At 71.5% G+C, this 56,591-nt stretch carries 54 protein-coding genes and 1 tRNA gene (2 of these 55 running past the window's edge); 28 read left to right on the top strand and 27 right to left on the bottom strand.

The features are described from left to right. Both gltB and ACH4VX_RS08345 read left to right on the top strand, forming a co-directional pair. Positions 1-634 carry the final stretch of a glutamate synthase large subunit gene (gene gltB, locus ACH4VX_RS08350; protein ID WP_398366666.1) on the top strand. Its footprint begins 3,992 nt before the window's first position, so the window shows 634 of its 4,626 coding nt (coding positions 3,993-4,626); its start codon lies off the left edge, out of view; it ends in the stop codon at positions 632-634. Further along, positions 627-2,090, top strand: a complete 1,464-nt coding sequence (locus tag ACH4VX_RS08345) for a glutamate synthase subunit beta (RefSeq protein ID WP_398366566.1) — start codon at positions 627-629, stop codon at positions 2,088-2,090. The genes gltB and ACH4VX_RS08345 overlap by 8 nt, the downstream gene beginning before the upstream one ends. Before the next feature lie 123 nt (positions 2,091-2,213). Here ACH4VX_RS08345 and ACH4VX_RS08340 read toward each other — a convergent pair whose 3' ends face one another. Both ACH4VX_RS08340 and ACH4VX_RS08335 read right to left on the bottom strand, forming a co-directional pair. Further along, positions 2,214-3,119, bottom strand: a complete 906-nt coding sequence (locus ACH4VX_RS08340; RefSeq protein WP_398366565.1) for a chitosanase — start codon at positions 3,117-3,119, stop codon at positions 2,214-2,216. Beyond that, positions 3,116-4,042 carry a rhomboid family intramembrane serine protease gene (locus ACH4VX_RS08335; protein WP_398366564.1) on the bottom strand — a complete coding sequence of 309 codons (927 nt, stop codon included), beginning with the start codon at positions 4,040-4,042 and terminating at the stop codon, positions 3,116-3,118. The genes ACH4VX_RS08340 and ACH4VX_RS08335 overlap by 4 nt, the downstream gene beginning before the upstream one ends. Positions 4,043-4,185: 143 nt before the next feature. Here ACH4VX_RS08335 and ACH4VX_RS08330 point away from each other — a divergent pair, with 143 nt between their 5' ends. Next, positions 4,186-5,001: a vWA domain-containing protein gene (locus ACH4VX_RS08330; protein ID WP_398366563.1), complete on the top strand. Its 816-nt coding sequence runs from the start codon at positions 4,186-4,188 to the stop codon at positions 4,999-5,001. On the opposite strand, the gene ACH4VX_RS08325 is transcribed toward ACH4VX_RS08330, so the two are convergent. Next, the gene (locus ACH4VX_RS08325; RefSeq protein WP_398366562.1) at positions 4,998-5,894 is read right to left on the bottom strand and encodes a hypothetical protein; all 897 of its coding nucleotides are present in this window, start codon (positions 5,892-5,894) and stop codon (positions 4,998-5,000) included. The two genes, ACH4VX_RS08330 and ACH4VX_RS08325, sit on opposite strands and share 4 nt — an antisense overlap. Positions 5,895-5,975: 81 nt before the next feature. Here ACH4VX_RS08325 and ACH4VX_RS08320 point away from each other — a divergent pair, with 81 nt between their 5' ends. The 4 genes from ACH4VX_RS08320 to ACH4VX_RS08305 all read left to right on the top strand — a co-directional run bounded on the left by ACH4VX_RS08320 (position 5,976) and on the right by ACH4VX_RS08305 (position 11,075). Further along, positions 5,976-6,353 carry a chorismate mutase gene (locus tag ACH4VX_RS08320; protein WP_398366561.1) on the top strand — a complete coding sequence of 126 codons (378 nt, stop codon included), beginning with the start codon at positions 5,976-5,978 and terminating at the stop codon, positions 6,351-6,353. 111 nt (positions 6,354-6,464) lie between these two features. Then, a complete protein-coding gene (locus ACH4VX_RS08315; protein WP_398366560.1) occupies positions 6,465-7,007 on the top strand; it encodes a two-component system response regulator in 543 nt (180 codons plus the stop codon). 48 nt (positions 7,008-7,055) lie between these two features. Further along, a complete protein-coding gene (gene pepN / locus ACH4VX_RS08310; protein WP_398366559.1) occupies positions 7,056-9,551 on the top strand; it encodes an aminopeptidase N in 2,496 nt (831 codons plus the stop codon). 132 nt (positions 9,552-9,683) lie between these two features. Then, on the top strand, positions 9,684-11,075 hold the full coding sequence (locus ACH4VX_RS08305; protein ID WP_398366558.1) for a lysine N(6)-hydroxylase/L-ornithine N(5)-oxygenase family protein: 1,392 nt from the start codon (positions 9,684-9,686) through the stop codon (positions 11,073-11,075). A 26-nt stretch (positions 11,076-11,101) separates the two neighbouring features. On the opposite strand, the gene ACH4VX_RS08300 is transcribed toward ACH4VX_RS08305, so the two are convergent. Further along, the gene (locus ACH4VX_RS08300; protein WP_398366557.1) at positions 11,102-12,916 is read right to left on the bottom strand and encodes a 5'-nucleotidase C-terminal domain-containing protein; all 1,815 of its coding nucleotides are present in this window, start codon (positions 12,914-12,916) and stop codon (positions 11,102-11,104) included. 152 nt (positions 12,917-13,068) lie between these two features. On the opposite strand from ACH4VX_RS08300, the gene ACH4VX_RS08295 reads away from it, so the two are divergent. After that, positions 13,069-13,749 (top strand): SIMPL domain-containing protein, encoded by a 681-nt coding sequence (locus tag ACH4VX_RS08295; protein ID WP_398366556.1) that lies wholly within the window; start codon positions 13,069-13,071, stop codon positions 13,747-13,749. 133 nt (positions 13,750-13,882) lie between these two features. Then, positions 13,883-15,319 carry a pyruvate kinase gene (gene pyk, locus ACH4VX_RS08290; protein ID WP_398366555.1) on the top strand — a complete coding sequence of 479 codons (1,437 nt, stop codon included), beginning with the start codon at positions 13,883-13,885 and terminating at the stop codon, positions 15,317-15,319. A gap of 102 nt (positions 15,320-15,421) precedes the next feature. On the opposite strand, the gene ACH4VX_RS08285 is transcribed toward pyk, so the two are convergent. Continuing rightward, positions 15,422-15,494: transfer RNA gene (locus ACH4VX_RS08285), tRNA-Leu, on the bottom strand. 105 nt (positions 15,495-15,599) lie between these two features. Here ACH4VX_RS08285 and ACH4VX_RS08280 point away from each other — a divergent pair. Then, complete coding sequence (locus ACH4VX_RS08280) at positions 15,600-16,256, top strand: ANTAR domain-containing response regulator (RefSeq protein WP_384715822.1); 657 nt, start codon at positions 15,600-15,602, stop codon at positions 16,254-16,256. Between the two features lie 70 nt (positions 16,257-16,326). Here ACH4VX_RS08280 and ACH4VX_RS08275 read toward each other — a convergent pair whose 3' ends face one another. The 9 genes from ACH4VX_RS08275 to ACH4VX_RS08235 form a co-directional block, all read right to left on the bottom strand. After that, positions 16,327-17,043 (bottom strand): ABC transporter ATP-binding protein, encoded by a 717-nt coding sequence (locus ACH4VX_RS08275; RefSeq protein WP_398366554.1) that lies wholly within the window; start codon positions 17,041-17,043, stop codon positions 16,327-16,329. Next, a complete protein-coding gene (locus ACH4VX_RS08270; RefSeq protein ID WP_398366553.1) occupies positions 17,040-17,981 on the bottom strand; it encodes an ABC transporter ATP-binding protein in 942 nt (313 codons plus the stop codon). Before ACH4VX_RS08270 ends, ACH4VX_RS08275 begins: the two co-directional genes overlap by 4 nt. Before the next feature lie 5 nt (positions 17,982-17,986). Next, entirely contained in the window at positions 17,987-19,813 is a 1,827-nt protein-coding gene (locus ACH4VX_RS08265) for a branched-chain amino acid ABC transporter permease (RefSeq protein WP_398366552.1), read from the bottom strand. Between the two features lie 5 nt (positions 19,814-19,818). Beyond that, positions 19,819-20,751, bottom strand: a complete 933-nt coding sequence (locus ACH4VX_RS08260) for a branched-chain amino acid ABC transporter permease (protein WP_398366551.1) — start codon at positions 20,749-20,751, stop codon at positions 19,819-19,821. 112 nt (positions 20,752-20,863) lie between these two features. After that, positions 20,864-22,099 (bottom strand): branched-chain amino acid ABC transporter substrate-binding protein, encoded by a 1,236-nt coding sequence (locus ACH4VX_RS08255; protein ID WP_398366550.1) that lies wholly within the window; start codon positions 22,097-22,099, stop codon positions 20,864-20,866. Positions 22,100-22,387: 288 nt separating this feature from the next. Beyond that, the gene (locus tag ACH4VX_RS08250; RefSeq protein WP_398366549.1) at positions 22,388-22,990 is read right to left on the bottom strand and encodes a Tat pathway signal sequence domain protein; all 603 of its coding nucleotides are present in this window, start codon (positions 22,988-22,990) and stop codon (positions 22,388-22,390) included. After that, positions 22,987-23,247, bottom strand: a complete 261-nt coding sequence (locus ACH4VX_RS08245; protein ID WP_398366548.1) for a hypothetical protein — start codon at positions 23,245-23,247, stop codon at positions 22,987-22,989. Before ACH4VX_RS08245 ends, ACH4VX_RS08250 begins: the two co-directional genes overlap by 4 nt. 270 nt (positions 23,248-23,517) lie before the next feature. After that, complete coding sequence (locus ACH4VX_RS08240; protein WP_398366547.1) at positions 23,518-24,000, bottom strand: PaaI family thioesterase; 483 nt, start codon at positions 23,998-24,000, stop codon at positions 23,518-23,520. Positions 24,001-24,051: 51 nt separating this feature from the next. Then, positions 24,052-26,331 carry an FdhF/YdeP family oxidoreductase gene (locus ACH4VX_RS08235; protein WP_398366546.1) on the bottom strand — a complete coding sequence of 760 codons (2,280 nt, stop codon included), beginning with the start codon at positions 26,329-26,331 and terminating at the stop codon, positions 24,052-24,054. Positions 26,332-26,573: 242 nt separating this feature from the next. Between ACH4VX_RS08235 and polA the strand changes: the two genes are divergently transcribed. Beyond that, positions 26,574-29,300 carry a DNA polymerase I gene (polA, locus tag ACH4VX_RS08230; RefSeq protein ID WP_398366545.1) on the top strand — a complete coding sequence of 909 codons (2,727 nt, stop codon included), beginning with the start codon at positions 26,574-26,576 and terminating at the stop codon, positions 29,298-29,300. Positions 29,301-29,460: 160 nt separating this feature from the next. Continuing rightward, the gene (locus ACH4VX_RS08225) at positions 29,461-29,889 is read left to right on the top strand and encodes a hypothetical protein (RefSeq protein WP_398366544.1); all 429 of its coding nucleotides are present in this window, start codon (positions 29,461-29,463) and stop codon (positions 29,887-29,889) included. Here the strand turns inward: ACH4VX_RS08225 and ACH4VX_RS08220 are convergent. After that, positions 29,813-30,667, bottom strand: coding sequence for a DUF4184 family protein (locus ACH4VX_RS08220; RefSeq protein WP_398366543.1), 855 nt, complete (start codon positions 30,665-30,667; stop codon positions 29,813-29,815). The genes ACH4VX_RS08225 and ACH4VX_RS08220 overlap by 77 nt on opposite strands. 285 nt (positions 30,668-30,952) lie before the next feature. Between ACH4VX_RS08220 and ACH4VX_RS08215 the strand changes: the two genes are divergently transcribed. After that, positions 30,953-32,698: a lytic transglycosylase domain-containing protein gene (locus ACH4VX_RS08215; RefSeq protein WP_398366542.1), complete on the top strand. Its 1,746-nt coding sequence runs from the start codon at positions 30,953-30,955 to the stop codon at positions 32,696-32,698. A 16-nt stretch (positions 32,699-32,714) separates the two neighbouring features. Here the strand turns inward: ACH4VX_RS08215 and ACH4VX_RS08210 are convergent, their stop codons facing one another. Both ACH4VX_RS08210 and ACH4VX_RS08205 read right to left on the bottom strand, forming a co-directional pair. Continuing rightward, complete coding sequence (locus ACH4VX_RS08210) at positions 32,715-35,366, bottom strand: ATP-dependent RNA helicase (protein ID WP_398366541.1); 2,652 nt, start codon at positions 35,364-35,366, stop codon at positions 32,715-32,717. Positions 35,367-35,370: 4 nt separating this feature from the next. Beyond that, positions 35,371-36,180 (bottom strand): class I SAM-dependent methyltransferase, encoded by an 810-nt coding sequence (locus ACH4VX_RS08205; RefSeq protein WP_398366665.1) that lies wholly within the window; start codon positions 36,178-36,180, stop codon positions 35,371-35,373. A 368-nt stretch (positions 36,181-36,548) separates the two neighbouring features. Here ACH4VX_RS08205 and rpsA point away from each other — a divergent pair, with 368 nt between their 5' ends. From rpsA to ACH4VX_RS08185, 4 genes are all read left to right on the top strand, one after another. After that, a complete protein-coding gene (rpsA, locus tag ACH4VX_RS08200) occupies positions 36,549-38,045 on the top strand; it encodes a 30S ribosomal protein S1 (RefSeq protein WP_398366540.1) in 1,497 nt (498 codons plus the stop codon). A gap of 223 nt (positions 38,046-38,268) precedes the next feature. After that, entirely contained in the window at positions 38,269-39,207 is a 939-nt protein-coding gene (locus ACH4VX_RS08195; protein WP_398366539.1) for a PAC2 family protein, read from the top strand. Between the two features lie 18 nt (positions 39,208-39,225). Continuing rightward, positions 39,226-39,837, top strand: coding sequence for a dephospho-CoA kinase (coaE, locus tag ACH4VX_RS08190; protein ID WP_398366538.1), 612 nt, complete (start codon positions 39,226-39,228; stop codon positions 39,835-39,837). Between the two features lie 50 nt (positions 39,838-39,887). Next, the gene (locus tag ACH4VX_RS08185) at positions 39,888-40,268 is read left to right on the top strand and encodes a M48 family metallopeptidase (protein ID WP_142196007.1); all 381 of its coding nucleotides are present in this window, start codon (positions 39,888-39,890) and stop codon (positions 40,266-40,268) included. 9 nt (positions 40,269-40,277) lie between these two features. Here ACH4VX_RS08185 and ACH4VX_RS08180 read toward each other — a convergent pair whose 3' ends face one another. Continuing rightward, positions 40,278-40,541: a DUF6343 family protein gene (locus tag ACH4VX_RS08180; protein WP_398366664.1), complete on the bottom strand. Its 264-nt coding sequence runs from the start codon at positions 40,539-40,541 to the stop codon at positions 40,278-40,280. A gap of 146 nt (positions 40,542-40,687) precedes the next feature. Between ACH4VX_RS08180 and ACH4VX_RS08175 the strand changes: the two genes are divergently transcribed. Further along, positions 40,688-41,374, top strand: a complete 687-nt coding sequence (locus tag ACH4VX_RS08175) for a class I SAM-dependent methyltransferase (RefSeq protein WP_398366537.1) — start codon at positions 40,688-40,690, stop codon at positions 41,372-41,374. 18 nt (positions 41,375-41,392) lie between these two features. Here ACH4VX_RS08175 and ACH4VX_RS08170 read toward each other — a convergent pair whose 3' ends face one another. Further along, a complete protein-coding gene (locus ACH4VX_RS08170) occupies positions 41,393-41,998 on the bottom strand; it encodes an RNA-binding S4 domain-containing protein (protein ID WP_398366536.1) in 606 nt (201 codons plus the stop codon). A gap of 74 nt (positions 41,999-42,072) precedes the next feature. On the opposite strand from ACH4VX_RS08170, the gene ACH4VX_RS08165 reads away from it, so the two are divergent. The 4 genes from ACH4VX_RS08165 to glpK all read left to right on the top strand — a co-directional run bounded on the left by ACH4VX_RS08165 (position 42,073) and on the right by glpK (position 46,344). Next, the gene (locus ACH4VX_RS08165; protein ID WP_398366535.1) at positions 42,073-42,789 is read left to right on the top strand and encodes a uracil-DNA glycosylase; all 717 of its coding nucleotides are present in this window, start codon (positions 42,073-42,075) and stop codon (positions 42,787-42,789) included. A gap of 36 nt (positions 42,790-42,825) precedes the next feature. Further along, the gene (gene pip / locus ACH4VX_RS08160) at positions 42,826-43,821 is read left to right on the top strand and encodes a prolyl aminopeptidase (protein WP_398366534.1); all 996 of its coding nucleotides are present in this window, start codon (positions 42,826-42,828) and stop codon (positions 43,819-43,821) included. Between the two features lie 150 nt (positions 43,822-43,971). Then, a complete protein-coding gene (locus ACH4VX_RS08155; protein WP_398366533.1) occupies positions 43,972-44,805 on the top strand; it encodes an MIP/aquaporin family protein in 834 nt (277 codons plus the stop codon). Positions 44,806-44,826: 21 nt separating this feature from the next. Continuing rightward, positions 44,827-46,344, top strand: a complete 1,518-nt coding sequence (gene glpK, locus ACH4VX_RS08150; RefSeq protein WP_398366532.1) for a glycerol kinase GlpK — start codon at positions 44,827-44,829, stop codon at positions 46,342-46,344. A 21-nt stretch (positions 46,345-46,365) separates the two neighbouring features. On the opposite strand, the gene ACH4VX_RS08145 is transcribed toward glpK, so the two are convergent. After that, the gene (locus tag ACH4VX_RS08145; RefSeq protein WP_351994952.1) at positions 46,366-46,557 is read right to left on the bottom strand and encodes a hypothetical protein; all 192 of its coding nucleotides are present in this window, start codon (positions 46,555-46,557) and stop codon (positions 46,366-46,368) included. 133 nt (positions 46,558-46,690) lie between these two features. Here ACH4VX_RS08145 and ACH4VX_RS08140 point away from each other — a divergent pair, with 133 nt between their 5' ends. Beyond that, positions 46,691-47,824 carry a glutathione-independent formaldehyde dehydrogenase gene (locus ACH4VX_RS08140; RefSeq protein ID WP_398366531.1) on the top strand — a complete coding sequence of 378 codons (1,134 nt, stop codon included), beginning with the start codon at positions 46,691-46,693 and terminating at the stop codon, positions 47,822-47,824. A gap of 11 nt (positions 47,825-47,835) precedes the next feature. On the opposite strand, the gene ACH4VX_RS08135 is transcribed toward ACH4VX_RS08140, so the two are convergent. The 7 genes from ACH4VX_RS08135 to ACH4VX_RS08105 form a co-directional block, all read right to left on the bottom strand. Further along, positions 47,836-48,300 carry a GNAT family N-acetyltransferase gene (locus ACH4VX_RS08135; RefSeq protein ID WP_398366530.1) on the bottom strand — a complete coding sequence of 155 codons (465 nt, stop codon included), beginning with the start codon at positions 48,298-48,300 and terminating at the stop codon, positions 47,836-47,838. Then, entirely contained in the window at positions 48,297-48,710 is a 414-nt protein-coding gene (locus tag ACH4VX_RS08130; protein WP_398366529.1) for a RidA family protein, read from the bottom strand. Before ACH4VX_RS08130 ends, ACH4VX_RS08135 begins: the two co-directional genes overlap by 4 nt. A gap of 152 nt (positions 48,711-48,862) precedes the next feature. Beyond that, positions 48,863-49,816 (bottom strand): expansin EXLX1 family cellulose-binding protein, encoded by a 954-nt coding sequence (locus tag ACH4VX_RS08125; RefSeq protein WP_398366528.1) that lies wholly within the window; start codon positions 49,814-49,816, stop codon positions 48,863-48,865. Positions 49,817-49,868: 52 nt separating this feature from the next. Beyond that, a complete protein-coding gene (locus ACH4VX_RS08120) occupies positions 49,869-50,813 on the bottom strand; it encodes a S8 family peptidase (protein WP_398366527.1) in 945 nt (314 codons plus the stop codon). Between the two features lie 131 nt (positions 50,814-50,944). Continuing rightward, positions 50,945-51,133: a hypothetical protein gene (locus tag ACH4VX_RS08115; protein WP_398366526.1), complete on the bottom strand. Its 189-nt coding sequence runs from the start codon at positions 51,131-51,133 to the stop codon at positions 50,945-50,947. Between the two features lie 37 nt (positions 51,134-51,170). Then, complete coding sequence (locus ACH4VX_RS08110) at positions 51,171-52,133, bottom strand: hypothetical protein (protein WP_398366525.1); 963 nt, start codon at positions 52,131-52,133, stop codon at positions 51,171-51,173. A 93-nt stretch (positions 52,134-52,226) separates the two neighbouring features. Beyond that, positions 52,227-52,481 (bottom strand): hypothetical protein, encoded by a 255-nt coding sequence (locus tag ACH4VX_RS08105; protein WP_398366524.1) that lies wholly within the window; start codon positions 52,479-52,481, stop codon positions 52,227-52,229. Between the two features lie 188 nt (positions 52,482-52,669). Between ACH4VX_RS08105 and ACH4VX_RS08100 the strand changes: the two genes are divergently transcribed. The 5 genes from ACH4VX_RS08100 to ACH4VX_RS08080 form a co-directional block, all read left to right on the top strand. Further along, entirely contained in the window at positions 52,670-53,092 is a 423-nt protein-coding gene (locus ACH4VX_RS08100) for a hypothetical protein (RefSeq protein ID WP_398366523.1), read from the top strand. Then, positions 53,089-53,346 carry a hypothetical protein gene (locus tag ACH4VX_RS08095; protein ID WP_398366522.1) on the top strand — a complete coding sequence of 86 codons (258 nt, stop codon included), beginning with the start codon at positions 53,089-53,091 and terminating at the stop codon, positions 53,344-53,346. Before ACH4VX_RS08100 ends, ACH4VX_RS08095 begins: the two co-directional genes overlap by 4 nt. Before the next feature lie 326 nt (positions 53,347-53,672). Next, complete coding sequence (locus tag ACH4VX_RS08090; RefSeq protein ID WP_398366521.1) at positions 53,673-53,870, top strand: DUF397 domain-containing protein; 198 nt, start codon at positions 53,673-53,675, stop codon at positions 53,868-53,870. A gap of 194 nt (positions 53,871-54,064) precedes the next feature. Further along, complete coding sequence (locus tag ACH4VX_RS08085) at positions 54,065-55,915, top strand: FUSC family protein (protein ID WP_398366520.1); 1,851 nt, start codon at positions 54,065-54,067, stop codon at positions 55,913-55,915. 4 nt (positions 55,916-55,919) lie between these two features. Next, a protein-coding gene (locus ACH4VX_RS08080; protein WP_398366519.1) for an amidohydrolase crosses the window boundary here: on the top strand, positions 55,920-56,591 show its 5' portion. The gene runs 693 nt beyond the window's last position; only the first 672 of its 1,365 coding nucleotides appear in the window; it begins with the start codon at positions 55,920-55,922; its stop codon lies beyond the right edge, outside the window.

Below are 56,591 nucleotides of genomic sequence, written 5' to 3'. Positions count from 1 at the left end.
CCCGCGCGGTGTCACGCTGCGCCTGGAGGGCGACGCCAACGACTACGTCGGCAAGGGCCTGTCCGGCGGCCGGATCGTGGTCCGCCCGGACCGCGCGGCCGACCACCTCGCCGAGTACTCGACCATCGCGGGCAACACCATCGCGTACGGCGCGACCGGCGGCGAGCTGTTCCTGCGCGGTCGTACGGGCGAGCGGTTCTGCGTCCGCAACTCCGGCGCGCTGGTCGTCTCCGAGGGCGTGGGCGACCACGGCTGCGAGTACATGACCGGCGGTCACGCGGTCGTCCTCGGCGAGACGGGGCGCAACTTCGCGGCCGGCATGTCCGGCGGCGTCGCCTACGTCATCGACCTCGACCGGGACAACGTCAACGCCGGCAACCTGGACGCCGTGGTGGCCCTGGACGACGCCGACGAGCAGTGGCTGCACGACGTGGTCCGCCGTCACCAGGAGGAGACGGGCTCCACCGTCGCCGAGAAGCTGCTCGCCGAGTGGGACACCGCCGTGCGGCGCTTCAGCAAGATCATCCCCAGCACGTACAAGGCAGTGCTCGCCGCCAAGGACGCCGCCGAGCGAGCCGGTCTGTCCGAGACCGAGATCACCGAGAAGATGATGGAGGCGGCGATCAATGGCTGACCCGAAGGGCTTTCTGAACCACGGCCGCGAGGTCGCCAGGTCCCGTCCGGTCGAGGACCGCAGGAAGGACTGGAACGAGGTCTACGTCCCCGGCTCCCTACTGCCGATCATCAGCAAGCAGGCCAGCCGCTGCATGGACTGCGGCATCCCGTTCTGCCACAACGGCTGTCCGCTGGGGAACCTCATCCCCGAGTGGAACGACTACGCCTACCGCGAGGACTGGGGTGCCGCCTCCGAGCGGCTGCACGCCACCAACAACTTCCCGGAGTTCACCGGCAGGCTGTGCCCCGCTCCGTGCGAGTCGGCGTGTGTCCTCGGCATCAACCAGCCGCCGGTCACCATCAAGAACGTCGAGGTCTCGATCATCGACAAGGCGTGGGAGACCGGTGACGTCGCCCCGCAGATCCCCGAGCGCCTGTCCGGCAAGACCGTCGCGGTCGTCGGCTCCGGCCCCGCGGGTCTGGCCGCCGCCCAGCAGCTGACCCGGGCCGGCCACACGGTCGCGGTGTACGAGCGCGCGGACCGCATCGGCGGCCTGCTGCGCTACGGCATCCCCGAGTTCAAGATGGAGAAGCGGCACATCAACCGCCGTATCGAACAGATGCGCGCGGAGGGCACCAAGTTCCGTACGGGCGTCGAGATCGGCCGTGACATGCCGGCGACGGCGCTGCGCAAGCGGTATGACGCCGTCGTCCTCGCCGTCGGCGCGACGACCGCGCGCGACCTGCCGGTGCCGGGCCGTGAGCTCAAGGGCATCCACCAGGCCATGGAGTACCTGCCGCTGGCCAACAAGGTGCAGGAGGGCGACTACGTCGCCCCGCCGATCTCGGCCGAGGGCAAGCACGTCGTGGTGATCGGCGGCGGTGACACCGGCGCGGACTGCGTGGGTACCGCCCACCGCCAGGGCGCGGCCTCCGTCACCCAGCTGGAGATCATGCCCCGCCCGAACGAGGAGCGGGACCCGGTCTCCCAGCCGTGGCCGACGTTCCCGATGCTCTACAAGGTCACGTCCGCCCACGAGGAGGGCGGTGAGCGGGTCTACTCCGTCTCCACCACCCACTTCGAGGGCGACGAGGACGGCAACGTCCAGTGGCTGCACCTGAGCGAGGTCGAGTTCGTCGACGGCAAGCTGACCTCGAAGCCGGGCACCGAGCGCAAGATCCCGGCCCAGCTGGTCACCCTCGCCATGGGCTTCACCGGCACCGACCGGGACAACGGCCTGGTCGAGCAGTTCGGCCTGGACCTCGACGAGCGCGGTAACATCGCCCGCGACGCCGACTTCCAGACCAATGTGCCCGGCGTGTTCGTCGCCGGTGACGCCGGCCGCGGCCAGTCGCTCATCGTGTGGGCGATCGCCGAGGGCCGCTCGGCCGCCCGCGGCTGCGACCGTCTCCTCACCGGGGCGAGCGAGCTGCCGGCCCCGATCCGTCCGACGGACCGCTCGCTGATGGTCTGACGGACCGGAAGCAGAAGGACCTGACGGTCCCTCACACACGTCCCGTACAAAGGCGTACGGAACACATGGAGGCGCCTGCCCGCCAGTCCCCGACCGGACGACTGGGCAGGCGCCTCCGCATGCTCAGGGAAGCCTGTAGTGGTCCCCGTACATCTCCCACACCAGCGGGGTGTCCAGGCCCAGGTTCCCGGCCTTCAGGAACCGGCGCTGGGCCGTGTCGACGCGGGAGGCGTCGTGCTCCGGGTACCGGGTGAGCATGGCCTCGCGGCGGATGTCGAGGAAGGCGTTCAGGTACGTCTTCTCGGTACCGCCCGCGGCGGGCGTCTTCGCCTGCTTCAGCGTGCGCTCGCGCAGGGCGTAGAAGCCGTCCGCGTCGGTGTCGGGGCCGTGGAAGACCATCGCGTCGAAGTAGACGAACTGGCCCAGCGTGCCGAGACCGTCCAGCTTGGCGAGCCGGACCGCCGGCTCGAAGTAGATGCGGTCGCGCTCCGCCTCCTGCGCCTCGCGGAAGGCGGGCACCTGCGCCTCCGCCTTCCAGGCGGCCGGGAAGCCGGGGTCCAGGCCCTCGTGGGAGTCCGAGCCGTCGGCCTCGCGCAGGGCGGGCAGATAGGACGCCAGCCCGTTGTCCGGATGGTCCTCGGTGTAGCTCTCGACCAGCATGAGCAGATCGTGGGTGCCGGTGCAGAAGCCGACGATGCCCGCCGTGTAGCCGCAGCCGTCGCCCTCGTCCTCGATGGCCCCGTAAGTGGTGCGCCAGTCGGTGGTCGAGTGCTCGGCGCTCGCCACCAGCTGCTGGGCCAGCTCCTTCTTCGCGGGGGCCGCCAGCCCCGGCGGCAGGCCGGCGATGACCGAGTCGTCCTCCTCCCGCTCCTCCTCGGCCCGGTCCTTGGCGTCCTCACGGGCCGACTGGGCGGTGGCCGCGGGAGGCGCGGCCGCCGGGGCGTCCGCCGAATCCGCCGGCATGACGAAGTACACCCCCGTGGCGATCACGGGAACGGCCGCGAGGAACAGCACACCGGCACGTTTCATCGGGGGACACCTCCACCTGTCAGTTCGGACACCTTGACCACCGCCGCCGCCGCCAGCACCACCACCAGCGCCACGCACGCGCCCACCTGCACCACCGTCCGCCGCCCGTCCCTGGGGGCGTACGCGAAGGCCAGCGCCACCGCACCGCCCGCCAGCAGCCCGCCGAGGTGCCCCTCCCAGGACGTGACGAGCGCGGAGACCACCAGCCACAGCAGCAGCCCCGCCATGAACCGGTTGACCTGGCTCATGTCGGCCCCGACGCGCCGGGCCATCACGTAGTACGCGGCCCCCACCCCGAAGATCGCGCCGGACGCGCCGACCACGGCGTCCTCGGGCGCGATCAACAGCACCAGCACCGAACCGCCCAGCGCCGACAGCAGATACAGGGCGAGGTAGTGCACCCGGCCCAGCATCGGCTCGACCAGCCGGCCCAGATTCCACAGCGCCAGCATGTTCATCACGATGTGGAAGACCCCGAACGTGCCCTCCGTGGGCGGCAGGTGCAGGAACGCACCGGTCAGCAGCCGGTACCACTCCCCGTCCACCAGGCCCTCCGGGCTGAAGCCCCCGGGGTGGGGGTCGACCCACAGGTAGTGCTCGCCGTCCGGCCCGAGCAGCCCCGCGCCCACCATCGCGAACCGGTCCACGACCTCGGGCTTCGCCAGCTCCGCCAGGTACACCAGCACATTGAGGGCGATCAGTACGTACGTCACGACGGGCACCGTCGAGACCCGCCCGCCCACCAGGGTGCGGGCCTGCCGCATCGACCGCGCGCCCTCCTTCACGCACTCGGGGCACTGGTGGCCCACGGCCGCCTCGCGCATGCAGTCCGGGCAGATGTACCGCTCGCAACGGGTGCAGCGGACATGACACTCCACCTTGGGGTGGCGGTAGCAGGTGGTGACGGTGGACTCGGAATCCACGGGCCGGCTCCTCGGGAGGGTCGGGACGGAAGTGAGCCGGTGGGGACGGCGGCGAACAAAATATCGAACACCGGTGACTCGAGCGAATGCCGGGGTGACGTGCCGTACTCTCGGGGCCAGTTCCATGAACGAGGGGGAGTCGTATGGCCGCGATCGGTCTCAGCAGGATCGAGGAGACGGCGCCCGCGCTGATCAGCCTCTACAAGACCGCCGGGGTGTCCCTCGTCAAGCACGGTCTGGACGGGCTGCGCGCCGCGGTCTACCTGGTGGTCGACTACTCCGGCTCGATGAAGCCGTACTACAACGACGGCAGCGTGCAGGCGCTCGCCGACCGGGTGCTCGGCCTGTCGGCGCACCTCGACGACGACGGCACCGTGCCGGTCGTCTTCTTCTCCACCGACGTCGACGCCGTCACCGACATCGCCCTCGCGGACCACCGGGGCCGGATCGAACGGATCGTGTCCGGCCTCGGCCACATGGGCAGGACCAGCTACCACCTGGCGATGGACGCGGTCATCGACCACTACCTGGACAGCGGCTCCACGGCCCCCGCCCTGGTGATCTTCCAGACCGACGGCGGCCCCATCAACAAACTCGCCGCGGAGAGATACCTCTGCAAGGCCGCCCGCCTCCCCTTGTTCTGGCAGTTCATCGGCTTCGGCGACCCGACCAGCAAACAGTTCGACTACCTGCGCAGACTGGACGACCTGGCGGTCCCGGCCAAACGGATCGTGGACAACGCCGGCTTCTTCCACGCGGGTGAGAACCCGAGCAAGGTCACGGACGCGGACCTGTACGACCGCATGGTGGGCGAATTCCCCAAGTGGCTGGTGGCAGCACGCTCACAGGGAATCGTGGGCGAGGAGTGGCGCCCCCATGGGGGCGCGGGGCTGTATCGATATGCGGCTCCGCCGCGTGGGCGCGATCAACCACAACGCACCCGCACCCGACAACGCTAGGTATCACACTCCAACACGGTGCGGCACAAGCCGCACCGCGCCCGCACGCGCCCGCGAACCGGCACCCGGATCCGCTGATGACACGTAGGGCAGGGAAACGCCACCCGCAGGGAACCGTGCTCGGCCGGAGTGAAGCTGTACGGGACGTCCAGTGGTCCCGCGGCCACGCGATGATCCTCCGCATGGCGGCGATCCCGCGCGTACCTTCGCCGGCCGACCCACCCCGCAGCGGTGAGCGGAGGCTGCTCCGTGTCCCGGCGTGCCAACGCCACCCCCTTCGTGTACGCCGTATACGCCTGCGCGCTGGTGAACCACACCGACGGATCCTCCCCGAACACCAGCGACCGCTTCGCCAGCACGTACCCGAACTCCTCCGGCGTGAGGTACCCCAGCTTCTGTGACGACGCCCCGTCCTCCCGGAACGCGTCCAGCAGCAGCCACCCCGCCCCCAGGTACGTCGCCGTCGTGTCCGTCAGGATCTCGTTCTCCCGCGTCCCCGGGAACGACAGGTCCAGCCGGTGCAGATACACATGCGCCACCTCGTGCGCCAGTGCCGCCCCGATGTCCCGCCGATGCGTGCGGAACCGGTCGTTCAGCTCGATGAAGTACTCCGGTCCGGCCGCCAGTTCCACGTTCGCCGCATGCGTCATCTCACGGAACCCGACGATCAGCCGCGCGTCCGGCAGCCGGTAGTGCCGCACCAGTTCGCCGGCCACCCGCTGCGCCCTCAGATGGAGATCGTCCGTGTCGCAGAACGCCACATCGGCCGGTGCCACACTCGCCGAGAACGTGCGGACCGTGTCGTACGACAGACGCCGGTACAGCGCGGTGACGGCCGCCCGCACCGTCTCCAGATGCGGGTAACCGTGCTCGACCGGTCCGCCGTTCGCCACGTCTCACCCCCGGACGCCCTGAACCCGCTTCCACTGTACGGGCCCGCCCCGGCCCACGCCCGCCCCGTAATGTGGCCCACCATGACCACCAGCAACACCACCACCGGTGACGCCGACCGCGCCGTCCGCGAGGAGCTCGCCCGGCTGCGCGACAGCATCGACAACATCGACGCGGCCGTCGTCCACATGCTCGCCGAACGCTTCAAGTGCACCCAGCAGGTCGGCCGTCTCAAGGCCGCGCACCAGCTGCCGCCCGCCGACCCGGGCCGGGAGGCCCGCCAGATCGCCCGGCTGCGCGCCCTCGCCGAGAACGCCAAACTCGACCCGGCCTTCGCGGAGAAGTTCCTGAACTTCATCATCGCGGAGGTGATCCGCCACCACGAGCGCATCGCCGAGGGCACCCTGGACGGCGCCACGCCCTCAGCGAACCACGCCACGACGTCCTCCCCCGGGGAGTGACAGAGCCGCCCGCGCGGGGCATGCTGCGCTGTGCGCTCCTTGTCGGCTGACGAGCACCATCCGTCAGCTCCCGGACACCCATCCGGTCCCTTGCGAGGAGGGACGTGCCGCATGCCGCAGAACGCCCGGATCCTCATCGTCCACGACCACGAGGACACCCTGTACGCCCTGGAGAGCGCCCTGGCCCCGCTGGGCCACCTGCTGGGCCGGGCCACCAGTGGCGACGAGGCCCTCAAACAGCTGCTGCGCGGAAACGTCGGCCTGCTGCTCCTCGACGTCCACATGCCCGGCACCGGCGGGCTCGACGTCGTGCGCTACATGCGGCGCCTGGAACAGACCCAGCTCATCCCCGTCGTCCTGCTCACCGGCTTCGCCCGCGACCCGCAGCTCGGCGCCGCCGCGTACGCCCTCGGCGTAGCCGACCTCGTCACCGAACCGGTCGACCCGTGGGCGCTGCGCACCAAGATCCGTCACCTCTACGACGCGCACCAGCGCCACCTCGCCCTGGAACGCGAGATCCGCGCCCTGCGCGCCCGGCTCGAGGAACGCACCGGCACCCCCGCACATCCCGCCCTGCCCCACCCGCACGCGCATGTGCCGCCCGGAGGGCCCGCCGGGGCGCACACCGGGGAGCTCGAACGAGACCGGACATAGGGCGCGTACCCGATCCGCCCCTGTGGTTCGGCGACCGCATCAGGCAGCATGGCCTGCATGTCCGTACTGACGCGCGACGAAGCGCAGAACCGAGCACAGCTCCTCGACGTCCACCGCTACACGATCGAACTCGATCTGACCACCGGGGACGAGACGTTCGACTCCCGTACCCTGATCAGGTTCAGCGCCCGTACGGACGCGGACACCTTCGTCGAGCTCAAGCCCGCCGAGCTGCGCTCCGTCACCCTCGACGGACAGCCCCTGGACGCCGGTGCCCTCGACGGCAACCGGCTGCCGCTGAAGAACCTCACCGCCGGCGAGCACGAACTGCGCGTCGACGCGAGCATGCGCTACTCCCGCACCGGCGAGGGCATGCACCGCTTCACCGATCCCACCGACGGCGAGACCTACGTCTACACCCAGCTGTTCCTCGACGACGTGCAGCGCGTCTTCGCCGCCTTCGACCAGCCCGACCTCAAGGCCGTCTTCGAGCTCACCGTCAACGTCCCGCAGCACTGGACCGTCCTCGCCAACGGCATCACCGAGCACACCGGCAAGGGCGTGTGGCGGGCCGCACCCACCCCGCTGATCTCCACCTACCTCGTCGCCGTCGCCGCAGGCCCCTGGCACTCCGTGCGCACCGAACACCGCGGACTGCCCTTCGGCATCCACTGCCGCCGCTCGCTGGCCCCCTACCTCGACACGGACGCCGAGGAACTCCTCGACATCACCCGCGCCTGCTTCGACCGCTACCACGAGAAGTTCGAGGAGCCCTACCCCTTCGACTCCTACGACCAGGCCTTCGTCCCCGAGTTCAACGCGGGCGCCATGGAGAACCCCGGACTGGTCACCTTCCGCGACGAGTTCGTCTACCGCTCCGCCGTCACCGACACCGAACGCCAGACCCGCGCCATGGTCGTCGCCCACGAGATGGCCCACATGTGGTTCGGCGACCTCGTCACCCTCAGGTGGTGGGACGACATCTGGCTGAACGAGTCGTTCGCCGAGTACATGGGCTACCAGACCCTCACCGAGGCCACCCGCTTCACGGACACGTGGACCGACTTCGGCGTCACTCGCAAGCCCTGGGGTTACGACGCCGACCAGCGGCCCTCCACCCACCCCGTGGCCCCCGAGAACGTCGAGGACACCGCCTCCGCCCTGCTCAACTTCGACGGCATCTCCTACGCCAAGGGCGCCTCCGCCCTGCGCCAGCTCGTCGCCTGGCTCGGCGAGAAGGACTTCCTCGCCGGCATCAACATCCACTTCCAGCGGCACCGGTTCGGCAACGCCGGCCTCGCCGACTTCCTCGACTCCCTCGCCGCCGCCACCGAACGCGACGTCCACGCCTGGGCCGACGCCTGGCTGCGCACCACCGGCGTCGACACCCTCACCGGGTCCGTCGACTCCAGCCCCGGCCAGTGGACCCTCGCCCTCGACCGGACCGGCGAACGCCCCCACCGGGTCACCGTCGGCGTGTACGACCGTGACCTCCACGACGGCCGCAGCCTCCTGCTGCGGGAGCGCTACGAGACCGACGTGCCCCAGGACACGGCCCCCGGCCCGCGCACCGGCACCCGCCCCGCCCTCGTCGTCCCCAACGACCTGGACCTCACCTACGCCAAGATCCGCCTCGACGACACCTCCCTGGAGACCGTCCTGCGCGGCTTGTCCGGCATCCCCGACACGCTCACCCGCGCCGTCGTGTGGAACACGCTGCGCGACATGGTCCGCGACGGCGGACTGGCCCCCGCCGACTACCTGGCGACCGCCGCCGCCCACCTGCCGGAGGAGACCGACCTCGCCCTCGTCCAGGGTGTCCTCGCCTTCGCCTCCGTCCACATCGCCGACCGCTACCTCACCCCCGACCGGCGGCCGGCCGCGCTGGCCACCCTCACCGAGCTGTGCCGCGACCTCATCCGGCGCACCGAGGACGGCGACCACCCCGGCCTGCGTCTGATCGCCGTACGGCACCGCATCGACACCACCGCCCACCCCGACACCATCGCCGCCTGGCTCGCCGACGGCACCGTCCCCGGCGGTCCCGAACTCGACCCCGAACTGCGCTGGCGGGTCCTCGCCCGCCTCGCCGTGCTCGGCGCCACCGACGAGGCCGCCATCGCCGCCGAACTCGCACGCGACCCCAGCGCCACCGGCCAGGAGGGCGCCGCCCGCTGCCGCGCCGCCCTGCCCGACGAGGAGGCCAAGGCCCGCGCCTGGGACGCCATGTTCGGCTCCGACGACCTGTCGAACTACCTGTTCACCGCCACCGCCCGGGGTTTCTGGCAGCCCGAACAGGCCGATCTCGTACGGCCCTACGTGTCCCGCTACTTCAAGGACGCCGTGGCCGTCGCCGCCCGCCGCGGCCCCGCCATCGCCGAGGCCGCCGGACGCTGGGCCTTCCCCGCCCACGCGGTCGACGCCGAGACCCTGAAGCTCGGCGAGAAGTGCCTGCGCAAGGCCGACCCGATCCCCGCCCTGCGCCGCAAGCTCGTCGACCAACTCGACGACCTGGCCCGCGCCCTGCGCGTCCAGCAGGTGTAACCCGGCACCCTGGAACACCCCTCGAAGGAGGACTTACCCCCTTCGAGGGGTGTTCACCGGGCTTTTCGGGCGCAGCAGCCCACTCCCGTCCAAGCTGGACCCTCCCGCGCACCGCGCCCCGGAGGACAGTCCATGAGCACCCCGCCCCGCGATCTCGTCGGCGTCGGCATCGGCCCCTTCAACCTCTCCCTCGCCGCCCTCGCCCACCCCCTCCCCGGACTCCGCACCGCCTTCTACGACCGGTGCCCCCACTTCACCTGGCACCCCGGTCTGCTCCTCGACGACGCCACCCTCCAGGTGCCCTTCCTCGCCGACCTCGTCACCCTCGCCGACCCCACCAGCCCCTGGACCTTCCTCAACCACCTCAGAGCCCGCGAACGCCTCTACCCGTTCTACTTCGCCGAGCACTTCCACATCCGCCGCACCGAGTACGACGCCTACTGCCGCTGGGTCGCCGAGCGCCTGCCCGCACTCCACTTCGGCCACCACGTCGACACCGTCCGCTGGAACCCCGGGCACGCCCTGTTCGAGGTCGACCTCACCCGGCTCGACCCGGACGGGCGGGCCGCCTCCGCGGGCCGCGTCCACACACGCCACCTCGTCCTCGGCGTCGGCACCGAGCCCTGGGTGCCCGAGCCGCTGCGGCCCCTCGCCGACGCTCCCGGCGTCCCCGTGGTCCACTCCGACGACTACCTCACCCACCGCGACACCCTCCTCGCCGCGGGCCACATCACCGTCGTCGGCACCGGACAGTCCGGCGCGGAGATCTTCCTCGACCTGCTGCGCCACCGGCCCGTCGGCCGGGAACGCCTCCACTGGATCGGCCGCACCGAGGCCTTCGCCCCCATGGAGTACTCCAAACTCGGCCTGGAGCACTTCACCCCCGACCACACCCGCTACTTCCACGCCCTGCCCGAACCCGTCCGCGACCGGCTCGTCCCCGCCCAGTGGCAGCTCCACAAGGGCATCGACACCGGCACCATCGCCGCCCTCCACGACGAGCTCTACCGGCGCACCCTCCACGGCGGCTGGCCCGACACCGTCCTCACTCCCGCCGTCCACGTCCGCACCGCCGGGCGGCTCGGCCCCGCCCGCATCGAACTCCACCTCGAACACACCGTGCAGCACACCCGCACCCGCCTCACCACCGACGCCGTCGTCCTCGCCACCGGCCACCGCGAGCGCCCCCTCGACCGCCTCCTCGCACCCCTCGACCCCCACCTGCGCCGCGACCACGCCGGCCGGCCCCGCGTCGACGCACACTTCCGCCTCGACCTGGACCCCTCGGTCACCGGGAGCGTGTACGTCCAGAACGCCGAACTCCACACCCACGGCGTCGGTGCCCCCGACCTCGGACTCGCCGCCTGGCGCAGCGCCACGATCCTCAACCACCTCACCGGCCGCCGGGCCTACCCCCTGCCCGCCCGCACCGCCTTCACCACCTTCGGTCTCCACCCCCGGACGCCACAGGTCCCGCCCGCCCGGCAAGCCACACGGCTCACCCCACTGGCGGACGGGACCTGAGAATCACCCGTACGGAAGAACGACGATCAGAACACCGGCGTGCCGTCCCGCGTCAGCCTCCAGTCCACCGACGCGAAATCCTTCGGGTCCAGCACACCCTTCGCCGTCGCCCACTCCGCGATCCGCGTCCGGATCTCCGTCGACTCCGACCACAGCTCCTTCGCCGACGCCACGTGAGGGAACGCGCCACCGCCGTTCGCCCGGTAGTTGTTCACCGCGAACACGAACTGCTGCGCGTCGTCCAGAGGGGCACCGTCGAACGTGACGTTCCCGATCCTCGACCCGGCCGGCTGCGCGATGTCGATGTCGTACCGGAGCCCCGACACATAGTCGTAGTTGTAGTCCGGACGGCCGCCCGCGTTCGTCAGCCCGTCCACGTCCACCGGCGCACCGGCCGCCGTCCGCACGAAGTACTCCGCCGAATACTCCAGGTACGCCCGCACCTGCGCGCCCGTCATCAGCTTCGCCACCAGCGTGTTGTCGTACACGTACAGGCTCGACAGGTCCCGGATCGTCACCTCGCCCGCCGGGATCTGAGACGTCCGCGAGAACGGTGACGCCTGCGACAGCACCGGCAGCGACGCGTACGCGGTGCCCGCGAGAGCCGCCTTGACCACGTCCTCCTGCACCTTGCTGATCAGGTCGATGATCGGTGCGTCCTTGTAGCGCGCCTCCACCGTCGTCAGCGTCTCGGTCGCCGACCCCACCACCTGATTGACGTACTCCACCACCTGCGCGTGCTCGTCGCGCAGCAGCCGGGTGATCCTCGGGTCGTCCTGAACCGTCGCCGCGTCCCGCAGCGACGCCTTCACCGACTCCACCCGCCACCGGCCCCGCTCGAAGGCCAGCTCGAAGTCGAACAGCGTCAGCCGCTCCGCGTAGCACAGCGGCTCCGACAGCACGACCTCCCTGCCGGTCTCCTCGTTGACGACCCGCAGCTCCGCGATCTCCTGGTGTGCGTGCCCGACCAGGATCGCGTCGATCCCCGGCACCTGCCGCGCCACGTTCGCCGCCGCGTTCTCCACGTACGGCAACTGGTCACCGTACGACGACGTGCCCGACGACCCCGAGTGCGCCGACACCACCACCACGTCCGCGCCCATCGACCGCAGCTTCGGCACCCACTTCGCCGCCTGCTCCTCCAGACCCGGGAACGTCAACTTCCCCTGCACATAAGCCTTGTCCCAGATCGCGATACCGGGGTTCGTCAGCCCCAGCACCGCCACCCTCACCGGGGGAGCGCCCTTCACCCGGAACGTCTTGACGAAGTACGGCGGGAAGGCCGGCTTCAGCGTCCTCGCGTCCAGCGCGTTCGCGCCCAGCAGCGGGAAGTCGCACTGTTCCTCGAACTTCCGCAGCGTCTCGATGCCGTAGTTGAACTCGTGGTTGCCGAGCGCCACCGCGTCGTACCCGATGGCGTTCATCGCCTGCGCCATCGGATGCACCGGACCGCCCTCGGCGGTGATCGGGTCCACCTTCGCGAAGTAGTACGTCAGCGGGGTGCCCTGGATGGTGTCGCCCGCGTCCAGCAGCAGCGTGTTGCGCCGACCCTTCTCCTCACGCACCTGGTCCACCAGCGTCGACACCCGCGCCAGCCCCTGCGCGTTGCCGGCCGCGTCCGCGTACTCGGCGTCCTTGAAGTAGTCCCAGTTGAAGACGTGACCGTGCAGATCGGTCGTGCCCATCACCGTCAACGCGTACCGCTTCACCGGCTTCCTTCCCCGCCCCGCCCCGGAGGACTCGGCGGCCTCGGCCGCGGGAACCGCCGTCGTACCCGCCAGCGCCACCCCCGCCCCCGTCACGGCGGACCTCTTCAGAAACTTCCGGCGGTTCAACGGCATGTCAGGCTCTCCTCGGACAACGACGAACGACGCGCGTAGATTCGCCCGATGATTCTGGCCTGAACACGCCCGCGCGGAACAGACCCCACAGGTTGCGATCCGGTGTCCGGCAGCCGCCCCGCAGCCGCGCGACCGGTGACACAGTGGGACGTATGGCCACCCCTCACCCGTACGGCACCCCCGGCGCACCTCATCTCACCGTCCGCGGCGAGGCCCATCTCGAAACCGCCCCCGACCTCGCCCGCATCGCCGTCACGCTCACCGCGCGCGGCCGCGACCGGCGCGCCACCCTCGACGACCTCACCCGCCGCAACACGGACGCCCTCGACCTGCTCAAGTCCTACGGCGACGCCGTCGAGCACCTCGAGACCGGCGCCCTCACCGTCACCCCGGAACTGAGCCCGCACGGCCGCGGCGAACGCGTCCGCGCCCACCAGGGCGCCGTCCACCTCACCGCCGACCTGGGCGACTTCACCGCCCTCGGCGCACTCGTCACCCGTCTGGCCGACCTCGATCTCACCCGTGTCGACGGCCCCTGGTGGAGCCTGCGCCCGGATTCCCCCGCCCATCGCGAGGCGCGGCAGCAGGCGGTGCACGACGCCGTCCGGCGCGCCCGCGAATACGCCGAAGCGCTCGGCACCACCCTCGCCGCCCTCATCGAACTCGGCGACACCGGAACCGGGCATCCGGAGCCCTTCGCCCGGACCCGCTCCATGGCGTTCGCCGCGGCCACCGAGGACACCCCGCCCCCGCCCCTCGACCTCGAACCCCGGCGCCAGCACGTCCACGCCGAGGTCAACGCCCGCTTCACGCTCCAGCCGCCCCGCCTGTAGATTCGGCATTCGAACGCTCGTCGGAGTGGCCCGGTGCGCAATTCAACACTTGTCAACAACCCTTCATCCAGCGGCCGTTGAGTCGTCACGCGCAACCAGGTCGCTACCGACCGGTAAGCCCTAGGCTCGAAACATGCGCCGAGCGAAAATCGTCTGCACACTGGGCCCCGCCACCGACACGTACGACCAGATCAAAGCCCTGGTCGACGCCGGAATGGACGTCGCCCGATTCAACCTCAGCCACGGCGAACACGCCGAGCACGAGGAGCGCTACCGACGGGTACGAAAGGCCGCCGACGAAACCGGCCGCAGCGTCGGCCTCCTCGCCGACCTTCAAGGCCCGAAAATCCGCCTCGGCCGCTTCACCGAAGGCCCCGTACTCCTTGAACGCGGGGACAGCTTCACCATCACCGTCGAAGAAGGCGCCGAGGGCGATCGCACCCTCTGCGGCACCACCTACGCCGGCCTCGCCACCGACGTCACCACCGGTGAACGCATCCTCGTCGACGACGGCAAGGTCACCCTCGAAGTCACCGCCGTCGAGGGCCCCCGCGTCCGCACCACCGTCATCGAAGGCGGCATGGTCTCCGACCACAAGGGCCTCAACCTCCCCGGCGTCGCCGTCTCCGTCCCCGCACTCTCCAAGAAGGACGAGGACGACCTGCGCTGGGCGCTGCGCACCGGCTTCGACGTCATCGCCCTCTCCTTCGTCCGCAGTGGACGAGACATCAAGGACGTGCACCGCATCATGGACGAGGAGGGCCGCCGCCTCCCCGTCATCGCCAAGGTCGAGAAGCCCCAGGCCGTCGAGAACATCGACGACATCGTCGCCGCCTTCGACGGCGTCATGGTCGCCCGCGGCGACCTCGGCGTCGAAATGCCCCTCGAACAGGTGCCGATCTTCCAGAAGCGCGCCGTCAAACTCGCCAAGCGCAACGCCAAACCGGTCATCGTCGCCACCCAGATGCTCGACTCGATGATCGACAACGCCCGTCCCACCCGCGCGGAGGCCTCCGACGTCGCCAACGCCGTCATCGACGGCACCGACGCCGTCATGCTCTCCGGCGAGACCAGCGTCGGCAAGCACGCCGTCGAGACGGTGCGCACCATGGCCCGCATCGTGGAGGCCGCCGAGGAGGACATCCTCGCCAAGGGCCTCCCGCCCCTCACCGAACGCAACAAGCCCCGTACCCAGGGCGGCGCGGTCGCCCGCGCGGCGGCGGAGATGGGCGACTTCCTCGGCGCCCGGTTCCTGGTGGCCTTCACCCAGTCCGGCGACACCGCCCGCCGCCTCTCCCGCTACCGCAGCCCCATTCCCCTCCTCGCCTTCACCCCCGACCCCGCCACCCGCTCCCAGCTCAGCCTCACCTGGGGCGTGGAGACCTTCCTGGGCCCGCACGTGAACACGACGGACGCGATGGTCGACCAGGTGGACGAGCTCCTCCTGAAGTACGCGCGCTGCAAGAGGGGTGACACGGTCGTGATCACGGCGGGCTCCCCTCCGGGCGTCTCCGGCTCGACGAACCTCGTCCGGGTCCACCACATCGGCGAGGACGACAGCCCGAAGTGACCGGGCGTCGGGCGCGTACGCAGCGCGGGCAGCGAAAAGCGGATGTTCACCGGAAAGGTGGACATCCATCCTCAAATGATGACCTTGGATATCAAGGAAAAGTACCCCGGGTCGGATTCGAACCGACGCTGGATGGTGTTTGAGACCATTGCCTCTACCGCTGGGCTACCGGGGCGCCCTACAAAACGAAGGTCGACGGTCACCCGCCGTGCCCCCACCTTATCGCAGCTGGGTACGCTCTTGTCAGCAGTACCGGCCTGCCCCGCACCAAGGAGCCCACGTGAGCGCCCCCGAGTCGCCCCAGCCCGTAGACGCGCCCGACGACGACAAGTCGCACGTGCCTCCGATGACGACCCGTGTCGTGATCGCCGAGGACGAGGCGCTGATCCGGCTCGATCTCAAAGAGATGCTGGAGGAGGAGGGGTACTCCGTCGTCGGCGAGGCCGGTGACGGTGAGCAGGCCGTCGAGCTGGCCCGTGAGCACCGGCCCGACCTGGTGATCCTCGATGTGAAGATGCCGAAGCTGGACGGCATCTCCGCGGCGGAGAAGATCGCGGAGGAGAGCATCGCCCCGGTGCTGATGCTGACCGCGTTCTCGCAGCGCGACCTGGTGGAGCGGGCGCGGGACGCGGGCGCGATGGCGTATCTGGTGAAGCCGTTCAGCAAGAGTGACGTGGTGCCCGCGATCGAGATGGCGGTGTCGCGGTTCACGGAGCTGAAGGAACTGGAGCGCGAGGTCGCGGACCTGAGTCTGCGGCTGGAGACGCGGAAGCTGGTGGACCGGGCGAAGTCGGTGCTGCAGACCCAGTACGGGCTGACGGAGCCGGCGGCCTTCCGGTGGATCCAGAAGACGTCGATGGACCGGCGGATGTCGATGCAGCAGGTGGCGCAGGCGGTCATCGACGACGCCGAGGAGAAGAAGGCGTCGAAGGACTGAGCGCTGTATACGACGAGAGGCCCGCGCTCCCTGTTCGGCAGGGGGTGCGGGCCTCTCGTCGTCGTACGGTTCAGTCCTCGCCGAGGTAGGCCTTGCGGACGGACTCGTCGTGGAGGAGGTCCTGGCCGGTGCCGGAGAGGACGATGTTGCCGACTTCCATGACATGACCGTGGTCGGCCAGGGAGAGGGCGGCCTGGGCGTTCTGCTCGACGAGCAGGATGGTGGTGCCCTGGGACTTGAGTTCGGTGATGGTCGCCATGATCTTCTGCATCATGATCGGTGAGAGGCCCATGGAGGGTTCGTCGAGCATGAGGAGCTGGGGCCGGGACATCAGGGCCCTGCCCATGGCGAGCATCTGCTGTTCTCCGCCGGAGAGGGTGCCGGCGGCCTGCTTGCGGCGTTCCCCGAGGATGGGGAAGAGGTCGTAGGCGCGCTGGATGTCCTTGTCGATGCCCGTCTTGTCGGTGCGGAGGAAGGCGCCGAGGCGGAGGTTGTCCTCGATGGTCATGCGGGGGAAGATGTGCCGCCCCTCGGGGGAGTGGGCGAGCCCGAGGGAGACGATCCTGTGGGCGGGGATCTTCTTGAGCGACTTGCCGTTGAACTTGATCTGGCCGCCGACGGGCTTGAGGAGCCCGGAGAGCGTGCGCAGGGTGGTGGTCTTGCCGGCGCCGTTGGTGCCGATGAGGGTGACCACTTCGCCGGCGTCGACGCTGAAGGAGATGCCCTTGACGGCCTGGATCTTGCCGTAGGCGACTTTGAGGTCCTCGACTTCGAGGAGTGCGGTCATCGGTCGTTCTCCTTGCCGGGCGCTGAGTCCGTGGTGGCCTCGGCCTCTGTCTTCGCCTCTGTCTTCGCTCCGGCCGCGGCTTCGGCGGCTTCGACTTCGGCGGCCTCGGCGGCGCCGGGGTCGTTCTCCAGGGGTTCGCCGATGTAGGCGGCGATGACGCGTTCGTCGCCCTGGACGGTGGCCGGGTCGCCCTCGATGAGCTTCTGGCCCTGGACGAGGACGGCGACGCGGTCGCAGAGGTTGAAGATGAACCGCATGTCGTGCTCGATCACGAGGACGGCGATGCCCTGGTCGCGGATGGCGAAGATGAGTTCCTCGGCCGCCCGGGTCTCCTGGGGGTTCATGCCTGCGGTGGGCTCGTCGAGGAGCAGCAGGCCCGGCTCGCTGGCGAGGGCGCGGGCGATCTCGAGCTTGCGCTGTTCGCCGTAGGGGAGGTTGCGCGCGAGGTGGTCGGCCTTGGCGTCGAGGCCGACGAACTCCAGGAGTTCCATCGCCCGTGCGCGGGAGGCCGCCTCGGCCCTGTGGAAGCCGGGGCCGCGCAGGATGGCGGACCAGAAGCCTTCCTTGGTGCGGGTGTGCCGGCCGACGAGGACGTTCTCGAGGACGGTCATGTTGGCGAAGAGCCGGATGTTCTGGAACGTCCGGGCGATGCCGGCGGCGGTGACCTTGAAGGACTTGGGCGGCAGCACCTTGTCCTTGTAGCGGACCTCGCCCTCGGTGGGGATGTAGAGACCGGTGAGGCAGTTGAAGAAGGTGGTCTTGCCGGCGCCGTTGGGGCCGATGAGGCCGACGATCTCGCCGCTGTTGACGGTGAGGTCGACGTCGCGGACGGCGGTGAGGCCGCCGAAGCGCATGGTGACGCCGCGTGCGTCGAGGACGGTGGTGCCGGGGGCGGGTGCGCCCGGTGCGGTGTCCTTGGTGGTGGTGTCGGTGGTCATGGTGGTCAGGCCCCTGTCTTGCTCAGGACTGTGGGCGCGTCGGCCTCTTCGTGGAACTCCAGTTGGCGGCGCCGGTTGGGGATGAGGCCCTCGGGCCGGAAGCGCATCAGCAGGACGAGTGCGAGTCCGAAGGCGAGGAGCTGGTAGTCGCCGAGGAACTGGAGCTTGTTGGGGATCAGGAAGAGCAGCGCGGCCCCGATGAGGGGTCCGGCGATGGTGCCCATGCCGCCGAGGACGACCGCGGCGAGCAGGAAGGCGGAGTTGGGCGGGGTGGTGCCGGCGAACAGGTACTGCTCGGGCGTCACGGTGTAGGTGACGTGTGCCTGCACGGTTCCGGCGAGGCCGGCGAGGGTGGCGCCGACGGCGAAGGCGATGAGCTTGACCCGGAAGCCGTGGATGCCCATGGCCTCGGCCGCCGTCTCGTCCTCGCGGATGGCGACCCAGGCGCGGCCGATGCGGGAGTCGCCGCTGCGCCGGAAGACGAGGACGACGACGGCCGTGATGAGCAGCATCAGGAAGAAGTAGTTGGCGAACCGGCCGATGGTGAAGCCGGCGATGTCGTGCTGGACCCCGAGGTCGAAGCCGAGGATGTTCAGGTCCGGGATCGAGGCGATGCCGTTGGAGCCGTTGGTGAGGTCGGGTCCGGAGGTGCCGTCGGTGTTGTTGGCGGCGATACGGAAGATCTCACCGAAGCCGAGGGTGACGATGGCGAGGTAGTCGCCGCGCAGTCGCAGGGTCGGGGCGCCGATGAGGACGCCGAAGACGAGGGAGGCGACGGCTCCGACGATGACGGCGGCCCAGAAGGGGAAGTGGACGCCGAAGGGCGAGCTGGGAGAGCCGGAGACGAGCGCGGCGGCGTAGGCGCCGACGCCGAGGAAGGCGACGTAGCCGAGGTCGAGCAGACCGGCGAGGCCGACGACGATGTTCAGACCGAGGGCGACCGTGGCGAAGATGAGGATGTAGACGCCGAGGGTGGCGTACTGGTCGTCGGTCTGGGTGAAGGGGAAGCAGGCCGCCGCGATGAAGGCGCCGCAGACGGTGATGTTGGTGTGCCGTGCGGTGATCTGCGAGGCGTGGGCGACCAGGCCGGCGCGGTTGAGCGCGGCGAACGCGAAGCCGGCGGTGATGAGGAAGCCGATGAAGAGTTCGTCGTACTCGGTGCCGATGCCGTAGGTGAAGACGACGAGGGCGAGTGCCAGGACGGCGACGATGATCAGGATCTCGGCGTACGACGGCAGGGCGCGCACCGGGCGCGGGCTGCCGGAGGCGAACGCGGCCCGGACGGTGGCCCAGTGGTGGCCGGCCTGGTGCCTGAAGTGCTCCCAGCCGGTGTCGTCGGGGTCGATCGGGTCGGGTTCGGGCCGCTCGAAGGGGAGGGCGAGGGCGCCGAGGAGCGCGATCAGGGTGGCCGCGGCGACGACGTAGCCGCCGGGTTCCAGGTTGACGAGGCCGCCGAGGTTGAAGCTGATCGCGAGGATCGTGTACCAGGCGGTGACGAAGGTGCCGAGGACGGCGTACTTGAGGGCCGCGTCGGCGCCGGCGGGGGTGAGCCAGCCGAGCCCCTTGACGCCGTAGGAGGCGAGGGCGAACAGGGTGGCGAGGGCACCGCCTACGAGGACGAGGACCTGGAGTCCGCCGGGGTAGCCGTAGAAGGTGAGGTCGCCGGGGAATTCGTCGGTCCAGGTCCAGGCGAGGAACGTGGAGACGACGGCGAGGATGCTGCCGCCGGTGGCGAGGGCCCTGCCGATGTGCGGGGGTATGCCGATGAGGCCGGTGGAGGCGTTCTCGGTGGGGGCGGCCGCGGGGGTCGCGGCGGTGGTCTGTGTGGTCATCGGTGTCACGCCCTGTCCGCAACGCGTTCGCCGAGCAGGCCCTGTGGCCTGAACAACAGCACGAGGATGAGGAGGATGAAGGCCCAGACGTCGGCCCAGGACTGGCTGCCGAACTTGTCCAGGCCGGGGATGTCGGCGATGTAGGCGGTGGCCAGGGTCTCGGCGACGCCGAGGACCACTCCGCCGATCATGGCGCCGTAGATGTTGCCGATGCCGCCGAGGACCGCCGCGGTGAAGGCCTTGAGACCGAGGATGAAGCCCATCTTGAAGTCGATCTGGCCGTACTTGAGGCCGCTGGCGACTCCTCCGACGGCGGCGAAGACGGCGCCGAGGGCGAACGCGATCACGATGATGCGGTCGGTGTTGACACCCATGAGCTTGGCGGTGTCCGGGTCCTGCGCGGTGGCCTGCATGCCGCGTCCGGTGCGGGTGCGCATCACGAAGTAGGCGAGGACGGCCATGCTGATGGGGGCGGCGACGAGGAGGAAGATGTCGCCGGTCTGGATGGTGGCGCCGCCGATGCTGAAGGGGCCGCCCTCGATCTGCGGGAAGGGCAGCTTGGACTTGGCCTCGGGGTAGAAGGCCCAGACGGCCTGCTGGAGGGCGAGGGAGAGTCCGATGGCGGTGATGAGCGGGGCGAGGCGGGGTGCGCCGCGCAGGGGGCGGTAGGCGAACCGTTCCGCTCCGATGGCGACGAGGACCGAGACGATCACGGCGCCGAGCAGCATCAGGGGGAGTGCCACCCAGATGGAGGTGCCGTCGGGCAAGATGTACAGATGTACGGTCAGGGCGCCGAAGGCGCCGACCATGAAGATCTCGCCGTGGGCGAAGTTGATGAGCTGGACGATGCCATAGACCATTGTGTAGCCGATGGCGACGAGGCCGTACATGGATCCCAGTAGCAGGCCGTTGACCAGCTGCTGCGGCAGTTCGTTCACCGCATGTCCTCCGAGCTTCGGAACGTTCGACGGATGGGGCCGGATGCGAGTCCGCGCGGGACGCCAGTGGAACAGCGCCCCGCGCGGCTCGTGGGAGTGGTGCGGGCGGTGGTCAGCCGGTGAAGGTGCCGGACTTCACGGTGCCCCAGTCGCCGTCCTTGACGGAGTACACGGTGAGCTGCTTGTTGGTGGCGTCGCCGAACTCGTCGAAGGAGACCTTGCCGGTCACTCCGTCGAAGGAGACGTTCTGCATGGCGTCGACGACCTTGGAGCGGGCGTCGTCGGGGAGCTTGCCGTCGTTGTCCTCGACGACCTTCTTGACGGCCTCGATGATCGCCCAGGCGGAGTCGTAGGAGTAGCCGCCGTAGGCCTCGAAGGCCTCCTTGTATCCGGCGTCCTTGTAGTTGGCGACGAATTCCTTGGCGGAGGGAAGCTCCTCGACGGGCGCGCCGACGGAGGTGGCGAGGTCGCCGGTGCCGGCCGCGCCGGACAGCTTGATGAAGTCGGCGCTGTAGATGCCGTCACCGCCGACCAGCGGGATCTTGGCGCCGGCTTCCTTGATCTGCTTGCTCAGGGGGCCGGCCTGCGGGTACTCGCCGCCGTAGTAGACGACGTCGGCGCCGGACTGCTTGACCTTGGTGGCGACGGCGTTGAAGTCCTTGCTGTCGGGGTTGATGTGCTCGGTGCCGACCACCTTGCCGCCGAGCTTCTTGAACTCCTCGGTGAAGGTGGCGGCGAGGCCGGCGCCGTAGGTCTTCTTGTCGTCGATGACGAAGACCTTCTTCTTCTTGGCGTCGTTGTAGACGTACTGCGCGGCGAACGGGCCCTGGATGGCGTCCGTGGTCGCGGTGCGGAAGTACGACTTGTACGGCCGTTCCTTCTTGGTCTGCCAGTTCACGCCCTGGGTGAGGGCGGGGTTGGTGTTGGCAGGGGAGACCTCGACCAGCTTGGCCGTGTCGAAGACCTTCTGCATGGACTCGCCGACGGAGGAGTTCAGCGGGCCGACGACGCCGAGGACGTCCTTGTCGGCGACGAGCTTGGTGGCGTTCTGCTGGCCGACGGAGGCCTGGCCCTGGTCGTCGAGGGCTTCGATCTTGAAGGTGACGCCCTCGACGTACTTCTCCTTGTTGGCGGTCTTCGCCGCGAGGTCCACGGAGTTCTTGATACCGAGGCCCAGCGCGGACAGGTCGCCGGTCAGCGGCGCGTCGACGCCGATGACCACGGTGGTGCCACCGTTGCCGGAGTCCGAGCTGCCGCCGCCGTCCTCGTCGCGTGAGCCGCAGGCGGTGAGGGTGAGTGCTCCCGCCACCAGAGTGGCGGTGATGGCGATGAGCGAACGTTGACGCACGATCCAGTCCTTTCCCCTGACAGCCGCTTCCCGGTGGAAACGGCCGAGTCGAGCGCTGGGCCGAAGTGGGAATCGGGCGGCGCGGTGACTGGCCGTGACTCTAAGCGTGGGTGGGGAATGTGGAGGAGACTCTGGCCAAGGCTGTGACGCTCTTGTTATGACACGACGTATTGCAGAGCGGTACCGAGTGGGGGGAACGGCTGAATTCTCGCCGTTTTGCCCTGTCCGCATGGTGAGAAACCGCAGGACCCGGAGGGGCTGGTTCAGGAGTATCGACGGTTTTGGTGATTACCTGAAATCGTTGCCGCAGGCTACTTGCAGGGCTCGGGAGAGGTCCCGTGCGTACCGTGGCCCGAGGATGAAGCTGTGCACCTCCTTTGCGCGCGTATTACGCAGAGTTACATCCAGGAAAGGGAGTCCGGCATTCTGTGGCACTTTTCCGCATTCCGTCACCTGCGTGGTGATGGTGATCTTGCGGGGGGATCCTGTTTTTGTCCGGAAAGGGGTGCGCGGGCTGGATGTCACGGACAGTCCCGCGTACGGCTGGGATATCCGGGTGACGGTGACCGGAGGGCCGGATTCCGTGGTCACCTCCACATCGAAGGCGAAGCTCCGCGAGGCGGTCTTCGCGCCTGTGGTCTGCGGGTTCAGGTACACGACGGCGGTCACCTGGCTCGGGTACGGCGGGTCTGGCGGCGGCTGAGGACGGGGCCGGGTGACATAGAGGTAGCTGCTGCCGGTGAGCACGGCGGCGGCGAGGAGCCCGCCGAGCGCGGCCCTGCGGTGCCGCTCCAAGTGCCGTACGAGCGCCCCGCGTCGAGGACGGGGCACCGGGGAGGCGTCCAGAACGTGAGTGTCCTCTCCCGGCTCGACGGGGCCGACCCCGCTCATCGCCGGGGCCCCTCGTCCGGCCCGCCGGCGCGATACCGCGCGACGCACCCCTCGCGCGCCTCACGGTCGGTCGACCGACCGGTGTCGACCGCCCCTTGACGCTCGGCGGCCCGAGCGGAAGCGACCACCTCGCGCGGAATGCCGTACCGGCCGTCGGACAGTCCCATGGACCGGTGGTCGCCGTAGCCGCGGCCGTCGAGCACCTCGCGCGACCAGTGGCCGACGATCCTCGTGCACAGGTCCGCGTCGGACGTCACACGCGGTGACGGCGAGGAGGCGCGACCGCTGTCGGCTCCGGCCGACGGGACCTCCCGCGCGTGAGCGGAACCCGTCGCACCGCACCCGGTCACCGTCGGGCCCGCCGGCCGCGCGGACACGAGGGGCGCACCGAACACCCCCGCCCACGCCCGAGAGGTGCCGCCCCGTCGCATGCCCCGAACGCTAGGGCGCCTGTCGGCCGGAGGCAATGGCGGTGCGGTGCGGGTCCGTGGTGCGGGGCGGACGCGCTCCCCGCACCACAACGGCCGTCAGCCCGCCGCCTGTTCCCCGTCGCCGGGCCGGACGTCCCGCAGCAGGCAGGTCAGCCGTGCGGTGCACACCCGCTTGTCCGCCTCGTCGGTGATGACGATCTCGTACGTCGCCGTGGACCGCCCCCGGTGCACCGGAGTGGCGACCCCGGTCACCAGGCCGGAGCGGACGCCGCGGTGGTGCGTGCAGTTGAGGTCGACCCCGACGGCGATCTTGGAGCTGCCGCCGTGCAGCATCGAACCCACCGATCCCAGCGTCTCGGCCAGTACGGCGGAGGCGCCGCCGTGCAGCAGCCCGTACGGCTGGGTGTTGCCCTCCACCGGCATCGTCCCGAGGACCCGCTCCGCGGACGCCTCCAGGATCTGCACGCCCATGCGCGTGCCCAGGTGGCCCGCCGAGAACAGTGCCGGCAGGTCCACTCCGAGCGCGGCGTACTCGTCGATGACCTCTCGCGGGAACTTCACCTGCTGCTGCTCTCCCATGGGCCCGGCTCCTTCGTCGTGCGTCGGTACGGCTGTCTGGTGAGCGAACGCTCAGTCGGTCGCCGATTGTTCCAGACGCACCACGACGGACTTGCTGGCCGGGGTGTTGCTGGTGTCCGCGGTGGCGTCCAGCGGCACCAGGACATTGGTCTCCGGGTAGTACGCCGCCGCACACCCCCGCGCGGTCGGATAGTGCACGACGCGGAAACCGGGCGCCCTGCGTTCCACGCCGTCCTTCCACTCGCCGACCAGATCGACGTAACTGCCGTCCGCGAGCCGCAGCTCCCGCGCGTCCTCGGGGTTGACCAGCACCACGCGGCGGCCGTTCCTGATCCCCCGGTAGCGGTCGTCGAGACCGTAGATCGTGGTGTTGTACTGGTCGTGCGAACGCAGCGTCTGCAGCAGCAGCCGGCCCTTCGGCAGCGCGGGGTACTCCACCGGCGCGGCGGTGAAGTTGGCCTTGCCGGTGGCGGTGGGGAAGCGGCGCTCGTCGCGCGGGGCGTGGGGGAGCGCGAAGCCCCCGGGGCGGGCCACGCGCGCGTTGAAGTCCTCGAAGCCGGGGATCACCCGCGTGATGCGGTCGCGGATCGTCGCGTAGTCCTTCTCGAACTCCTCCCACGGCACCGTGTCGTCCTCGCCGAGGACGCGGCGGGCCAGCCGGCACACGATGGCCGGCTCCGACAGCAGCCGCGGGCCCGCCGGTTCGAGGCGTCCGCGCGAGGCGTGCACCATGCCCATGGAGTCCTCGACCGTCACGAACTGCTCACCGCCGCCCTGCAGGTCGCGTTCCGTGCGGCCGAGCGTCGGCAGGATCAGGGCGCGCGCGCCCGTGACGGTGTGCGAGCGGTTCAGCTTGGTCGACACGTGCACGGTCAGCCGGGCCCGGCGCATCGCGGCCTCGGTGACCTCCGTGTCGGGGGAGGCGGAGACGAAGTTGCCGCCCATGGCGAAGAAGACCTTCGCCTTGCCGTCGCGCAGGGCTCGGATGGCCCGTACGACGTCGAAGCCGTGCTCGCGCGGGGGTGCGAAGCCGAACTCCTTCTCCAGTGCGTCCAGGAACGCGGGCGCGGGCCGCTCGAAGATGCCCATGGTGCGGTCGCCCTGCACGTTGGAGTGACCGCGCACCGGGCACACGCCCGCACCGGGGCGGCCGATGTTGCCGCGCAGCAGCAGGAAGTTGACGACCTCGCGGATCATGGGCACGGAGTGCTTGTGCTGGGTGAGCCCCATCGCCCAGCACACGATGGTGCGCTTCGATTCGAGGACCATCCGCAGACACCGCTCGATGTCCCCGCGCGTGAGGCCGGTTGCGGTGAGCGTCTCGTCCCAGTCGGCGGCACGCGCGGCCTCGGTGAACTCCTCGTAGCCGTGCGTGTGTTCGCGTACGAACTCCTCGTCGACCGCGCCGGGTGTGTCGAGGATCAGCTTGTTGAGGAGGCGGAACAGGGCCTGGTCGCCGCCGATGCGGATCTGCAGGAACAGATCGGTCAGGGCGGCGCCGGTGGTGAGCCCCTTGGGGGTCTGCGGGTTCTTGAAGCGCTCCAGGCCCGCCTCCGGCAGCGGGTTGACGCTGATGATCCGCGCGCCGTTCTCCTTGGCCTTCTCCAGGGCGGACAGCATGCGCGGATGGTTGGTGCCGGGGTTCTGGCCGGCGACGATGATCAGGTCGGCCTTGTAGAGGTCCTCCAGCAGGACGCTGCCCTTGCCGACGCCGATCGTCTCCGACAGGGCCGAACCGGACGACTCGTGGCACATGTTGGAGCAGTCGGGCAGGTTGTTGGTGCCGAGCCGGCGGGCGAACAGCTGGTAGAGGAAGGCGGCCTCGTTGCTGGTGCGTCCCGAGGTGTAGAAGACGGCCTCGTCCGGGGAACCGAGGGCGGCGATCTCCTCGGCGACGATGTCGAAGGCCCGCTCCCAGGTGACCGGCTCGTAGTGCTCGCCGCCCTCGGGCAGGTACATGGGGTGCGTCAGCCGGCCCTGCTGCCCCAGCCAGTAGCCGCTGCGGCCGGACAGGTCGGCGACCGGGTGCGCGGCGAAGAACTCCGGGGTGACCCGGCGCAGGGTGGCCTCCTCGGCCACGGCCTTCGCCCCGTTCTCGCAGAACTCCGCGCGGTGCCGGTGCTCCGGCTCCGGCCAGGCGCACCCCGGGCAGTCGAAGCCGTTCTTCTGATTCACGCTGAGCAGCGTCAGCGCCGTCCGCTTCACGCCCATCTGCTGCTGCGCCATCCGCAGGGTGTGCCCGATCGCGGTCAGCCCGGCGGCCACGTGTTTCGGCCCGGCAACCCGCGGCGCGTCCTGAACCGGATCCCCCTGGGGCGGCTTCGTTGCCATCGCGCACTCCTGTTCCACATACACGTATGAGGTGGACCCCCGATCCTGCCACGCCCTGTTGTCAGCCCGTCCGGCGTTGTCGTCAGCCCGTCCGGCGTTTGAGGACGAGGCCCGTTCAGGGCCGAAAGGGGGTATGGGGGCGCAGCCCCCAGGGATGGGACGGGAAGGGGCGGAGGGGGCGAATCAACCCCACGGCACACGCCCGCCCCCCACTGTCGGTGCCACGTGGCAGGATCGGACACGTGGCAGACACAGCATCGAAGAAGACCGACCAGACTCCCGGCGGAACCCGCCCCCGACTGATGCTCATGGACGGGCACTCCCTCGCGTACCGCGCGTTCTTCGCGCTGCCCGCGGAAAACTTCACCACCGCGACGGGCCAGCCGACGAACGCGATCTACGGCTTCGCTTCGATGCTGGCCAACACACTCCGTGACGAGGCCCCCACCCACTTCGCCGTCGCCTTCGACGTCTCCCGCAAGACATGGCGCTCGGAGGAGTTCACCGAGTACAAGGCGAACCGCTCCAAGACCCCGGACGAGTTCAAGGGCCAGGTCCAGCTCATCGGCGAGCTGCTCGACGCGATGCACGCCGACCGCTTCGCCGTCGAGGGCTTCGAGGCGGACGACATCATCGCCACCCTCGCCACCCAGGCCGAGGCCGAGGGCTTCGAGGTGCTGATCGTCACCGGCGACCGGGACTCCTTCCAGCTGGTCTCCGAGCACACCACGGTGCTGTACCCGACGAAGGGCGTCTCCGAGCTGACCCGGTTCACCCCGGAGAAGGTCGTCGAGAAGTACGGCCTGACCCCCGCGCAGTACCCCGACTTCGCGGCGCTGCGCGGCGACCCGTCGGACAACCTGCCCGGCATCCCCGGCGTCGGCGAGAAGACGGCCGCGAAGTGGATCAACCAGTTCGGTTCCTTCGCGGAGCTGGTCGAGCGCGTCGAGGAGGTCAAGGGCAAGGCCGGGCAGAACCTGCGCGACCACCTGGAGTCCGTCAAGCTCAACCGCCGGCTCACCGAGCTGGAGCGCCGGGTCGAGCTGCCCCGGAGCGTCCTCGACCTGGAGCGGGCCGCCTACGACCGCAAGGCCGTGGCGATGATCCTGGACACCCTGGAGATCAGGAACCCGTCGCTGCGCGAGCGGCTGTTCGCCGTCGACCCGGGCGCGGAGGAGGCCGAGGCCACCCCGGTCGTCTCGGAGGGCGTGGAGCTGGACGGCACGGTGCTGGGCACCGGCGAGCTGACCGCCTGGCTCACCGGGCACGGCACCGGCCCGCTCGGCGTCGCCACGGTCGACACCTGGGCCCTGGGCACCGGCTCCGTCGCCGAGGTCGCGCTGGCCACGTCCGCCGGACCGGCCGCCTGGTTCGACCCGTCCGAGCTGGACGAGGCCGACGAGCGGGCGTTCTCGGCCTGGCTCGCCGACGCGGACAGGCCCAAGGTGTTCCACAACGCCAAGGGCGCGATGCGGGTCTTCGCCGAGCACGGCTGGACCATCGAGGGCGTCACCATGGACACCGCGCTCGCCGCGTACCTGGTGAAGCCGGGCCGTCGCTCCTTCGACCTGGACGCGCTGTCCCTGGAGTACCTGCACCGCGAGCTGGCGCCCGCCGCCGCGCCCGACGGCCAGCTGGCCTTCGGCGCGGACGACGGCGCTCAGGCCGAGGCGCTGATGGTGCAGGCCCGCGCCATCCTCGACCTGGGCGAGGCCTTCGAGGGCCGTCTGGAGGAAGTGGGCGCGGCGGACCTGCTCCGTGACATGGAGCTGCCCACGTCCGCGCTGCTCGCCCGCATGGAGCGGCACGGCATCGCGGCCGACCGGGAGCACCTCCAGACGATGGAGCAGATGTTCGCGGGTGCCGTGCAGCAGGCGGTGAAGGAGGCGCACGCGGCGGCGGGGCACGAGTTCAACCTGGGCTCGCCCAAGCAGCTCCAGGAGGTCCTCTTCGGCGAGCTGGCCCTGCCGAAGACGAAGAAGACGAAGACCGGCTACACCACGGACGCCGACGCCCTGGCCTGGCTCGCCACGCAGACCGAGAACGAACTGCCGGTGATCATGCTCCGCCACCGGGAGCAGGCGAAGCTGCGCGTCACCGTCGAGGGCCTGATCAAGACGATCGCCGCGGACGGCCGTATCCACACCACGTTCAACCAGACCGTCGCCGCGACGGGCCGTCTGTCCTCGACGGACCCCAACCTCCAGAACATCCCGGTCCGTACGGACGAGGGCCGCGCGATCCGCCGCGGCTTCGTCGTCGGCGAGGGCTTCGAGTCGCTCCTCACGGCCGACTACAGCCAGATCGAGCTGCGGGTGATGGCCCACCTCTCCGAGGACGCCGGCCTGATCGAGGCGTTCACCTCGGGCGAGGACCTGCACACCACGGCGGCCGCCCAGGTGTTCTCGGTCGAGCAGTCCGCGGTGGACGCGGAGATGCGCCGCAAGATCAAGGCGATGTCGTACGGGCTGGCGTACGGGCTGTCGGCCTTCGGCCTCTCCCAGCAGCTGAACATCGAGGCGGCGGAGGCCCGCGCCCTGATGGACGCGTACTTCGAGCGCTTCGGCGGCGTACGGGACTATCTGCGCCGGGTCGTCGACGAGGCTCGGGCGACCGGCTACACGGCGACGCTCTTCGGCCGCCGCCGCTACCTGCCCGACCTCAACAGCGACAACCGCCAGCGCCGCGAGGCGGCGGAGCGCATGGCGCTGAACGCGCCGATCCAGGGCACGGCGGCGGACATCGTCAAGATCGCCATGCTGAACGTGGGCCGCGCACTGCGCGAGGCGAACCTGCGCTCCCGCATGCTCCTCCAGGTCCACGACGAAATCGTCCTGGAGCTGGCCCCCGGTGAACGCGCCACGGTGGAGGACCTGGTCCGCCGGGAAATGGCGTCCGCGGTCGAGCTTCGAGTCCCCCTGGGCGTCTCTGTGGGCGCGGGCCCGGACTGGGAGTCGGCGGCACACTGAAGCCTTCCGGGGGGTGAAGCCGGCCCGTCCGGTCGAGGACGCAGCCCGTTCAGGGCCGAAGGAGGTTTTTTGGGGGGCACAGCCCCCGGGGCCGGGAACCTTCACCCGCGTGGCCCCTGCGGGAAAGCCGCCACCCGCAGGGCCGGACACCATGCCATGCATGGGTATACGCGTGCTTCACCGCAGAGCGGCACCCCCGCGCCCCGGCGGACAGACGGTGTTCCCGCCGGTTCCGGTCTTCGCGGCCGCCGCGAGTACCGCCCGCACCCCCGCCGTCCCCGTCACCCTCGCGACCGCGCTGCGGAACGCCACGGCGGACCTGGGCCGCCGTATCGCCGACGGCCGCCGGAGAACCGACCGCACCCCCACCGCCGGAGGCCTCGCGGGCGAGCGGCCGCCGTGGCGGCTGTGGGCCGAGCTGGCCCGCGCCTACCTCACCCTCGCGCTCACCCTGCTGCCCCGCCCCCGCCCGGTCCGTACCGTCACCGTGTTCGTCGCGGCGAGCGACACCCTCAGCGTGCGTCCGTACGGCTCGGCCGCCGCGTATCGGCGCCCGCAGGGACCCCCGTGGCCGGACGCCGCACCCTGACGGCCACCGCGTACAACGGCAGCGCGAGGACCAGCCCCGCGCCCGCACCGAAGCACACCGTCGGAATCAGTTCCCAGGGTTTCGCGGTCGAGCCCCAGTAGGCCCACCACCGCGAGGCCCGCTGCACCGCCCCCACCACCGCGCACCCGCCGAGCAGCGCGACGGCCCACCACCGGTCCCCGGCGGACAGCGGGGGAACCCCCGGGGGTCCGGCACCGTCCGGCGCCCGCCGCAGCGCCCGCACCACGAACAGCGTGATGACGACCGCGGCCACCGCCGAACCGCCGTACTGCAGATACCAGTACAGCGGCGACCCCGCCACCTCCTCGCCCAGTACGGGAAACACCCGCATCCCCCACCGGTCGAGATGCGTGAACGCGTCCCAGACCACATGCGTCAACGCCCCCAGCACGGCCGACACGTACCAGCGCGCCACCAGCGACGGCCGCATCCGCGCACGCGGCGCCCCGCAGCGCAGCAGCGCCGCCGCCCGCCCCTGCCGGGCCCGCGGCAACAGCGCCACCAGCGGTTCACGCACCAGCAGCCACAGCCCCACCAGCACCCAGGCGATGAGCACATCGACCGTGAACACACCCCAGAACGCGTGGGTGACGTCACCGAACTCCATCGCCCCGGACAGGACACTCGCCGCGTAATAGGTCATGTCGGGAGCGAAGCTGCCCGCGACCAGCACGGCGGGAACCAGGGAGCCCCGCCCGCTCCCGTCCGTGCGCACGGCGGGCAGCACCGCCGCCGCATGGCTCAGCGTGAACGGCAACGCGGCTCCTCGTGACAGTGGTTGACCGGGCCCACGGGCCCACCTGATCGGCAGGCCCAGTATGCGGGACGCCCCGCACCGGTCCCCGTCACGCGGGAACGTGGCCAACCGGTGAATATCGGGCATGAACGGGTGTCCGTGCAAAGGAAGTTGTCGTAGGGTCGCGAGGGCCGTCGTGCCGGATGTCCACAGGAGGGCAACCAGCGGGGCGGGCAGATCGTCACAACAGGGCGAACACAACACAGGCTGACGGACGGCACGGCGTCCACGGGAGGGGTTCACTCTATGGCGGCGCAATTCGGCAGGAGGCTGCGCAAGGGAGTGACGACCACCGCCGTGGCCGCGGCGGCGGTGGCGGCCCTGTCCGCGTCCCAGGCTCCCGGCGCGACGACCGACGACCAGGGCAGACAGACCACCTCGGACGCCACGTCCTCGCCCGAGGAGGCGGCCGACGCCGCCGGCGCGACCGGCAACTCGCCGTACTACACGGACCTGCCGCCGCTCAACAGCCCCAACCCCGCACCGTCCGCGAGCACCGGAACGGACGTGTCCGGCGTGACCGAGGCCGGCATACCCGCGACCGTCCTCGACGCCTACAAGCAGGCCGAGGCCGCCCTGCGCGAGAAGAAGCCCGGCTGCCACCTGCCCTGGCAACTGCTCGCCGCCATCGGCAAGGTGGAGTCCGGCCAGGCCCGCGGCGGACGCGTCGACGCCGACGGCACCACCCTCTCGCCCATCCTCGGCCCCCAGCTCGACGGCAACGGCTTCGCCCTCATCAAGGACACCGACAACGGCGCCTACGACGGCAACAGCTCCTACGACCAGGCCATCGGCCCCATGCAGTTCATCCCCTCCACCTGGGAGTGGGCGGGCCGGGACGGCAACGGCGACGGCGATGAGGACCCCAACAACATCTACGACGCCGCCCTCGCCGCCGGCCACTACCTGTGCCGTTTCGGCTGGGACCTGTCCGACCAGCGCGACCTCGACCGGGCGATCCTCAGCTACAACAACTCGACGGAGTACCTGAACACCGTCATGTCGTGGCTGGAGTACTACCGCAGGGGCACCCACGAGATCCCCGACGGCACCGGCACGCTGCCCACGGACCGCAGCGACAGCGGCAGCGTCACGGTGCGGCCCTCCCCGACGGTGCCGGGCACGTCGCCGTCGCCGAAGCCCAGCCCGAAGCCGGACAAGCCGTCCGGCTCCAGCCCGACCCCCAAGCCGCCGGCCGGCCCCGCCACCCCGAGCACGCCGCCCGGCACCACCCCTCCCACTCCCACTCCCACCGACACGGTGGACCACCTGGAGGACGCCGGCACGGCGACGCTCACCGCGATGGCGGGCGACACGTTCACCAAGAGGATCAGCACCCGCGCCGAGACGGACGCCGGCGAGGCCGTGGCCAAGGTGCGGATCCGGTTCACCGTCGTCGGTGACACCGACACCACCTTCACCGGCGGCGAGAGCGTGGCCACCGTCGTCACCAACAGCTCGGGCGTCGCCGTGGCCCCCGCGCTCCGGGCGGGCGAGAAGACCGGCCCCGTCGCCGTCCGGGCCACCGTGGTCGGCCGGACGGTCAAGGGCGTCGCCTACAAGGCGACGGTCACCGAGCGCGCCGCCGACACCCTCGTCCGCACCAGTGACGAGGCGCTCACCTGCGCGCCGGGCGGCGAGTTCGCGGACGCGGTCGAGCTGAAGGCCACGTACGAGGGTGCCGCCGCAGACAAGGTGGCCGCCACCGCGACGCTCGTCGCGTCGGCCGACGACCCGGCCGTGAACGACAAGGGCCCCTACTTCAAGGACGCCGACGGCAAGGCCGTCCGCACCCTGAGCGGTCTGACGACGGACGCGGACGGCCTGCTGAAGCTGCCTCAGCTGTACGCGGACGACACCACCGGCACGTTCCTGCTCCGCGTCACCACCGCGGGCGGGGCGACCCGCACGGTCGAACTGACCGTGGCGGCGCCGGACGGGACGGAACCCCCGGCCCCGTCCACCGGCCCGTCGGCGAGCCCCACCGCCTGACGGCACGCGGAACGGATCACCGCCGGAGCCGGGCGTTGGTGTACCGGGTCGGCTCGGCGGTGGCCGGATCCTTTGGCCACGGATGCCTGGGGTAGCGCCCGCGCAGTTCGGCCCGTACGCCCTTGTAGCCGTCCCGCCAGAACGAGGCGAGGTCGGCGGTCACGGCGGCGGGCCGCCCGGCCGGGGACAGCAGGTGCACCAGCAGCGGCACCCCGGCCACCCGCGGTGACTCCTGGAGGCCGAACATCTCCTGGAGCTTCACGGCGAGCACCGGCTGCTCCGGGTCGGAGTAGTCGATCCGGATTCCGGACCCACTGGGTACGGTGATCCGCTCGGGGGCGAGTTCGTCGAGCCGCACGGCCTCGCCGGAGGCCCAGGGCAGCAGCCGCGCGAGTGCCTGCCCGGCGTCGATCCGCGCGAGATCGGCCCGCCGCCGGGCACGGCTCAGCTCCGGCTCCAGCCACTCCTGCACGCGCGCGTGCAGCGCCTCGTCGGAGACATCGGGCCACGGCTCACCGAGCCGGCCGTGCAGGAAGGCCAGCCGCTGCCGCAGTACGGCCGCCCCGGCCGGCCACCGCAGCAGCCCGAACCCCTCCCGCCGCAGCCCGTCCAGCAACGCGGCCCGTACGAGCGAGGGGCCGGCGCCGGGGTACGGCCGTACGGCCACCTCCACCGCCCCGAGCCGCTCGACCCGCCGCGCGACGACGTCCCCGTCGCCCCAGCCCACTTCCTCCCGGTGCTCCAGCAACGCCCCCGCCGCGACCCGCGCGACCCCCTCGTCGACGACGACCCCGAGCTGCACGCGCGCGTGCCCCCGCCCCACCGGCCGATCGGCCACGGCGACGGCGATCCACTCGGCCCCCCGCAACGGGGACCCCGCCCCCACCTCGGCCCGCGTCCCACCCACCATCAGATACGAACCGCCCTCCGCGCGGGCCACCCGCTCCGGAAACGCCAGCGCCACCACCAGCCCGGCCCGCCCGTCCTCCCCGCCGGAGAGCCCGTCGCGCACCCTGGCGGACGGGGTGTCGGCGCCGTGCCCCACCGCGGGGGAGGCGCCTCGTGCCGGCCGGCCGGGGGCCTGCGCGGTGGGCGGGGCCCCGGCCCCGGCGTCGGACCCGGCCTCCGGCGCAGGCAGGGAGCCCCGTGTCGTCCCGCCGGCGGTGTCGGGGGTCAGGCGGCGGAGGCGGCCGGCCTCCCTGCGCCAGCGGGCGGCGTACGTGTCGCCGCCGCGGCGGGCGGCCCGCAGCGCGGCGGTGAGGTCGTCGCCGTATTCGCGTGGTGGTTCCTCGCCGATCAGGGCGACCACCTCGGCCGCGAGGTCCGGGCCCACCACCGGTGCCGCGTCCAGCAGGGCGCGGCCCAGACGCGGGTGCAGGCCCAGACGGGCCAGCCGCGCCCCACGCCCACCGGCCCGCCCGTCGGGGCCCACCGCCCCGATCGCCGTCAGGACGGAGCGGGCCGCCGCCATCGCCCCGGCCGGCGGGGGATCCAGCAGCGCCAGCCCCGAGGCGTCCGGATCGCCCCAGCAGGCCGCCTGGAGCGCGAACGCAGTCAGGTCGGCCACCTTGATCTCGGGGGAGGGGAACCGCGGCAGCCGCGCGTCCTCCGCCTCCGCCCAGCACCGGTACACCGCCCCCGGCGCCTCACGCCCGGCCCGCCCCGCCCGCTGCCGCCCCGCCGCGCGGGAGGCCCGCACCGTCGTCAGCGCGCTCAGCCCCCGCGCGTGGTCCACGCGCGGCTCCCGCGCCAGCCCCGAGTCCACGACCACCCGCACCCCGGGAACCGTCAGCGACGACTCCGCCACCGAGGTCGCCAGCACCACCCGGCGCCGCTCCCCGGCGGACAGCACCGCGTCCTGCACGGCGGCCGGCGCCCGCCCGTGCACCTGGAGCACGTCGACACCACCGAGGTCCCCGAGCCGCCCGGCCACCCGGGCGATCTCACCGACCCCCGGCAGGAACGCCAGCACGTCCCCGTCCCGCTCCGCCAGCGCCCGCCGCACCACCGACGCCACGTGCGTCAGCAGCGCCGGATCGACCCGCATCCCGTGCGGCGGCCGTACCGCACGCGCGGGCGGCGACCACACCACGTCCACCGGGTACGCGGCACCGTGCGCCTCGACCACCGGCGCGTCCCCCAGCAGCCGCGCCCAGCCCTCCGCGTCCGTCGTCGCCGACGCGGCCACCAGCCGCAGCTCCGGGCGCAGCGCCTGGCGCACGTCCCACAGGAACGCCGCTGCCGTGTCCGCGTCCAGATGCCGCTCGTGGCACTCGTCGAGCACCACCACGTCCACACCGGAAAGCTCCTGGTCGCGCTGGAGGCGCTGGAGGAGCACACCGGTCGTGACGACCTCCACGCGCGTGTGCCGACCCACCGTCCGCTCCCCGCGCACGGTGAAACCGACCGACTCGCCGACCCGCTCACCCAGCAGCCACGCCATCCGCCGTGCCGCCGCGCGGGCCGCGATCCGCCGCGGCTCGGCGACCACCACCCGCCGCGCGGGCCCGTCCCCGAGCAGTCCCGCCAGCGCCAGCGGCACCAGCGTCGTCTTACCGGTACCGGGCGGCGCCACCAACACAGCCGTGCCGTGCGCATCGAGCGCGTCGGTCAGCCCCGGCAGGGCCTCGCGTACGGGAAGGGCGTCCAGGGCGTCATGACGGATCACGTACTCAGTCTCGTACGCACACGAAGATCGCCGTCCCCGGAATCAGATTCCCGCGCAGCGGCGACCAGCCGCCCCACTCGGCGGTGTTCCAGGCCGGCCACTCCGGCTCCACCAGATCCACCAGCCGGAACCCCGAGGCGACGACGTCACGGACGCGGTCCCCGAGCGTCCTGTGGTGCTCCACGTACACCGCGCGGCCCTTCTCGTCCTGCTCGACGTAAGGAACGCGGTCGAAGTACGAGGCGGACACGCTCAGCCCCTCCGGACCGGGCTCGTCCGGGAACGCCCAGCGGATCGGATGCGTGACCGAGAAGACCAGCCGGCCGCCGGGCCGCAGCACCCGCCGCACCTCGCGCAGCACCAGCCGCGGATCGGCGACGAAGGGCAGCGCCCCGTACGCCGAGCAGGCCAGGTCGAAGGAGCCGTCCGCGAACGGCAGCGCGCCCGCGTCGGCGCACACCAGCGGGACCGGCCCGCCGATCCGCAGCGCGTGCTGCAACTGCCGGTGCGAGATGTCCAGTGCCACCGGCCGCGCTCCCTGCGCGGCCAGCCAGCGCGAGCACTGCGCCGCGCCGGCGCCCAGCTCCAGGACGTCCCGCCCCTTCAGTTCCTCCGGCGGGCCGAGCAGCTCCGCCTCCACCTCGTCCAGGCCCTCGGGCCCCCACACGAAGCGGTCGTCGCCGAGGAACGTGCCGTGCTCGGTCTGGTACTCGTCCGCGTTGCGGTCCCACCAGCCCCGGTTGGCGCGGGAGCTCTCCGTGACACCGGCCTGCCGCCGGGTCGCCTCCGGTTCGGGCGTTTCGGGCTCTTGGATGATGGGCTCCCTCGTCGTACTCTTCCGTCCAGCCGGTCCCGGCGTGTCGCCGAAGGGTCTTCACCGCCCTTGTGTGGCCTCGGGGGACCGCAGTTGTGCCGGTTATGCGGCGATCCGCCCCGGGTGGGCGGCTTCGCGCATTGACCCTGCCCGGCTGCCCCCGTATGCTACAAGTTGCGCTGCGAGCCTGCGCACCTCAGACGTAGCAGGCTGCGCTCGCATCTGTTGTATGTCCCCTCGGTTCTCGAGGTGTCATCGCCGGTCAACGGTGGTGCGCTTCCTTGGCTGTCCGGCTTCTGCAGAGCGAAACGGGCTCCCGGCGTAAGCAGTACCTACGACTCAATGTCCGTACCGGAGCCCTTTCCCACATGACGAGCAGCACCGAGACCACCGCCACCACCCCGCAGGTTGCGGTCAACGACATCGGTAACGAGGAAGCCTTCCTCGCCGCGATCGACGAGACGATCAAGTACTTCAACGACGGCGACATCGTCGACGGCGTCATCGTGAAGGTCGACCGGGACGAGGTCCTGCTCGACATCGGTTACAAGACCGAAGGTGTCATCCCGAGCCGCGAGCTCTCGATCAAGCACGACGTCGACCCGAACGAGGTCGTCAAGGTCGGCGACGAGATCGAGGCCCTTGTTCTCCAGAAGGAGGACAAGGAAGGCCGCCTGATCCTCTCGAAGAAGCGTGCCCAGTACGAGCGGGCCTGGGGCACCATCGAGAAGATCAAGGAAGAGGACGGCATCGTCACCGGTACCGTCATCGAGGTCGTCAAGGGTGGTCTCATCCTCGACATCGGCCTCCGTGGCTTCCTGCCGGCTTCTCTCGTCGAGATGCGTCGTGTCCGCGACCTCCAGCCCTACGTGGGCAAGGAGCTCGAGGCCAAGATCATCGAGCTGGACAAGAACCGCAACAACGTGGTCCTGTCCCGCCGTGCCTGGCTGGAGCAGACCCAGTCCGAGGTCCGCCAGACGTTCCTCACGACCCTCCAGAAGGGTCAGGTCCGTTCCGGCGTCGTCTCCTCGATCGTCAACTTCGGTGCCTTCGTGGACCTGGGTGGCGTCGACGGTCTGGTGCACGTCTCCGAGCTGTCCTGGAAGCACATCGACCACCCCTCCGAGGTCGTCGAGGTCGGCCAGGAGGTCACGGTCGAGGTCCTCGACGTCGACATGGACCGCGAGCGTGTCTCCCTGTCGCTGAAGGCGACCCAGGAAGACCCGTGGCAGCAGTTCGCCCGCACCCACCAGATCGGCCAGGTCGTGCCCGGCAAGGTCACGAAGCTGGTTCCGTTCGGTGCGTTCGTCCGCGTGGACGAGGGCATCGAGGGTCTGGTCCACATCTCCGAGCTGGCCGAGCGCCACGTGGAGATCCCGGAGCAGGTCGTCCAGGTCAACGACGAGATCTTCGTCAAGGTCATCGACATCGACCTCGAGCGCCGTCGCATCAGCCTCTCGCTGAAGCAGGCCAACGAGGCCTTCGGTGCCGACCCGTCGGTGGTCGAGTTCGACCCGACCCTGTACGGAATGGCCGCGTCCTACGACGACCAGGGCAACTACATCTACCCCGAGGGCTTCGACCCCGAGACCAACGACTGGCTCGAGGGCTACGAGACCCAGCGCGAGGCGTGGGAGACCCAGTACGCCGAGGCGCAGCAGCGTTTCGAGCAGCACCAGGCGCAGGTCATCAAGTCCCGCGAGGCGGACGAGAAGGCCGCTGCCGAGGGTGGTGAGGACGTCGCTCCGGCCGCGTCCGGTGGCGGCGGTTCGTACTCCTCCGAGGGTGGCGACCAGTCCGGTGCGCTGGCTTCGGACGAGGCGCTGGCCGCCCTGCGCGAGAAGCTGGCGGGTGGGCAGAGCTGAACGCTCTCCGCTGAGGCTTAGCCGTTGACTGAGGGGCCGCACCTTTCGAGGTGCGGCCCCTCGGTGCTGCGTTGTGGGGCTGCGGGTCGGTGGGGGCTTGTCGCGCCCACGCGGCGGAGCCGCATGTCGATGAGGCCCCGTGCCCCGGGGAGTTGTCCTCGCCGGGGAATGTCAGTGGTGCGTGCCACGTTGTGCAGTACGGACATGAGGAGGAGCGGTCACTGTGCTTGATCCGCAGGGTTTGTACGCATGGGAGCCGAAGGGGCTCGGCGTCGTCGACATGGCGCTGGCCCAGGAGTCGGCCGGGCTTGTCATGCTCTACCACTTCGACGGATACATCGACGCGGGGGAGACCGGGGACCAGATCGTCGACCGGCTGCTCGACTCGCTGCCCCACCAGGTCGTCGCCCGGTTCGACCACGACCGGCTCGTCGACTACCGCGCCCGGCGCCCGCTGCTGACCTTCACCCGCGACCGGTGGAGCGACTACGAGGTGCCCGCCATCGAGGTGCGCCTCGTCCAGGACGCCACGGGAGCGCCCTTCCTGCTGCTCTCCGGGCCCGAACCGGACGTCGAGTGGGAGCGCTTCGCCGCCGCCGTCCAGCAGATCGTGGAGCGGCTCGGCGTACGCCTGTCGGTGAACTTCCACGGCATCCCCATGGGCGTCCCGCACACCCGGCCCGTCGGCCTCACCCCGCACGGCAACCGCGCCGACCTCGTCCCGGCGGGCGGCAGCCTCTTCGACGAGGCGCAGGTGCCCGGCAGCGCCGAGGCGCTCGTCGAGTACCGGCTCATGCAGGCCGGGCACGACGTCCTGGGCGTCGCCGCGCACGTGCCGCACTACATCGCCCGTTCCCCGTACCCGGACGCGGCACTGACCGCCCTGGAGGCCATCACGGCCGCGACGGGACTGGTCCTGCCCGGCGTCGCGCACGCGCTGCGCACCGACGCCCACCGCACCCAGACCGAGATCGACCGCCAGATCCAGGAGGGCGACGAAGAACTCACCGCCCTCGTCCAGGGCCTGGAGCACCAGTACGATGCCGCAGCGGGCGCGGAGACCCGGGGAAACATGCTCGCCGAGCCGGTGGAGATCCCGTCGGCGGACGAGATCGGCCGCGAGTTCGAGCGCTTCCTGGCGGAGCGCGAGGGCGACAACTGACGCCGTAGGCTGCTTCCCATGCTGAAAGTGGGCCTGACCGGCGGTATCGGTGCCGGTAAGAGTGAGGTGTCGCGGCTGCTCGTCGGGTGCGGGGCCGTGCTGATCGACGCGGACCGGATCGCGCGCGAGGTCGTCGAACCGGGGACGCCCGGTCTGGCGGCGGTCGTGGACGCGTTCGGCGCGGAGGTCCTCACCGCGGACGGCCGGCTCGACCGGCCCAGGCTGGGCTCCGTCGTCTTCGCCGACCCGGAGAGACTGGCCGTCCTCAACTCGATCGTCCACCCCCTGGTGGGCGCCCGCTCCCGCGAGCTGGAGGAGGCCGCCGCCGAGGACGCCGTCGTGATCCATGACGTCCCGCTCCTCACGGAGAACGGCCTGGCCCCCCTCTACGACCTGGTGATCGTCGTCGACGCGAGCCCGGAGACCCAGCTCGACCGGCTCGTGGGCCGGCGCGGCATGACGGCGGAGGACGCACGCGCGCGGATGGCCGCCCAGGCGACCCGCGAGCAGCGCCGGGAGATAGCCGACATCGTCATCGACAACGACGTCCCCCTCGACGAGCTGGAACAGCGGGTCGAGGACGTGTGGTCCGGGCTCGTCCACCGGGCGCGGACCTCCCACCCGGAATAGCGGGTGCCGGACGGGGCGTTGAACCCGTTCAGCGAGGGAAGGATTCCGCCGTGCCCGAGACCAGCGGTTCGACCGGACGTACGCCGGAAACGCATGTCATCGACTTCCGTGCCGCCGAGCACCTGCTCGCCTCCCGGGACCCGAGGGGCGCGGTGAAGCTGCTCGACGGCGTCATAGACGTCCACCCGGAGAACACCGCCGCGCGGTTGCTGCGCGCCCGTGCCTTCTTCGCGGCGGCTCAGCTGCGCCCCGCCGAGCTGGAGTTCTCCCTCGTCCTGGAGCGCGAGCCGGACAACGCCTTCGCCCACTTCGCCCTCGCCCGCACCTACCAGCGGCAGGGCCGCCCGCACCCGGCCAAGCGCCACTTCCGGCTGGCGGCCGCGCTGGACCCGAACCCGGAGTACCTGAAGGCGGCCCGCTTCGACGCGTGACGACCCGCGTCACGGGTGGCTCCGCGGCGGCCGGTACGGGGGCACGTCGCGCCCCGGCTGGTAATGCGGCCCCTGGCGGACGTGCCGCAGGACGACGACCAGGTCGACCGTGACGACCAGCCACAGCACCCCGCAGACGAGGGCCCAGCCCGGGTGCCCCGCGAGCGCGAACGCCACCGTCCCGGACACCGTCCAGACCACGCCCCACACGCTCAGCCAGAACCGCATCCGCAGAGCACTGCGCGCGGTCGCCGGCTCACTGCCCGTACGCATCGCGATCACCACCCCGTCCACGCCGGTCTCCCGGTTCCGGGTTCCCCGAACCGGCTCCGGGACCACCCGTCACTCGATCGGGTGAACCGGAAGGGGGTGGGAACGGGTGTGCGGACGCGAACCGTTGGACGGGCATGGAACTGAAAATGCGTGAGGGCTATGAGGGGACGGGCCCCGGGGCGATCACCCCGGACGGCTGCGCGGTGGAGCTGTACTCACGGCTGCCCGTCGGGGACGAGCCGGACATCATCGCCGCCGCGGTGCCGGGGCGGGCGCGGGTCCTGGAGCTGGGCAGCGGCGTCGGGCGGATGACCCACGCGCTGCTGGAGCGCGGCTTCGAGGTCACGGCGGTGGACGAGTCCGCCGAGATGCTGGAGCGGGTGCGCGGGGCGCGGACGATATGCGGCCCGATAGAGCGGCTCGACCTCGGCGAGACGTTCGACGTGGTGCTGCTCGCGTCGTTCCTGGTGCACGCGGGAGACGTGGAGGTGCGGCGGGGCCTGCTGCGCACCTGCGTGCGGCATCTGGCGAAGGGCGGGTGCGTGCTGATCCAGCGGGAGGGCGAGGACTACCACACCAATGTGCCGCGCGAGCGGGTGGACCCGGCCGGCTTCACCGTGCGGATCGTGTCGGCGGAGCCGGTCGGCGACGGCGTCGACTCGGTGCACGCGGAGTACGTGTTCCCGGACGCGATCTGGACCCAGACGTTCCGCGCCCGTCCCCTGACGAGGGAGCAGTTCGAGGAGGCGCTGGCGGAGGCGGGCCTGAAGGTGGACCGGTACCTGACGGAGGACCGGATGTGGGTGAGGGCGGTGCCGATGTCCGACACCTGAGCGCGCCGCGGCCCGTATTCACGGCCGGGCCGCACCACCGCTCCCCTTGTCGCGGGCCTTGCGCCCACCGGCTGTCCCGCGTCCGGCGGATCCACCACGCCTGCCGGTTCCGCCGGACGCGGCGGCAGGGTCACCGCTGCCGCCGGGCCCGCCGGGTCCCGCGTACCCGCCGAACGGGCCGGGTCCGCCCGCCCCGCGCAGCCGTTCCATCTCCCGGCGGTCGCGCTTGGTCGGGCGGCCCGTGCCGCGGTCGCGGATGCCGGCCGGGGCGACGGCCTCGCGGGGCGGAGGCGGCGGGGAGTTGTCGACGTAGCACTGGACGGCCACCGGGGCGCCGACCCGCTTGCGGATCAGCCGCTTGACGACGACGACCCGCTCCCGGGTCTCGGCCCGCAGCCGCACCTCGTCACCGACACGGAGGGAGTGCGAGGGCTTCACGCGCTCGCCGTTCACCCGGACGTGCCCGCCCTTGCAGGCGGCGGCACCGAGCGACCGCGTCTTGACCAGCCGCACCGACCAGATCCAGCTGTCGATCCGCACGGACTCACCACTGCCCGGACCGGCCGCCTCGGCGGCGGCCACGGCGGCGGCGGTCCTGGGGTCCTCGGCACTCTCAGAAGCCATGGTCCCGACCATAACTCCCGGGCCCGGCCGGTGGTGCGGGGTTTTCGCCCGCCTCGAACACCTACGGTGGAGCCATGGACCCCAGCGGCCTCGACCGGCTCGACCAGCGCATCGCCGGCTGCCGTGCCTGCCCCCGGCTGGTCGACTGGCGTGAGGAGGTCGCCCGTACCAAGCGGGCCGCGTTCGCGGACTGGACGTACTGGGGGAGGCCGGTGCCCGGATTCGGGCCGGCGGACGCCCGGCTGCTGATCATCGGCCTGGCGCCCGCCGCGCACGGCGGCAACCGCACGGGGCGGATGTTCACCGGGGACCGTTCCGGGGACGTGCTGTACCAGGCGCTGTACGACGTGGGGCTCGCCTCGCAGCCGGGCTCCACCCACGCCGGGGACGGTCTGGAGCTGTACGGCGTGCGCGTCACCTCGCCCGTGCACTGCGCTCCGCCCGCCAACAGGCCCACCCCCGACGAGCGGGACGCCTGCCGGCCCTGGCTGGTGCAGGAGCTGCACCTGCTGCGGCCGACGGTACGGGCCGCGCTCGTGCTGGGGGCCTTCGGCTGGCAGGCCGCGCTGCCCGCGTTCGCCGAGGCCGGCTGGACCGTGCCCCGGCCCCGGCCCGCCTTCGCGCACGGGACCCACGTCGCCCTGGACGCCCCCGACGGGCCCGCCCTCCACCTCTTCGGCTGCTTCCACGTCAGCCAGCGCAACACCTTCACCGGCCGGCTCACCCCCGAGATGCTCCGAGACGTCCTGCGCACGGCGGCCGGGGCGGCGGGACTGCCCGCGCGGAAATGAGATGAGCCGCCCCACCGGGGGCACTACGGTGTCCCGATGGCCAGGTATCCGGAGATCGAACCGTACGACCACGGCATGCTCGACGTCGGTGACGGCAACCGCGTCTACTGGGAGACCAGCGGCAACCCGCGCGGCAAACCCGCGGTGGTGCTGCACGGCGGACCGGGCTCCAGCGCCGGCCCCAACCTCCGGCGCTACTTCGACCCCGCCGCCTACCGCATCGTGCTGCTCGACCAGCGCGGTGCCGGACGCTCGACACCGCCCGCGAGCGACCGCACCACCGACATGAGCGTCAACACGACCGCCCACCTCATGGCGGACCTGGAGCGGCTGCGCACCCACCTCGGCATCGAGCGGTGGCTGGTGTGGGGCGTGTCGTGGGGATCGGCGCTCGGGCTGCGGTACGCGCAGACCCACCCCGGTGTGGTCTCGGAACTGGTGCTGACCGGCGTGGCGACCGGCTCCAACGCCGAAGTGGACCTCCTCACCCGAGGGCTGGGCACCCTCTTCCCCGAGGCCCACGAACGCTTCCTCGCCGCACTGCCCGCCGACGAGCGCGACGGCAACCTGGCCGCCGCCTGCAACAGACTGCTGGAATCACCCGACCCGCGGGTCCGGGAACGGGCCGCGCAGGCCTGGACCGACTGGGAGACGGCCATGATCCCGGCGCCCCCGGGCTCGGTCGCACGTTTCCAGGATCCGGTGTTCCGCATGGGCTTCGCCCGTACCGTCACCCACTACTGGGGCAACGACCACTTCCTCGGCGACGGCGAGGACAACGACGAGGGGGTCGTCCTGCGCGACGCCCACCTCCTCAAGGGCATCCCCGGCACCCTCGTGCAGGGCAGCCTCGACCTCGGCAACCTCCTCGGCATCGTCTGGCGCCTCCACCACGCCTGGCCGGACAGCGAGTTGACGATCGTGGACGAGGCCGGCCACGACGCGGGTGACGTCGGCGACGACGCACTGGTGGCGGCGACGGACCGGTACGCGCGCCGCGGCGGACGACCGCCGTCCCCCCTTGCTCCATAGGAGGGGAATCCGGCTCTCCACAGGCATGATCCGCACGGTGGACATACGCTTCCGGCGAGGGGAGGGAAAACACGGAATTCCAGCCGAGGAGGGCCGGTGGCCGAACGCATCGCGAAACGACGAGGCTATCGAGAAGATGTCCTCGGAGACATGCTCGCCGAATTCCTGGGGACGTTCGTCCTGCTCCTGCTGGGTATCGGATCGGTGGCCGTGGCCGTGGTCGGACTTCCCGGTTCGGGCCGGCAGGCGGTGGAATTCGGGCCCGCCAACTGGCTCATCATCTCCTGGGGCTGGGGCCTCGCCGTCGTGTTCGGCGTCTACGTGGCCGGCGGCATCAGCGGCGCCCACCTCAATCCCGCCGTGACCCTGGCCTTCGCCGTGCGCCGGGACTTCCCCTGGCGGAAGGTCCTGCCCTACTGGCTCGCACAGGTCCTGGGCGCCTTCGTCGCCGCCGCGCTCGTCTACGCCTGCTACCGGTGGGCGATCGACGCGGCCAACGCCAAGGAAGGGATCACGCGGGAGGAATCGCTGGGCACGTACTCCATCTTCGCCACGTTCCCCGCCGAATACTTCGGGGATTCCTGGTGGGGTCCCCTGCTCGACCAGATCGTCGGAACAGCGATTCTGCTCCTGCTGATCTGCGCGCTCATCGACACCCGCAACACGGCCCCGATGTCGAATCTCCACCCGTTCATCATCGGCCTGGTGGTCGTCGCCATCGGCCTGACGTTCGGCACCAACGCCGGGTACGCGATCAACCCCGCACGCGATTTCGGTCCCCGCCTGTTCACGTTCTTCGAAGGCTGGGGATCGATCGCCCTGCCCGGGTCGTTCGAATGGTTCAGCGGCTACTGGTGGATTCCCATCGTCGGCCCGCTCATCGGCGGCGTCCTCGGAGCCCTCGTGTACGACCTGCTCATCGGCCCGGTGCTCAAGGCGAGGGCGGGAGCGGCCGAAGAGGGCCCGGCCACCGAAGAACCCTAGGCACATCAGGAGGTGGCAGCGATGCCCGAATTCGTCGGCGCCGTGGACCAGGGGACCACCAGCACCCGCTTCATGATCTTCGACCACTCCGGCAACGAGGTGGCCAGGCACCAGCTCGAGCACCAGCAGATCCTCCCGCGGTCGGGATGGGTCGAGCACGACCCGGTGGAGATCTGGGAGCGCACCAACACGGTGATCCAGAACGCCCTCCGTGACGGAGGGGTGTCGGCCACCGACCTGGTCTCCATCGGCATCACCAACCAGCGCGAGACGACCGTCGTCTGGGACCCGCGCACCGGCCGCCCCTACTACAACGCCATCGTCTGGCAGGACACCCGCACCGACAGCATCGCAGCCGCCCTGGAACGCGACGGTCACGGCGGGACAATCCGCCACCGGGCGGGCCTGCCGCCGGCCACCTACTTCTCCGCCGGCAAGATCAAGTGGCTGCTGGAGAACGTGGACGGACTGCGCGAGGCCGCCGAGTCGGGCCACGCCCTGTTCGGCAACACCGACGCCTGGGTGCTGTGGAACCTCACCGGCGGCCCGAACGGCGGAGTGCACGCCACCGACGTGACCAACGCCAGCCGCACCATGCTGATGAACCTGGAGACCCTGGACTGGGACGACGAACTCCTCGGCATCTTCGGCATCCCCCGCGCGATGCTGCCCGCCATCCACCCCTCGTCCGACCCCGAGGCGTACGGCACGGCCCGCACCTCCCGGCCACTGGGCGCCGCCGTCCCGATCACCGGCGTACTGGGCGACCAGCACGCGGCGACCGTCGGCCAGGTCTGCTTCTCGCCCGGCGAGGCCAAGAACACCTACGGCACCGGCAACTTCCTGGTCCTCAACACCGGCACGGAACTGGTGCGCTCGGAGCACGGACTGCTCACGACGGTGGCGTACCAGTTCGCGGGCAGCCCCGCGGTGTACGCGCTGGAGGGCTCCATCGCCGTCACCGGCGCGGCCGTGCAGTGGCTGCGCGACCAGCTGAAGATCATCAGGAGCGCCCCGGAGAGCGAGCAACTGGCCCGCCAGGTGGAGGACAACGGCGGGATGTTCTTCGTCCCGGCCTTCTCGGGCCTGTTCGCACCGTACTGGCGCTCGGACGCCCGGGGTGTCATGGTCGGCCTGGCCCGCTACAACACCGGCGCGCACATCGCGCGGGCCACGCTGGAGGCCATCTGCTACCAGAGCCGTGACGTGGTCGAGGCCATGGAGCAGGACTCGGGCGTGCACCTGGACGTGCTCAAGGTCGACGGCGGTGTCACCGCGAACGACCTGTGCATGCAGATCCAGGCCGACGTGCTGGGTGTCGCGGTGAGCCGTCCCGTGGTCGCCGAGACCACCGCGCTGGGCGCCGCCTACGCAGCCGGCCTCGCCACCGGCTTCTGGCGCGACACCGACGAGCTGCGCTCCCACTGGCAGGAGTCGAAACGCTGGGACCCGCAGTGGAGCGAGGAACGCCGTCGCGACGGCTACCAGGACTGGAAACGCGCCGTGGAACGCACCCTGGACTGGGTCAGGATCACCTGAGCCGCCCTCCGGGCCCGTACGTCAGCGGTCGGCGAGGTCCTCGCGGAGGCCGTCGGAGAACTCCCACCACGACAACGCGAGCCAGTCACCGTTGACGAAGGCGTCGACGGACGAGCCGCGGCCACGGACCGTCACGGTCGTTCCCGGCGGGTAGACGGTGCCGGAGAGCCCCGGCACCGGGACGAGCAGGGTTCCCAGCCTCTGTGCTGCCATTTCCCGCCTCTTTCCGTTATCGGTGCGGCATCGGACACGTATGACCCCTGTCGCCGGACATTACCGGTTTGCCCTGCCGCGCAGACGGCGGAACCATGAGAGATGAGTCACGCGCAGAGTGGAGGTCGCCGTCATGAAGGCCGTCGTGTACAAGGGACCGTTCAGCGTCGCGGTCGAAGACGTGGAGAAGCCCGCCATCCAGCACCCGAACGATGTGATCGTGCGGATCAGTTCCACCGCGATATGCGGATCCGACCTGCACATGTACGAGGGCCGTACCTCGGCCGAGCCCGGCATCGTCTTCGGTCACGAGAACATGGGAATCATCGAGGAGGTCGGCCAGGGCGTCACCTCGCTGAAGGAGGGCGACCGCGTGGTCATGCCCTTCAACGTCGCCTGCGGATTCTGCCGCAACTGCGCCGAGGGATTCACCGGTTACTGCCTGACGGTCAATCCCGGCTTTCCGGGCGGCGCCTACGGCTATGTCGCCATGGGGCCCTGGAAGGGCGGCCAGGCCGAATACCTGCGCGTTCCCTACGCCGACTTCAACTGTCTGAGGCTGCCGCCGGGACAGGAGCACGAGACCGACTTCATCCTGCTCGCCGACATCTTCCCCACCGGTTACCACGGCTGTGAACTCGCCCGGGTCCGCCCCGGCGAGAGCGTCGCGGTGTACGGCGCGGGGCCGGTCGGGCTCATGGCCGCCTACTCGGCCCTGCTGCGCGGCGCGAAGAAGGTGTTCGTCGTGGACCGGGTGGCCGAGCGGCTGCAGAAGGCCGAGGAGATCGGCGCGGTCCCGGTCAACTTCGCCGAGGGCGACCCGGTCGAGCAGATCAGGGACCAGACCGAGGGCGTCGGCACGGACAAGGGCATCGACGCCGTCGGCTACCAGGCGACGAAGGGCGGCACGGACCGTGAGGAGCCGGCGACGGTCCTGAACTCACTCGTCAACACGGTCCGGGCCACCGGAGCGCTGGGCGTGCCCGGCCTCTACGTCCCGTCCGACCCGGGAGCCCCGGACGAGCAGGCCAAGCAGGGCATGCTCCTCGTCGCGATCGGCAAGCTCTTCGAGAAGGGCCTGCGGGTGGGGACGGGGCAGTGCAACGTGAAGCGCTACAACCGGCAGCTGCGCGACATGATCATCGAGGGCAGGGCGAAGCCCAGCTTCGTGGTGTCCCACGAACTGCCCCTGGACCAGGCGGCGTCGGCCTACGACAAGTTCGACAAGCGGATCGAGGGCTACACGAAGGTCGTACTGCACCCGTAGCCCCACCGCGCCTACGGCCGCCACACGTACCGTACGTCCGGCTCCCGCTCCTCGTTGCCGGAGCCGTCCGTCCACTCCGCGGCCGTGAAACCGTGCCGCTCGTAGAAGCGGTGCGCGGGCGTGTTGACCTGGAAGGTCCACAGGGCGAGTCCCTTGGGGCTGCGCTCCTTGGCCAGCGCGACGAACCGGTCACCGATCCCGCGCCCGCGCCACTCGGGGGCGAGGTACAACTGGTCCGGTTCCTCGCCCTCCAGCACCATCGCACCGACCACGTCCCCGCCCGCCGCCCGGGCGACCCACGTCTCCCGCACCGGTATGAGCACATGCCGGAAGTAGTCCCGCACCTCGTCGTCGGACCGCGGCCGGACCACGCCGGGCAGCGCGGCGGCGAAGGACCGCAGCCAGACACCGGCCGCGGCCTCGGCGTCGGGGAGCAGTGCCCGGCACAGGTGCACCGTCCGGCCACCGGTCGTCATGAGCCGGCACCGTCCGGCACGACCGCCGTCGCCGTGATCTCCACGAGCTGCCCGGTGTACCCGAGGCAGGCCACGCCGATGAGGGTCGACGAGTGCGGGCCCGCGCTCAGCCCGGACGCCTCGACCACGTCCCACACGGCGGAGAGCACCGCGGGCTCACCGCTCACGACGTACACGTCCGTCGCGACGACGTGGCCCGAGTCGGAGCCCACCGCCCGCAACTGCTCCTCCAGGTTGGCGATCACCTGCCGGGCCTGACGCACCGGATCCCCTTCGCCCACGAGCTTCCCGTCGGCGTCCAGCGGGACCGACCCGGCGAGGAAGGCCAGCCGGGTGCCCGCCTCGACGACGGAGGCGTGCGAGTAGGTGGGCGGCGGGAAGAGCGTGGGGACGGTGACGCGGCGGATCACGTGTACTCCGATCTGAGGGGCGGGCGACTCCCCGATCCTGCGTGAGGCGGCGATCCACCGCATCCGTTTTTCGTTCGGTCCTCCTCGACCGGGCGCTCCTCGGCCCTCGGGGCCGTTCCCGGTTTCCGCCGAAGTGCTGACGCGGTGCCGTGTCAGTGCCGGGCGAACTGCACGCGAGCCGGCTGGACGACGTCCGGCCGCACGGTGATGCCGTCGACGGTCAGCCGCTCCCCGTAGATGTCGGTGAGCCTGAGGGCGCCGCCGCATCCGGTGCCGTCGGGGGAGAGGAAGTAGTTGTACTCGGTGCGGGTCAGCCGCTGCCACCCGGAGCCGGTGGCGACCTCGAGCCGGGCGAGCGGGTTGCGGTGGCCGATCGCCTGGATGCCGCACCAGTGGCTGCTGGAGCCGGTCTTGTAGCGGACCGAGACGGTGCCGGACGTGCCGGGACTGAGCAGGCTCCACGTGACCGGGATCTTTCCGGCGGACAGCCCGGCCAGCTCGGCGAAGGCATCCCTGCTCAGGTCGAGCTGCCCCGGAGCGCAGGGCGAGGGGCACTCGTTGGTGATTTGGACCGTCACGGAGGCGCCACCGGCCGCGCGGACCAGGACGTACGCTCCGCACGCCTTGGACGTCTCGTAGTCGGTGGTGTTCATCGCCGCGGTCATGCGGTCGGGGCTCGGACCGTACAGACAGGCGCCGTCGCCGTCCCCGGCGTCGTAATGGGTGGCGACCCCGCGGTAGGCGGTCCTGGGCTTGATCCGCCCCGCCAGTGGTGCCCCGCCGGAGGCCGGGCGCGGGGTGGCCGTGGGGGTGCTGCTGCGTGACGGCCGGACCGACGGGGTCGTCGCGGAAGGTTCCGGGGCGGTCGGGGACACGGTGGACGGCTTCGCCTTCGGTGCCCGCCCGGTCGCCGTGGACGGGACGCTCGGCCGGGCGGCGTCGACACCGGTGGCGGACGTGACCGCGGCCCGCGCGGTGCCGGTCCCGCCGTCGGGCGTGAGGGCGACGGCCAGCGACACGAGGAGCCCGACGGCGGTCACGGCGACGGCCGGGACCAGGAGGCCGTGCCGCTTGCCGCGAGGGCGGCGGTGGGAGGGGGATGTCACGGATGAGTCCTTACGTGGTGCGGGAGAACACACGCTTCCGACTCGGTGGTCGTCACAGCGGCCGGAAAGGTTGCCGTTCCGGGCGAACCCGTTCCGGGCGCCGGACGGCCGAGGGCCCGGGCGACCGGTGGGACGGCTCCTGGGACCGGTCGCGGAGCGCCGTGTACGCGGCCCACGCGTCCAGCAGCGGCGGGGTGACCGAACGCCGCCGGCCGGGTCCGTGGACGACCGCGTACCGTACGGCCGCCGGGGTGGCCTCCGGGAACGCCGAGCACAGGAGGGCGACCGCACCCGTGACGAACGGCGCGGCGGCGCTCGTGCCGTTCAGGACGAAGGGGCGCCCGCCGGGACCCGGCGCCGGGACGCGCTCGCCGGGGGCACCGACTCCGTGGCGGCCGATGGACGCGCTCAGATTGGACTGGGGCATGGGGTGCCCGGCGCGGTCGTACGCGGTCACCGGGACGACCCAGGGGTGCCCGGTGAGGACGGAGGAGCCCAGCCGCCCCTGGTTCCCGGCGGCGACCACGAGGATCACGCCCCGGTCGGCGGCGTGGTCGAGGGCCGCTTCCAGCGCGGGGTCGCGGACCCCGGAGGGCGCGGGCTGGGCCATGCTGAGGTTCAGGACGTGGGCGCCCGCGTCGACGGTCTCCGTGATCGCCTCGGCCAGCTCTCCGGTCCGCACACCGGAGAGACAGGTCGCGGGCCCGCCGTCGGCCGGCCGGTCCGTGAAGAGGGGCCGGGTCACCAGGGTGCAGCCGGGGCAGATGCCCCCGGTCCCGGAGACGATCCCGGCGACGGCGGTGCCGTGCGCACAGCAGACGTCGGCCCGGCGGCAGGCTCCCGTACCGTCGGCAGGGCGCAGTTCCCGGACCGGGCGGCCCGCGAAGGCGGGGTGGTCCGGGGCGACGCGGCCGTCGATCAGGCCGACGACGACCGAGGACCGGCCGGAGGTGTGCGCCATGAGCGGCGTGAGGCGGACCAGGTCCCGGGGATCCATGGGGCACCCATTCCTTCTCCGGCCACGGGGTGGGTGCGGCCGGTCAGTGCCCCCGCCGGGCGGGCAGGGGCAGGTTCGGGGGCGTCATGGAGTGCCACTCCACCGGACGGGGGCGGGGGCATTCCCTGCGGTCACCACTTCTCCGAGCAGAGATTCGTCACGCACTTCCGCACGCACGCGGAGAAGTTGTGGGAGCCCCGGCACTGGTGGCGGCAGACCGGAGCCAGTTCCTCCTCGCAGGAGAACTGCTGGGGGAGGAGCAGATCACCGGGTTTCACTCCGCGTGCCGCCGGCTCGACGGCGAATCCGGGGATACGCATGTCCGTTCGCCTCTTTCTCTCTCGTGTCTCTCATGGTTCACCGGGTGTAGTAGGGCTGGAGCGCGGTCACTCGGAAGGGGAAGAGACCCGCGAGACCGACCCGGGCGGACCACTGCTCGGTGACGTTGGTCCGGCGGTGGGTGTAGGAGAAGACGACCGTGATGACGGTGTGCGATCCGGAGCTGAGCCGGGAGCGTCCGGCCTCCACCGCGGAGAGCGTGTAGCCCTCGGTGTACCTCTCGTGGGTCTTCCGGTAGATCTCCTGGTCCCTGACCGCCAGGTAGTTGAGCGCCCGGTCGGCCGGGTCGGTGCCCGCGTTGTCGCCGAGCTGGAGCAGCCGGTCGAGCAGGGCTCCGGCGGTCCTCTCGAACTCCTTGCGGGAGGTGTCGTCGGGGCGGTCGACCGCCCGGATCAGCTCCTTGCTGTCGAAGGCCCAGATCTTCTCGACGCGGACGAGCGGGACGGAGAGCCCCTGGCAGGCATCCGGGGGCGCGACCGGCCCGAGACGGCCGACGACCACGGCGAGGTCGCGCCGGTCGGCGACCGGGCGCAGGGCCTCCACGAGGTCGTCCAGCCCGGCGGGGTCGGCGGGCTCCAGGATGTAGGTGTCGACGCCCTGCACGGAGAGGACGTAGCACATCTGCCGGGCGATGTAGCGGTTCTCCGGATCGGACAGGACGCGGTGGAGCGCGTCCGCGTCGGTGGCGTCGGCGGTGCCGTCGGCGCTCGCCACCTGGAAGAACTCGTGTTGCACGGAGAGATCGGGGAAGACGGCGTGGACACGGCCCAGGACGTAGACGTAACCGGCGTCGGTGGCGCCGCCGGACGCCCGGCCACCCTCGTCGGAGGCGGCCGTGCCACAGCCGCACGAGGCGTGGGTGACGGCGGGTTCGCCGGGCACGGGGCGGGGATCCTCGGGATCGGACGTGGGCGGGGGCCGTACCCCAGCCTCCGCCGGAGGGCTCATGACAGTGACGGCGTCGGTGGTCTCGGGGTCCATCGGTCACTCCTCACGCATGCTCTGCCGGGGCTCTTCGGCCACAGCGGGTCGCGCGTCGGCCGTCCTGATCGTGTACGCGCCCCATGCGGTGCCTCAGCGGTCCCGGCCGCCGCCGATCGCCATCCACCGGTTCAGCGCCTCGGCCCTGCGACCGCAGCCCCCACAGGGCCGCAACCCCACGGCCGTGGTCACCCGGGTGACGGCGTCGCCCAGTCCGATCTCCGCTCCCTCACGCGCGAATCCCGGGATACGGGCCCGGTGGCGGGGCCGGTCGTGGCGGCGGGTGCCACGGGGGTCGCCTGCCGCCTGTTCCCCGGCCTCACGGTCGCTCGTTACACCGTCAACCATCCTGCTCACATCCCGGCGTTGGACCACTCCCCGGGCACCCCCGCCCCTTTCCATCCTCCTCCCGGGACGCTCCGTGCGCACCTTGGACGGACCGGTCCCCGAACCCGTGGATCGCGCGTCAACGGCGTTACTCGCAGCGGGGGTTGGGATACGGTGAGAGCATCGTTGCGGGAGTTTCGGGGGCTGCGATGGATCCCTGTCTGCTCACACTGGCCGGTACGGCCGGGACATCCCTGGTGGGACTGCTCGTCGCCGAGGGGTGGCAGCAGACGCGGGACGGGGTGGTGACCGTCTGGCACCGGTTCCGTCCGGCGGCTGCCGAGGAGGTCGAGCGGGAGCTGGAGGCGTCCCGTACCGCCGCGCTCGACGCGGGCGGGGGTGACGGGCCCGGTCCCGCCGGGCGGCTGGAGGGCCAGTGGGTCGGGCGGTTCGCCGCGCTGCTCGGTGAGTACCCGGAGGCCGCCGAGGAGTTGCGGGAGCTGGTGGAGGAGTGGCAGCGGCGGTCGGCCGGCGGTCAGGAGGTCCGCGGTGACGTGCGCATGGAGGCACGGGCCGAGGGCAACGGCCGCGTCTACCAGGCGGGCCGGGACCAGCACATCACCGGGCGATGAGAGAACCCGACCAGCCCGAGACGTGGGGCCACGCCTCGGGCAACGGACAGGTGTACCAGTCCCGCGCCAACCAGTACATCACCCACATCCACGTCACCGAGGCCCGCAGCCAGACCGCCCACGAGGCGCGCCGGCGGGCCGATGTCGTCGTCCAGGTGCTGACACGTGCGGTGGGGGAGTGGACGGCCCGCTGCCAGGAGCTGGAGGAACGGGTGTGGGGGAGTGCCGTGGCGTCCCTGGTGGGCCTGGGGTAGGCGCGTGCGGGTCCGAGGGGGCGCGGCACTCCGCCCACACGGTCTTGCCGGGGCCCGCGGGGCGGGGCGCAACGCCCCGGTCGTCCGTGAGGGCGCCCCCCAGGAGCAGGCCCCGGCCCGACTCGCCGTCCGGGGCCGGTGTTCCGGCGGCCGGCCGCCGCTCCGCGCGGGTGTCCATGACCTCGATCCGCAGCGTGCCGTCCCCGTCCTCGGTGAGGCGGACGTGGAAGGGTCCGGGAACTTGAGGCTGTGTACGGGAGTCTCCGAGCGCAGGCGCTCACACCGGCTGAATCGCTCTCGCTGATCGAGAAGCTGTTGGGAGAGGGATGAGCGGGGACAAGGCCAGTTTCGAGTGGTTCGAGAGCAGTCACAGCGCCGGGGGTGGCGGAGAGTGCGTTGAGGTGGCAACCGGGAGTGGCGCCCTGTTCGTGCGCGACTCGAAGCACACGGCCGGCCCCATGGTCAGCCTGACGCCGGAGGCACGGACGGAGTTCCTCGGGTTCGCCGCCCGGCACACCGCGTAGAGCGCCGCGGTGCCCCGTGACCGCCGACCGAGGTCACGGGGCGCCGGACCGCTTCCGTCCGTATCGTCACATCCCGGAAACGCGGCCGTTCGCTCCCCTTCCATCCCACCGATTACCGTGGAAGGCACGTTTCCCCCGCCCGGTCGCCGTCGCCCGCGAGCTCGTTCCGTTTCCGATGCGACGACTGGAGCCCCGTGACCCGTGCCGTACCCCCGTGGCTGGCCCACGCCCTGCGCGCCCAGCGCGGACCGGTCCCGTGGAGCGCGGTCACCCGGGGTGCGCTGGGCGGCGGGCCGCTGCTGCTCGCGGCCGTCCTCGCCGGGCGGCCCACGCTCGGGGTCGTCGCAGCCATCGGTGCCATGTTCGCCGGGATCAACGACCGGCCGGGCAGCCGTCGCGCCTCCGTCGGACGGATCGGCGGGCCCGCGCTCGCGGGGGCGGCCGGGCTGGTCGTGGGGACGTGCGCCGGGGACCATGTCTCCACCGTCCTGCTCACCCTGCTGCTGACCGGGCTCGGTCTGGCCGCCGGCGCGGTCAGCGCGCTCGGGCCCGTCGGCTCCTCCGTCGGCACCCAGCTGCTGGTCGGGGCCTCCGTCGGCGCCGGGATGCCGCTGCCCGAACCGGGCTGGCAGCGGGCCCTCGCCTTCCTCGTCGGCGCGGCCTGGCTGCTCCTGCTGCGGCTCGCGTTGCCCACGCCCGGCTCGTTCGCCGTAGGTGTCCGGTTCGACGGGGAACGGAACGCCGTCGCCGGGGTGTACGACGCCGTCGCCGCGCTGCTCGACGCCACCGGAACGGAGTCGGCCCTCGCACGGCGCGCCGCACTCACCGCCGCCCTCGACCACGCACAGGACGCGCTCGCCGGCCCCCGGCTGCGGCGCTACGCCTCCTCCTCCGCCGAACGCCGGCTGCACGCCCAGTACGGAGCCGCCCTCCCGCTCGCCGAGGCCGCCACCGCGCTCGCCTGGGCCGGGGACCCCGTACCGGCCCGCGCCGCCGAAGGACCCCGGCGCCTGGCCACCGCCGTACGCGGCAACGCCCCCACCGGCCCGCTGCCCGCCCCCTCCCGGACCGTCCCCGCGCTGCGCGCCCTCGACGACGCCCTCCTGCGCGCCGCCGAGGCATTCGACCGGGGCGACGGCGGCGGCCTGCACAGCCGCAGGCGTTCCCGGACCGCCGGGGCGCGGACCGTCCTCGGCGCCCGGGGCCGGGAGTACGGGCTGCGGGTCGCCCTCTGCTTCGGGGTGAGCGCCGCCCTCGCCCAGGCCCTGCACCACACCCGCTGGTACGGGCAGCACGAACACTGGTACTGGCTGCCCGCCACCGCCGTCTTCCTGGTCAAACCCGACCTCGGACCGCTTGCCTCCCGCGTCCTGTCCCGGGCCGCCGGAACCGTCCTCGGGGCGCTCCTGTTCGCCGGGTTCGCAGCCGTGCTGCCCCGCCCGGAGGGACTCGTCGCGCTGGTCGCGGTCAGCGGCGCGCTGATCCCCGTCGCCGCCCGGCACTTCGCCGCGCAGACCGCCGTCGTCACCGTGCTCGTCCTCGCCCTGGTGATGGCCGGCGGCGAACCCCAGGCATCCCTCCCCCGCATCGGCGAAACCCTGCTGGCCTGCGCCGTCGTACTCGTCGCAGGCCACCTCCCGCTGCCGGGACAGCGCGGCGGCGCCGCCATCCGCGCCCGGCTCACCGAAGCGGCCGGCGCCGCCCAGACGTACCTCGACCACGTGCTCGGCGAGTCCGGCGACCGCGCCGCCCGCTGGGCGCTGCGCCGCGAGGCCTACCGCGCCCTCGCCGAGGCCCGCGCCGCCATCGCCCTCGCCTCCGCGGAACTCCCCCCGCTCGCCCGGCACGCCGACGGCACCGACGAGATCGCCGCCACCCTCGAACTGCTCGTCGACACCGTCACCGCCTGCGCCGTCCACCTCGACGACACCGGCCGCACCGACCCCGCGCACGTCCGGCGGCTGACCGAACTCGCGGACCGCCTGGAAACCCGGGGGGAAGCCACGGTCCGGCTCACCCCGGGCCACGACCGCGTCGTACGGTGACGGGATGACGCCCACCGCCACGGAGAGTCCGGCTGACCTCGTCATCACCGGATGCACCGTCCTCACGCACGACGACCGGGAACGGATCGGGTTCACGCAGGACGCGGCCATCGTCGTACGCGGCGGGGCCGTGGCGGAGGTGACCAGCGCGGAGGCGGTCGCGGGGCGGGCGGCCGGTGAGTGGATCGACGCCCGGGGGCAGGTCGCGCTGCCCGGGCTGATCAACTGCCACACCCACGCCCCCATGGTCGCCCTGCGCGGTCTCGCCGAGGACCTGCCGACCGAGGAGTGGTTCAACGACGTCATCTGGCCGGTCGAGTCCAATCTCACCGGGCGGGACGTCGCACTGGGGGCGCGGCTCGCCTGCGCCGAGATGATCCGCGGCGGCGTCACCTGCTTCGCCGACCACTACTTCGCCATGGACGCGGTCGCCGCCGTCGTCGCCGAGTGCGGGATGCGGGCACTGCTGGGGGAGACGTTCTTCTCCTCGCAGGGGGCCGAGGGGCGGGAGCGGTCACTGGAGTTCGCGCTGCGGCACCGGGGGGCCGCCGACGGCCGCGTCACCACCGCCCTCGCCCCGCACGCCCCCTACACCGTCGACGACACCGACCTGGCCGCCACCGCGCGGCTGGCCCGGGACCACGGGCTGCCCGTGCACCTGCACGCCGCCGAGAAC

Origin of the sequence: Streptomyces sp. NPDC020731 (assembly GCF_044334705.1) — a bacterium.
Classification (GTDB): domain Bacteria; phylum Actinomycetota; class Actinomycetes; order Streptomycetales; family Streptomycetaceae; genus Streptomyces.
The sequence above is the reverse complement of the archived record's forward strand: the minus strand, read 5'-3'. Positions and strand labels throughout refer to the sequence as shown.

Coding starts and splice junctions, on each gene's coding strand:
- ACH4VX_RS08345 (WP_398366566.1), top strand. CDS start 627: ATGGCTGACCCGAAGGGCTTTCTGAACCACGGCCGCGAGGTCGCCAGG.
- ACH4VX_RS08340 (WP_398366565.1), bottom strand. CDS start 3,119: ATGAAACGTGCCGGTGTGCTGTTCCTCGCGGCCGTTCCCGTGATCGCC.
- ACH4VX_RS08330 (WP_398366563.1), top strand. CDS start 4,186: ATGGCCGCGATCGGTCTCAGCAGGATCGAGGAGACGGCGCCCGCGCTG.
- ACH4VX_RS08320 (WP_398366561.1), top strand. CDS start 5,976: ATGACCACCAGCAACACCACCACCGGTGACGCCGACCGCGCCGTCCGC.
- ACH4VX_RS08315 (WP_398366560.1), top strand. CDS start 6,465: ATGCCGCAGAACGCCCGGATCCTCATCGTCCACGACCACGAGGACACC.
- pepN (WP_398366559.1), top strand. CDS start 7,056: ATGGCCTGCATGTCCGTACTGACGCGCGACGAAGCGCAGAACCGAGCA.
- ACH4VX_RS08305 (WP_398366558.1), top strand. CDS start 9,684: ATGAGCACCCCGCCCCGCGATCTCGTCGGCGTCGGCATCGGCCCCTTC.
- ACH4VX_RS08300 (WP_398366557.1), bottom strand. CDS start 12,916: ATGCCGTTGAACCGCCGGAAGTTTCTGAAGAGGTCCGCCGTGACGGGG.
- ACH4VX_RS08295 (WP_398366556.1), top strand. CDS start 13,069: ATGGCCACCCCTCACCCGTACGGCACCCCCGGCGCACCTCATCTCACC.
- pyk (WP_398366555.1), top strand. CDS start 13,883: ATGCGCCGAGCGAAAATCGTCTGCACACTGGGCCCCGCCACCGACACG.
- ACH4VX_RS08275 (WP_398366554.1), bottom strand. CDS start 17,043: ATGACCGCACTCCTCGAAGTCGAGGACCTCAAAGTCGCCTACGGCAAG.
- ACH4VX_RS08270 (WP_398366553.1), bottom strand. CDS start 17,981: ATGACCACCGACACCACCACCAAGGACACCGCACCGGGCGCACCCGCC.
- ACH4VX_RS08265 (WP_398366552.1), bottom strand. CDS start 19,813: ATGACCACACAGACCACCGCCGCGACCCCCGCGGCCGCCCCCACCGAG.
- ACH4VX_RS08250 (WP_398366549.1), bottom strand. CDS start 22,990: ATGAGCGGGGTCGGCCCCGTCGAGCCGGGAGAGGACACTCACGTTCTG.
- ACH4VX_RS08240 (WP_398366547.1), bottom strand. CDS start 24,000: ATGGGAGAGCAGCAGCAGGTGAAGTTCCCGCGAGAGGTCATCGACGAG.
- ACH4VX_RS08235 (WP_398366546.1), bottom strand. CDS start 26,331: ATGGCAACGAAGCCGCCCCAGGGGGATCCGGTTCAGGACGCGCCGCGG.
- ACH4VX_RS08225 (WP_398366544.1), top strand. CDS start 29,461: ATGGGTATACGCGTGCTTCACCGCAGAGCGGCACCCCCGCGCCCCGGC.
- ACH4VX_RS08215 (WP_398366542.1), top strand. CDS start 30,953: ATGGCGGCGCAATTCGGCAGGAGGCTGCGCAAGGGAGTGACGACCACC.
- rpsA (WP_398366540.1), top strand. CDS start 36,549: ATGACGAGCAGCACCGAGACCACCGCCACCACCCCGCAGGTTGCGGTC.
- coaE (WP_398366538.1), top strand. CDS start 39,226: ATGCTGAAAGTGGGCCTGACCGGCGGTATCGGTGCCGGTAAGAGTGAG.
- ACH4VX_RS08180 (WP_398366664.1), bottom strand. CDS start 40,541: ATGCGTACGGGCAGTGAGCCGGCGACCGCGCGCAGTGCTCTGCGGATG.
- ACH4VX_RS08175 (WP_398366537.1), top strand. CDS start 40,688: ATGCGTGAGGGCTATGAGGGGACGGGCCCCGGGGCGATCACCCCGGAC.
- ACH4VX_RS08170 (WP_398366536.1), bottom strand. CDS start 41,998: ATGGCTTCTGAGAGTGCCGAGGACCCCAGGACCGCCGCCGCCGTGGCC.
- ACH4VX_RS08165 (WP_398366535.1), top strand. CDS start 42,073: ATGGACCCCAGCGGCCTCGACCGGCTCGACCAGCGCATCGCCGGCTGC.
- pip (WP_398366534.1), top strand. CDS start 42,826: ATGGCCAGGTATCCGGAGATCGAACCGTACGACCACGGCATGCTCGAC.
- ACH4VX_RS08155 (WP_398366533.1), top strand. CDS start 43,972: ATGCTCGCCGAATTCCTGGGGACGTTCGTCCTGCTCCTGCTGGGTATC.
- glpK (WP_398366532.1), top strand. CDS start 44,827: ATGCCCGAATTCGTCGGCGCCGTGGACCAGGGGACCACCAGCACCCGC.
- ACH4VX_RS08145 (WP_351994952.1), bottom strand. CDS start 46,557: ATGGCAGCACAGAGGCTGGGAACCCTGCTCGTCCCGGTGCCGGGGCTC.
- ACH4VX_RS08140 (WP_398366531.1), top strand. CDS start 46,691: ATGAAGGCCGTCGTGTACAAGGGACCGTTCAGCGTCGCGGTCGAAGAC.
- ACH4VX_RS08135 (WP_398366530.1), bottom strand. CDS start 48,300: ATGACGACCGGTGGCCGGACGGTGCACCTGTGCCGGGCACTGCTCCCC.
- ACH4VX_RS08120 (WP_398366527.1), bottom strand. CDS start 50,813: ATGGATCCCCGGGACCTGGTCCGCCTCACGCCGCTCATGGCGCACACC.
- ACH4VX_RS08115 (WP_398366526.1), bottom strand. CDS start 51,133: ATGCGTATCCCCGGATTCGCCGTCGAGCCGGCGGCACGCGGAGTGAAA.
- ACH4VX_RS08110 (WP_398366525.1), bottom strand. CDS start 52,133: ATGGACCCCGAGACCACCGACGCCGTCACTGTCATGAGCCCTCCGGCG.
- ACH4VX_RS08105 (WP_398366524.1), bottom strand. CDS start 52,481: ATGGTTGACGGTGTAACGAGCGACCGTGAGGCCGGGGAACAGGCGGCA.
- ACH4VX_RS08100 (WP_398366523.1), top strand. CDS start 52,670: ATGGATCCCTGTCTGCTCACACTGGCCGGTACGGCCGGGACATCCCTG.
- ACH4VX_RS08095 (WP_398366522.1), top strand. CDS start 53,089: ATGAGAGAACCCGACCAGCCCGAGACGTGGGGCCACGCCTCGGGCAAC.
- ACH4VX_RS08090 (WP_398366521.1), top strand. CDS start 53,673: ATGAGCGGGGACAAGGCCAGTTTCGAGTGGTTCGAGAGCAGTCACAGC.